Here is a 57,671-nt window from a genome sequence, read left to right on the forward strand (position 1 = left end):
GAAGCGACTGTGCTTAGTTTGATTGCCATTCCGATCGGTTTATTTACAGGAACCATTTTGATGAAGGTTTTATTCTATAACATCAGTTTCCTCACCTTAGGTTTCTTGAACGATATGCACATGATTATTTCAGTGCCCATTCTACTTGCGGCAGCAGGTTTAGGGCTGATTATTGTCTATGTTTCAGCTCTGGGTCCGGCTAAGCTGGCCTCTGGCGTCTCACCACTGGAAGCACTGAAAACTTCAGGCAGCACGGTGGTAGAGCAGGGGAATTTCAAGCGTTTGTCCTTTGCAGGCAGCAAATGGCTTGGATTTGAAGGTCGTTTTGCCAGCCGAAATATTCGGCGGAACCGAAAAAGATTTCGCATTACGGCATTTTCGATGATTATCAGCATCATCCTGTACATTGTGTTTAGCGGCTTGGTAAACGTTCTAGGCACAACTTCTACCTCGGGCATCAATTACTCTTACTCCCTTGACTATCAGGGTATGAATAAACGTATCCCTAATTCGGTGTATAACAAGCTGGCTACACTTGATGGAGTTAACCAAGCCTATCCTTTTTACAATCATCAGCTCCAGGCGATCATTCCGAAAGAGAAAGTGAATCCGGATTACTACCAGCATCGGAAAGAAATGTACACGGTTGAAATGGATAACGGATATCGGACGGATAACAACTATCTCATGTCATACGGTATAAACGGACTTCAGGAGCTTCGTGCCAAGCTCACTTCCGGAAGTATTGATGCGAGCCAAATGAACGATGAAAATGGTGTCATTGTTCTCCAGAAAATCAGCATGACAACCAAACAAGGAACCAAGATGATCATTGATCAAACCCGTTTCAAGGTTGGGGACAAAATTCAGGTTCGGGAAGTGGGGAGTAATCAGGCATACAAAACCGTTACTGTTGTCGGAATAGCAGATCATGAGCCTCTCTCTGGAGACTACACGGAAAGTGCTATTGTTCAAATGATAACGACACCGAAGGTGATCGAAAACATTACTCGGGATAATGCCTACCACAGAATATTCGTTCAAGCGAGTCCTGAGACAGATAACGGGGCAATCGTGGGTTATTTCAAAAGCCTTGTGCAGCAGGATGCAGGGTATAGTTACCGCGATCGGGTAGAGGAAATGAAGCAAGCCCGCAACGACGCGATGACGTTAAACATTTTCCTGTATGGTTTCATCGGTGTTATTGCAGCCATTGCATTTCTAAACATTTTGAATACGGTGAGTACGAATCTTATTCTGCGAACGAAGGAGTTCGCCGTATTAAAAGCGATTGGTATGACTCAAAAGGAAATTCGCAAAATGGTTTTGCTGGAGGGTGTGTTCTATGGCGTATTTGCCGCTGTCTACGGAAGTCTTCTCGGCACAGGCCTGAGCTACGGTGTGTCTTATCTGATGAGAAATGCTGTGCAGATCGAATGGGCTATCCCTTGGAGTAGCATTCTGATTGGCAGTTTGGGTGCCATCGCAGCCACACTACTGGCATCTTACTGGCCGCTTAGACGTCTTGAACGAATCCAGATTACAGAGGGTTTACGCGGGGAAAATTAACTCAAAAAAGGCTCGTTTGTTCGTTCTAAAGCGAACATCCGAGCTTTTTGGGCATGAATTAATTCTGAAATAGACAGGGGAACATTATAAAGTCAAATTTAGAAGCGATCACTAGATCCGATCAATGGCTTAAGTTCTCGTTACTCCCTCTAAAAAGACACGGACAATTTTCTCCGCCATGACGTGATGAGACTCATATTTTTGCTGATCATACTCCCGGTTCCCCATCAACATTAGAGTTGAAAAGGCTTCTGCCAGAAACATCGGATCTTCTTCACGAAAAATTTTCTGATCCATAGCTTGTCTGAAATGAGAAGCTAACACTTCATGAATCTGTCGTTCTGCTTCACGAATGGCATGAATCTGCTCTTCCTCCAGAAAAGATTCCGCTTCACGCATCATCATTTCGATCTCACCATGCGGATTGGCAAGACGAGCTTCCGCTAATCGAATTAATCCGTCTCGCAGATGTTCCGCCTCATGCAGCATAAGCGACGTGATTTTTCTAACGTTCTGCAACATCGTTGTCATGGCTGCCACGAATAGATCCGCTTTGCCCGCGAAATGATAATATATGGTGGGTTTGGATACGCCGCACTTCTTGCCAATCTGCTGAAGGGTCACCATCTCGTAGCCAAATTCTTTAAATAGAGTAGATGCCGTATAGATAATGGTTTGTTGCATGGAAATATCATTGTCCGTCTGTTTGGGTCTTCCGCGCAAACGTTTAGGTACTTGCTCTGGCATAGATTCGTACACTCTCCTTCCACAATATTTTATGTCAAATCATAAATATTAGCAAAGAGGCTTGTAATTTTACTTACCAGTAAATATAATTAATTCTGTAATTAAAAATGATACGTTTAAAGGTGGGCAACGGAGTTATGGCAAAGACAACAGCGCGTAAGAGAAGATGGAAAAAAATAGCGATATGGATTAGTGTGGTCATTATTGCCCTGGTGGCTGGCGTGTTTGCGTACCTGGCATCTGTCACATACAGCCCGTCGGAACAAGCGGAAGCGGCAATGAAAAGTGATGATCGGGTCGTTGTTAGTGAAGTGCAGAACGGTTATCAATTTGAACCTAAAGGGCAGGACATCACACAGCCAAATGTTGTCTTTTATCCCGGAGGTCTAGTGGAGCCGTCAAGTTATGCGCCTATGGCACGAGCACTAGCGGAGCAAGGACATCGTGTGTATATTACGAGGATGCCGCTAAATTTGGCGATGTTCGGGGAAAACCGGGCGGATTCGTTTCTCGCGGAACATGCGGGTGAAAGCTTTGTTATTGGTGGGCACTCCCTAGGAGGTGTATTCGCTTCAAGATATGCTGCGGCGCACACAGATCAGATCAAAGGTGTCTTTTACCTTGCATCCTATGCGGATGATGGCGGGAGACTGGACGGAACGAACTTGTCCGCACTGCAAATTACGGGAAGCAATGATGGTGTTCTGAACTGGGAATCGTGGGAAAAAGCCAAATCCAATCTTCCCAATGACACGACATTTGTAAGTATTGAAGGCGGCAACCATGGTCAATTTGGCTCCTACGGCATGCAGAAGGGAGACAACGCACCTAAGATCACAGAACAGGAACAGCTTAAACAGGTTGTTCAGGCATTGGAAGCATGGATGAAATCCATGAAACTATTACAAAAATAAAAAAAGACCGAAGTTTTCATCTGCAAACGATGAATGCTGTCGGTCTTTTTGTGATTTTCTATTGAACAACGTGATCGGTTATCCGCCTCTCTTTATTAGCGTCTACGGAAGGCTCCGCCGCGTGCCAGAGCAAAAAAGATGAGCAGGGCAATGATTGAGCCAACGATCGCCGGAATGATGTGGAATCCGCCAATCACCGGTCCCCTTGGTCCAAGCAATTCCGTTCCTAACCAGGAACCGATAAAACCCGCAACAATATTTCCAATGACACCGCCCGGTACGTCCCGCCCAATCAAGTTGCCACTTAACCAGCCAATAAGTCCACCAACAATGAGTACCCAGAGCAGATCCATGGATTGTTCTCCTTTCTTCGGGGTTATTACAAGGTATGTGGAGCTCTCGGGATTATACCTCATCTTCCTGTCGGTGGAGGGTTCTGAAGGGTCTGTGCTAAGATGAGGGTAAATGGTGATTCAAGTGGGAAACAAGGATAGAAGGGGTGTACAGACAATGAAGAAAATACTTGTTATTGACGATGAGGCCGCTATTCGAGATTTAATTGAGCTTGTGCTCAGGCGAGAGAATTACGATGTGCAAACCGCAGAAGATGGCAAAACCGGACTGGAATTGCTGGATTCTTTTCAACCCGACCTGGTGGTACTTGATTTGATGCTGCCAGATTGCTCCGGATATGATTTGTGTAAGGAAATTACAGGCAAACGTTCTGTTCCAGTGATTATGCTCTCAGCTAAAAATGAGATTATCGACAAGGTTCTGGGGCTTGAGCTTGGCGCGGAAGATTACATGACCAAGCCCTTCGACAATCGGGAATTGCTCGCTCGCATCAAGGTGGTTCTGAGAAGAAACGAGAGCAAGGAAGAAACAAGCGAACACACGGAATCCCAAACGACTCGTATCGTTCATGAAGAATTGACGTTTGACCTAGAGAGCCGAAGAGTGCTGAAAAACGATGTGCCCGTCTCTCTAACAGCCAAAGAGTTTAAAATTCTGGAAACGCTGCTCAAAAGGCCCGACAAAATCTTTACCCGGGATGAGCTGCTACAGATCGGATGGGGATATGATTTTATGGGGGACAGTCGCAGTGTGGATATGACCATCATGCGATTACGGAAGAAGCTGGAGGATAACGCGGACGAACCGAAATATGTGCGAACGATCTACGGATTCGGCTATCAGCTTGGAGGTGGCGAGGCCTGAAGTACGCAACCCGGTTACTGCTGAACTATTTGTTTTTCTCCGTGCTGTCCTTTGGCATTATCATATTTGCTATCAATAAAGCCATTGATTACTACAGCTTCATTACCATCGAAAAACAGATGATGGAGAAGGCGGATCTGTCTGAGTTGTCCTTTCGTGAGGTGCTGGCACAGCATCGATCATCATCAGGGGAGCCGCAGACGAAAGAAATCGTTAGACTTGCACTGGAGAAGCTTAAAGCTTCAGGCAAGGAAGTGCGGATCTATGACAGCTCCAAGCAGCTATTGGGCTTGGCTGTAGATGGCATCATTATTAATGATGGCAAACCACACATTTTCGAGAAAAATATTGAAAAAGCACTGAGCGGAAGCTATGCCTACACCGTAACAGATGATCATCTGCTTTATTTTGCGACTCCCATTCAGAATCAATTTTACGAAAATGCATATGTGTATGAGTTCGTAGAGGACATTTCATACTTTTATGCAATCATGGATCAAATCCGTTATGTCTTGTTTGCGGGTGCAGGTGGTTTCATTGTGCTGATTACGTTAGCGAGTCTGTGGATTGCCCGCAATACAACCAAACCGATTAAAGTACTCCTTGGTGCCGCGCAAAGTTTCTCCAGACAGGAATTTAAGCGAGTTCATCTGAACCGCAAGGATGAGCTGGGCATGCTCGCGGATGGACTCGATTCCATGGGACAGCAGCTTCATAATTACATTCAATACCAGAAACAATTTGTCTCGAACGTATCTCACGAGTTAAAAACGCCTCTGGCAGCCATTCGTGGTTTCTCTCAATACTTATATGAGGGGGAAAATGAGGACGAAGAGTTGCAAAGGATTTATGCGCATCTGCTGCAAGAATCGGATCGGCTAACCCGTTTGATTAATGAACTGTTGTTGTTATCGCGATTCGACAAGGCTGGTTCAAGCGAACTGGAGGTCGAAAAGACGGAAATAAACGCACTGATCCAGCAAGTCGCCAGAAATATGGAAGCCAAAGCTAAGGATAAAGAGATCAGGATCACAGTTAAACATGTAGAGGAAGACCCGGCGGATGAAGGTTTGACAAAAGTCTATGCGAGCGTCAATCCAATGCTCATGTCCCATGCAATAGCCAACCTGTTGGATAACGCCATTAAATATTCAGGTAGTTATTCGAAGATCGAAATGCAGATGGAACATACGTCAACCGAGGTCGTTGTAAAGATATGTGACCAAGGCATAGGCATCGCGGGTGATGAACTGGAGCGAGTGCAGGAGCGCTTTTACCGGGCGAAAAATGCAAGCACGGCGAATGGTTCAGGTCTCGGTTTGTCCATTTGCAAAGAGATCGTCGAGAGGTTTAATGGTTATATTGACGTGGAAAGTGAGTTAGGACAAGGCACGACAGTGACGATTGTGTTACCTTGTGTCTAAACACGCTCCTGAATCGAAACCCAAATAAGTACCGTTACAAGACTGATACATTTCTGTTATAAGACTAACAAATGCTTTTTTTATAATGACTTCATAAGAACAAATCACACATTTATGGAGGGATTATGATGAAATTAACAAAGAAATCTGCGAGCTTTATCCTGCTAAGTGCTTTACTAACGGTAGCTCTGACGGGCTGTCAGTCCACTGATGCGAAGTCACCAACAACCGGACAGAATTCGGCTGAGCAAAATACGTCGAACGGACAAAGTAAAGATGAAGGAACATCCGATTCAAAAAAAACGGACTCCGAAGGTACTGAAGGACAGGGCTCTGAGGCAGTGAAGGAAGGCTCAGTGAAGAAGGAAGGCAATGTGGTGCTGAAGGAGCTTGCTTTTGTTCATAACGAGCACACCATTGCGATTTCGGATACAGCGAATGAAGAGCAGATGGAACAAATGCTGGGCAAACCAGACAATTTCAAATCCCATACGTACACTGCAGGGGACGGAACTAATATGGATAATTTAATCGGATTTACGGAAAAAGTATACACGTACCCTGGTCTGGAGATTAAAACCATCAGTGTACCTGAAGGCAAACAAGACTCGATCTTTAATATCCAAATTACCGATCCCAAGTATACGACAGTCCGAAACATTAAAGCAGGGGACAGTCTGGACACACTTAAAAAAGCGTATCCTGAAGGCAAACTGTTAGGTAATGGGGCACCTGACGAGGAAGACGACTTCCGTTACGAGCCATCCAATTACGTAGATGTCATGTCGTTCCATATTAAGGATGCCAAGGTTGAAAGCATTCAGATCTTCAGCCTGCTGGACTAAAAGTGTAATCGATTCTCTTCTTTGATTCACAAGAACGTTATATACGATTTACTTTTCGGACCTGCCCAATTTCTTGGGCAGGTTTTTATGTCGTTATGAGTTGATAACGTTGTTCAGATCAGACGAACCATAGTGTGAAATAAGCGCACCACTATGTTTCCAACCTACTTTCCAACTAATACAAACACATTTTCATCAGGGGCTTTCATTACAGCAATATGTCCAGACTCTGTTGCAGAGGGAGTTCTAATCCATTTAATTTCTTCGTTTTTTCTTAGTTCGTCATAGGTTTGTCTCACATCATCAACCAGAATTTCAACTTCTGTAAAGTTGATTTCATGGTGGTTGCTTAATACGAGTTCAGAACTGTCCTTTTGGGGGAATTTTAAACCTATTACTGTCCAGGTAGAGCCGTTCTCCAAGTTACGTTCTATTTTCCAATTTTCTGTTAACCCCATAGAACTGTAGAACAAAAGTGATTTCTCAATATTTTTTGTATGTATACAAACACATTCTAATTTTTTAAACACCTGATGCATCTCCTTCTATCATGTATAAGAACTAATGTTCTCTGTATGGATTCTACTATTTTCCATGTTTAAAAGCAATAATATACTAGAAAAGGAGCTTGAAAAAATTCAGGGACAAGTTTTCCTCACGCAACTTTTTTGGATTCCGATTAAACTCTTGCGGCACTCAGACTATGTTTGCTTACACTTAAAACGTTTCTCTAGACCCACACAAATGTTCAATGATACCATCATACAAGTGTTATGACAGTTGAAGATTGCAGGAGGAACGGAAAGTGGATCAAGTAAGATACGATAACTTAAAACTCGGGGAACGTGGGGCGATCATCAGTATCATCGCTTATATATGTTTGACCGCACTAAAGTTGGTGATTGGCACAATTGCTGGCTCTGAAGCACTCAAAGCAGACGGTTTAAATAACGCAACGGATATTGTCGCATCCATCGCCGTACTGATTGGTTTAAGGTTCGCCCAGCGTCCGGCCGATAAAGACCATACATATGGCCACTGGAGAGCTGAAACGGTAGCATCTCTTGTAGCCTCATTTATCATGATGGCCGTCGGACTGCAAGTGTTGTTTGAAGCCTTCGGTTCTGTTTTTGAGGGGAAGCATGAATCGCCTGATCTTCTTGCCGCCTATACAGGGATTTTCTGTGCGATTGTGATGTACTTCGTCTACCGATACAACAAAAGGCTAGCCACACAAATCAAGAGTCAGGCCGTGATGGCGGCCGCACGGGATAATATCTCCGATGCTTGGGTGAGTATCGGTGCCGTCGTCGGGATCGTAGGTTCTCAGTTCGGTCTTCCTTGGCTTGACCCTGTAACGGCGATTATCGTCGGTTTGCTGATCTGCAAAACGGCATGGGATATTTTCAGAGAAGCTACGCACCATCTTACCGATGGATTTGATGTAGAGTTGATTCAAGAATACCGGGAGACCATAGCCGGGATTGATGGTGTAGAGAAGGTCAAAGATGTAAGAGCACGTAATTATGGCAGTAACGCCGTAGTTGACGTGGTGATCACGGTTCGGGGAGATTTGGATCTGCAGCAAGCTCATGATATTTGTACCGATGTTGAGAACGAGCTTCTGGAAGAGCATGATGTGTATACGGTACACGTTCACGTCGAGCCGGAGCCAGAGCAGGAAGCAGTCAAAGAATACATGTAATATTGTTCGAAATGAAGGGTTAAGAAAAAGCAGAAACCAGTAAACGATAAAGTTTACTGGTTTTTTTGGTGCTATTACCTGCGAGCTTATTTCACATTTTTTGGAATCCCAACATCAATTCAAATGACCTCATTCGACAATCATTTAGGCATATTGTACATAATCAAATTATTGTACTTGTCCGCATGTTTTTGCTCATCCAGAATAATGCCCCACACCGTGTCTTTGTAGATGCCGTAGGGAAGACCAAACCATATTTTTCTGTACTTCTCCACAGCGGCAAGCTCACCCTGAAATGCTTTTTGCAAACCACCAAGATATGATGTGACGGTTTCCGGGGGTTCACTGCTCATACCCGTGATTTCCTGACCTGTGAGGTCCTTATACATCTCTCTGAACATCCGATTATGCCCGCGTTCGTCATCACGGATGCTTGTAATGATTGCTGCTTGATATGTGTCTGGAGCCATGCGAATGAGAGCATCATAGAACAGTTCGTCATTTCGTTCGCCTTGAACAGCGGATTGTATTAGTCCGAGCGCTTCAGCTGTTGATGTTGCCCATACGGGAGTAAATGGCTTTCTATAAAAATAAGGATATGTTGCGTACATGCTAATCCCTCCATGCCCATGATGAAATAAGATATGCACATACGCCCAGTAACGTTAACCATCTTTTCAATAGAAAATTTATACGAAATGTCTTACCCCGGCATTCTAACGAGTTGAACGCTTAACGATATCATCTGGCAATGTCTGTTTAATAAGCTTACTGTAACCATAGGCAAGCACAAAGGGCAGGAAATAGGACCAGTACGTCCAGAAGATATTCCAACCGTTAAAGTAAACAACATGACCAAACAACTTAGCACACCACTCAATCAGTGTCAGCACAAGAGCCGATATAAAGATACTTGGCCACGGTCTGGCCTTTTTCACCAAAATCATGTACATCATAATACATCCCGTAATAGGATATATACCAAGATCCATCGGCAGAGCAGCATATGACTGGTTGTTCGTATTGGGCATAATATTCCAAAAATAATTAAACCCTACACTGTTAATGCAAGCCGATATGGCTACACCAAGTGGGAAATATAACACGAGCAAGTAGTAGTGACGCCTTAAAATCCATGCACCCAGCAGCAAGGGGATGAGCATACCCAGAACCCAGTTACCCAGCATATCATTTCCCTCCAAATCTAACTCTGATCTTCGACTTCTGTCTCGAATTTAATAGTGTTTATATGTGGCATTTGGCGATTTAATCTGTTTTTTTCTGTTCAAGGAGACGGTTGACTTGCTCCGCAATGGCATCTAGTTTTCGATTGTAGTGCTTGTAAGTGAACCAGCCAACAACGGCTTTAACTGCAAAGAAGAGAACTGCAGCGATAATCACCAAAATGTAATCATGTGCAATGTGTTTTAACCAATCATTAATGTGCTGCATTGTTTATAACCCCCGTCGCGTACATATATCATCTGGTTAAGATGCCCATTAAATCTTAAGGTAATTCATAAAAGCTAATAAGATCCTTTGCGTATAAAGTGTTGCTTTTTGTCGAAAATCATGCTACATTAGCGATGTAAACGTTTATAAATCTTTAAACAACATCATATATGATTCAATTTGGCGTGTTACTGTTCGGCAGGCAAGGCTTAAATTGGGTGGTTTGTATATTTAATATACCCGCCCTATTTAAGCCTTTTTTTATGCACAATTTCAGGGGCGAGGTGTTTTTATGAATTACAAAGAAACCGCTAAGGATATCCTTGACAAAGTAGGCGGACAAGAAAATATCAATGATTTTCTCCATTGCTCCACCCGCTTAAGGATGAATCTGAAAGATCCGAGTCAAGCAAAAACCGAAGAGATTAAAGCGATGGATGGCGTAATGGGTGCCGTATACAGCGGGGGACAATATCAGATCATAATCGGAAATGATGTAAGCTATGTATATAATGAACTGAAGCAAATGGTCACTATAAACACAGAGGCAGACTCACAGCCAAACAAGAAAAGAGATTTGAGCTTCAAAGGTTTGTTTGAGAGTTTTGCCGGATTGATTACGGGCATTTTCCAGCCGATCATTCCAGCAATCGCAGCAGCAGGGATGTTTAAAGCTTTGCTTTTGTTGTGTACCTCGCTTGGTATACTATCAAAAGAAAATCAGATTTACGCACTATTGCTTAATATCGCTGATGCAGCGTTCTACTTCCTGCCTGTATTGCTGGCATACTCCAGTGCACAGAAATTCAAAACAAATCCATATATTGCAGCCACACTGGCGGGAGTTCTGTTACACCCCAAAATGATCGCGCTACTTGGAGGAGAAGTACCTGTAGATATTGCGGGTATTCCTGTTCCTAACATCAGTTATGCATCAAGCGTTTTACCCATCATTTTGACCGTTTGGCTCATGTCATATGTCGAGAAATTCGCGGATAAGGTATCCCCTGGACCAGTAAAAATCTTCCTGAAACCGTTGATTGTTATTCTTGTCATGGCACCACTGGCTCTCACGGTTCTGGGACCAATCGGTAACTATTTAGGTGTGGGATTGTCTGACGGTTTATTCTGGATTCAAGGTAAAATTGGCTGGTTAACCGTTGTAATTTTGGCTGTATTCCTTCCGTTTATCGTCATGTTCGGAATGCACAAAGTGTTTTATCCCGTTATTTTCGCAGCCATGGTTTCACCCGGCTATGAAACATTGATCCATAGTGCGATGCTTTCTTCTAACATGGCACAAGGCGCTGGAGCGCTTGCGGTCTGGTTCCTGGCAAAAGACAAGAAATTGAAGCAGGTTGCATTGCCAGCGGGTATATCCGGATTGTTCGGCATTACCGAACCGGCTTTGTACGGGGTACATTTACGTCTGAAACGCACTTTGGTCGCTTGTATGATTGGTGCGGGGTCAGCGGGACTCTTTGCCGGTATCGTTAACTTGAAAGCTTATGCAGCAGTAGGTCCGGGTCTCGCTTCTTTACCGATGTTTATCGGGGCGGAAAATAACTTTACCTACGCGCTGATTACAGCAGCTATTTCGATTATTGTTACGCCAATTGCCGTATATTTCATCGGCTTTAATGATCCTGGAGCAGAGTCTCATGCACAAGCTTCATCAGGAAAATCTGTTCAGGAAGAAACAACATCTGTAGCTCCGAAGAAAGAGAAATTGCAGTCTCGTTTGGTTGTTTTCTCCCCGATTGAAGGAGAGGCTATTCCGTTAAAGGCGGTAAACGACGAAGCGTTCTCCCAAGAGGCAATGGGGAAAGGCATGGCAATTAAACCTGCCAAGGGACAAGTTGTGGCTCCATTTGATGGAACTGTGCAAACCGTTTTTCGTACCAAACACTCCATCGGTTTGAAATCAGTAGAAGGCGTTGAACTTCTGATTCACGTCGGCATTGATACCGTCAAATTAAAAGGACAGCATTTTAATGTTGTTGTTCAGGAGGGAGATCTCGTGAAACACGGTCAACTTCTAATGGAGTTCGATATGGAAGCCATTGAAAAAGCGGGCTTTGACACAACAACACCGATTATTGTAACAAACAGTGGTGATTATCTTGAAATCCTTGGACATGAGCAATCTGAAAAAATAGGACCTGAGACGCCACTTATAACCATTTTGTAATATTATGGGGTGAAATTCATCCTGAACATAGAGGAGCATGGATATGAGAGTAGTAAAAGTTCTCAATACAAGTATTGTTTTGGCCAAGCGTAATGACAACAAAGAGGTTATTGCCATGGGCAAAGGAATTGGCTTCAGAAGCAGACCCGGGGACATGATTAACGAAAATGAAATTGAAAAAGTATATGTCGTTGAGAATGAAGGAATGTCCTCGGATATGACGACTCTGATGAAAGAGACGCCGGAAGAGTATTTAATTTTGGCAGACGAAATCATATCCTATGCGAAACAAGTATTATCGCGTGATCTCAGTGAAAATCTCTATTTTTCGTTAACAGACCACCTCCATATGGCCGCCAAACGATTCAAATCGAATATTACGATACAAAATCGGATGTTATGGGAAGTGCAGAAGTTTTATCCGCAAGAATTTCTCATTGGGAAGCAGGCATTGAAGTTTATTAAAGATAAGCTTGGACTGGATCTGCCGGAAGAGGAGGCAGCTAACATCGCCTTCCATCTGGTCAACGCGCAGCAAACGGAACAGAACATGAGTCAGGTCATGATGATGACGAATACCGTTAAAGATATTCTTAACATTATTCGCATTCATTACGGAATTGAGTTGGACACATCGAGCATTAATTATTCACGCTTTCTAACTCATCTGCAGTTTTTTGTACAGCGATTATTAGAGAACACGATGCTTGAATCCAAGGATGATGAACTGCTTGAGCGGATCTCCAGCAAGTATCCGGAGGAGAGCAACTGTGTTTCCAAGATCAACAATTACATTGGCGCGAAATTCGAACGATTTATGTCCAACGAAGAAAGATTGTATCTCATCATTCACATCAGCCGTGTGATGGACAGAGCGCATTAACAGGAGGATTATGATATGACGACTACCCGAACATTTCCCGAAGGGTTTCTATGGGGCGGAGCGATTGCTGCTAATCAGGCTGAAGGAGCTTGGAACACAGCAGGGAAAGGCATTTCTACCGCCGATACGGCTATGAATAAGAAAAACATAGGTGACTACAAAAAGCAAAATGCTGTAAGTTCAGAGCAGCTCGCGGTAGCGCTTAAGGATCAATCTACATTGAATTATCCGAAACGCAGAGGTATCGATTTCTATCATCGGTATCCAGAGGATCTTGCATTAATGGGTGAGATGGGCATCAAAACATTACGTACATCGATTGCGTGGACGCGGATTTTCCCGAATGGAAATGAAACGAGCGCCAACGAAGAAGGTTTGCTTTTCTACGATCGCCTTTTTGATGAGATGATTAAAAATGGCATTGAACCTCTGGTTACCTTGTCTCACTATGAGATGCCGATGTATCTGGTCGATCATTATGGAGGATGGACATCCAGAGAGGTTATTGATTTCTTTGTACGCTTCAGTACAACGGTATTCAACCGTTATAAAGATAAAGTAAAATATTGGATCACTTTCAATGAAATTGATGGCATTGTGCGTCATCCGTTCACGAACGGAGGCATTGTTCCGGATCGGTTCGAGAATGTTGAGCAGGCGGTATACCAAGCGCTACATCACCAATTCATTGCAAGTGCTTATGCGGTAAAGCTATGCCACGAGATTATTCCTAATGCTCAAATTGGTTGTATGCTGACAAGCCTGTTGCACTATCCTCACACATGTAATCCGCTTGATGTGCTGGCAGCACACAAGAACAATCAATTTAATCTGTTCTTTACCGATGTGCAGGTGCGTGGCGCTTACCCGGGTTACATCGAGAGATATTTTAGAGAACAGAATATCATCATTGAAAAAGCTGAAGGCGATAGTGACTTGCTAAAAGAGTATACGGCTGACTTCATATCATTCAGTTACTACAACTCCTTCGTGGCCAGTGCAGATAGCGAGGGGCTGGAAACGGTTAGCGGCAATACGATGGGCGGCGTGAAAAACCCTTACTTGCCTGTCAGTGATTGGGGATGGCAGATCGATCCGATTGGTTTAAGACTTGCGCTTAACCATCTGTACAGCCGTTATCAGGTACCTTTGTTTATCGTTGAAAATGGACTGGGTGCTTACGATACCGTTAAAGAGGACGGTACAATCAGCGATCCTTACCGCATTGAATACCTGCGTTCTCATATCGAACAAATGCATGAGGCTTTGCTGGACGGTGTTGAAATTATGGGGTATACCGTCTGGGGAATCATTGACCTCATCAGCTATTCCTCTTCTGAAATGGAAAAACGCTATGGCCTGATCCACGTCGACCAGGATAATGACGGAAACGGCACGCTGGAGCGAAGACGGAAAGAAAGTTTCTTCTGGTACCAAAATCTGATTGCTAACAATGGACTATAGACACATGCTAAAAAGTTAAACTAAGAGATGATTTCTGTATTATAAAGAAATCATCTCTTTTCATTCATACAATGATTTGACAGGCGAAAACAAATTATAAATATATCTTTCAGCACATTCTTCTTTTCGGTAGAATAGAGTTATCCAATCTGTAATCTTTTTCCTTATTGATAATGGATTGGAAAAATGATTCGAAGGAGGAGAATGAATGAAATCGGCTGCTTGCAGGGAGAAGCGATTGGTGTACAGAAGGATGGGTTTGATGCTCGTATTCATCATGCTGGCAAGCGTTCTACTTGGGCCTGCCTCAACGGCTAGGGCTGCCGGGAAGACGATAACGTCCATGGATTACTTTTCATCTGCTGACGGACCTGTCATATCCAAATCTGGGGTTGGCAAGGCAAGTTTCGGGTTCGTGATGCCTAAGTTTAACGGGGGCTCTGCTGCATGGAGCGAAGTAAAGGGAGATTTAGGGATTAATGTCAAGGTAGGAAGCGAGTGGGTGGATATTGATCAGGCGCAAGGCTTTACGTACAACCAAAACTGGGGGCACTGGACTGACGCCGGCTTTCATGGATATTGGTTCACTCTCTCCACAACAACCGATGTTCAATTGTATTCCAAAGCGAATGGAATAAAGCTTGATTATCGACTGGTCTTTCAAAACATTAACGAAACGACGATCACAGGAATGAGCCCTACACAGGGGCCTGATATCATTGCCAGTAGCACCGGAGGCGCCGGTTTTACGTATCCCACCTTTAACAATAATCCATCAATTACCTATCAAGCCGTTGCTCAGGATCTCAAGGTGTATGTGAAACCTGTGCAAAGCAACACGTGGATTGATATTGACAATAACGCAGCCAGCGGCTGGATTTACGATCAGAACTTCGGCCAATTCACGGAGGGTGGAGGAGGATATTGGTTTAACGTAACCGAGTCTATTCACGTCAAGCTCCAGTCCAAAACATCGGCTGCGAATGTTATTTACACCATTACATTCAATGAACCTGTGCGTAATTCATTCGTAGTTACTCCGTATGAAGGGACAACTTTCACAGCGGATGGAAGCGGTTCCATAGGTATTCCACTGCCCAAGATTGGCGGGAGCGCACCTATTGCGAAGGAATTACAACATTTTGTGTACCAAATTCATATCAATGGTCAGTGGGTAGACTTAAGTAATAGTGGTCTAAGTAAATTCACGTATTCCGCCAATGGCTACAATCCGATTTCCGATGCCAATCAGTGGGGATACTGGGCCGATCATATCTACGGTTTGTGGTTCCGACCTATTCAGGAAAATATGCAAATTCGAATCGGCTATCCGCTTAATGGGCAACCCGGTGGAAACGTGGGTAGTAACTATGTGAACTATACACTTATTGGAAACCCGGATGCCCCACGTCCCGATGGTTCGGACCAAGAAGACATCTCCATCGGTACACCGAACAATCCGGCGATTGAAGGCATGAATCTGATTTGGCAGGATGAGTTCAGTGGTTCTGCGCTGGATACAAGCAAATGGAATATAGAAACAGGGTATTATCTCAATGATGATCCGGGAACCTGGGGTTGGGGCAATGCGGAGCTGCAGCATTACACTACCAGTACGGAAAATATTTATGTTCAGGACGGAAAATTAAATATCCGTGCAACACATAGTAACCAATCCTTCCCTCAAGACCCGAATCGTTTTGCGAAATATGCCTCCGGTAAAGTGAATACCAAAGACAAGTTATCCTTGAAGTACGGACGTGTCGATTTCCGTGCCAAGTTGCCTACAGGGGATGGCGTCTGGCCTGCACTCTGGATGCTGCCGCAAGATTCGGTATATGGCACATGGGCTGCATCAGGCGAAATTGACGTGATGGAGGCAAGAGGTCGTCTGCCTGGAACAACCAGTGGCACGATTCACTTTGGCGGGCAATGGCCTGCCAATCAGTATGCAGGTGGAGAGTATCACTTCCCGGCAGGACAAACGATTGCTAACGATTATCACGTATATTCTGTAGTTTGGGAACCGGACAACATCAAGTGGTACGTAGACGGTAAATTCTTCTATAAAGTTACCAATCAGCAGTGGTCGTCTGCAGCTGCACCCAACAACCCTCATGCTCCGTTTGATGAACCGTTCTATTTAATCATGAACTTGGCCATTGGCGGTAATTTCGATGGTGGTCGCATTCCCGATGCTTCGGATATTCCTGCAACCATGCAGGTGGATTATGTTCGGGTATATAAACAGCAATAATGGTTAATGTAGTTCGCTAAGTTAATTTAGCGAAAGCGAAATCCATGGATGCAGCATGATCATTAACGTTTTGCCAGGGGTGAACTTCGGTTCACCTCTTTTTCTGCACACGTAGAGGTAAGGGCCAGCACGTAATCAAAAACGTAGATGTCGAATAGTTGAGTTTTGCCTTTGCGCGAGTACATCAAATCCTAAACATGTTGCAAACTGTAGCAATTTATGTTGCAATAAGATGAAACTTTCTGTTTACAAAGAAGAAGGAACGTGAGGTACTCGCATATGATTGCAAAAACGGAAGAGGATTTTAATGGTTTAAAAGAAATTGGCAGGATTGTTGCTTTTATCCGGGATACGTTGGTTGAACGGACCGCCCCCGGTGTAACGACCAAAGAACTCGATGATTTGGCTGGGGAGCTGTTTGAGAAAGAGGGCGCTATTTCCGCACCCAAAAGTGAATATGATTTTCCTGGGTTTACATGCATTAGCGTCAATGAAGAAGTTGCTCACGGGATTCCAGGGGATCGGGTAATCAAAGAAGGCGATATCGTCAACATTGATGTTTCCGGCTCCAAAAATGAATATTTCGCAGACACAGGCATTTCTTTTGTTGTTGGCCAGGGAGATGAAGTGTTAACAAAAATTTGTGAGGTAGCGAAACTCGCTTTCGAAGCAGGTCTGAAAAAAGCAAATCCTGGTTCCAAAAAGAGCGGTATTGGCAAAGCCGTTTTCCTGACCGCACGCCAGCATGGGTTAACCGTTATACGCAACCTCACTGGACATGGAGTGGGTCGGGCTATTCATGAAGCGCCGGATCATATCTATAATTACAATGACACGTCAGATGATGAGTTGTTGAAAGAAGGTATGGTTATTGCGTTTGAACCCTTTATTTCCACATCTGAAGAAGAGGTGTATCAAAAAGGGGACGGATGGACGTTTGCTACCAAAAACAGTTATGTAGCACAGATTGAACATACAATTATTCTGTCCAAAAAAGGGCCAATCATTATTACCTTGTAGCTGTAGAGGGCAATAATGGTTTTGTGAGGTCATACTTAAAAGCCGATTCCAGATGTAGATGTGGAATCGGCTTTTAGCGTTAGTGAGTAACTTTTTCAACAAGAGGTCTGTTCTGCAAATAAAGATCCGTATCTGGGCTGGAACCATGCACAATTTTGTCCGTTACAATTTTCGCCAACACACCGTTATACACGGTTCCATTATCGCCATAAGCCATAATGACATAACAATGCGGATATGACTCGTATTGACCGATTACCGGCAAGCCGTCATGTGTTCCCCCGTAAAAAGCGCCCAGATAATACTCAGGTTCCACCTGAATATTCGGAAAAAGCTTGTTAAACTCGTGGATGAGTTTATCCTTACTCGCCAATATCTTGGAGTCCCTTGTTTCGGCGTAAGCCGTATCCTTATCCATGCCACCGATAATAATGCGATCATCCGGGGTCGTCCGCATATAAACATATGGACGTGCCGTCTCCCAAATCAACGTGCGTTTGTACCAGTTTTCCAAATCAGAAAGCGGCTTGGTAATAACAGCGTAGGAGCTGGACAGTGTGGCATTTTTCTCCACTTTAAAGTCTTTGTCTTCATATCCAGCCGCGATAATCACATGTTTCGCACGAATCTCGTAGCGTTCTTTGGTATAGAAAACAGCCGAATCATTCTCAAAGCGTTTACCTGAAATCTCGGTTTCCTCGTAAATGCGTACACCTTCTGATTTTGCTTTTTCCAGCAGTCCATAGACGAATTTTAACGGGTTCATCTCGGCATCATCACGATAATAAAGCGCAGCTGATTTAGAGAAAGGATATACGCTTGATATACGCTGCTCATCCCAAAAATCCACGTTGAATCCATGCTTTTTAAGAAGCGCATATTCTTCTTGCAATGCTGGGATATCTTCCTGGTAACTCGCGTAATACAAGCTATCACGCCTTATAAAATCAGGCTTAATCGGAAGCTCGCCGCTGATCTGCTCAATATAATTGATGGATTGCTCGCACAATTTCAGATGACGGGCGGCTGCTTCTTCACCGAATGTATTCTTCAAAGATACAAAGCTCTTTTCCCCCGCATATTGAATCAACGCAGTATTGGTGCTTGTGCTGCCTTCTCCAACCTTTCGCTTGTCCACGACAACGACGGATAATCCTTTATCAGCTAAAAAATGAGCACACTGTGCACCCGAACTCCCCGCACCGATGATCAGAACATCACAAGTAACGTTTTCCTCAAGCTTCGGGTAAGAAGGCGGGTTTGTTACCGTGGTTGGCCAATACAATTTGCCGCTCTGCAGATCCATATCGAATCTCTCCTTAGATGTATTCGATACGTAGTATAAGCACTTTGAGTGAAGTCAATGCAGAGCATACGTTTCCTATGAAGAAGCAAATGGCGAGAATACCGAACAGGAAGCGACTTTAGAAAGGCCTTCTTATCAGCATGATCAACGATGAAGGCCCCTTAATAAACATATTTGTTTACAAAGTGGCTTGCTTATCCTATATTAAAGATACATCTGCAGGTGTATTTTACTAATATTTCAATATTTTATGGAGGTGTCCGTGACAAACGAGAAGCCCATCGGCATCTTTCATCGACGTTACAGCGCAATGACCATTGGTATTATGTTGGTATTAACCACTTCGGCATTCGAAGGGCTAGCGATCACAACTATTGCTGCCAAAATAGCTCAAGACATGCAGGGAATTCATCTATATGGCTGGATTTTTAGCGCGTTTTTGTTATCTCAGCTTGTAGGAACACTGGTTATGGGCCAGCAAGTGGACAGGCGGGGTGTATTCACTTCCATTCTTATATCTTTTGCTATTTTTGTAATGGGGACAATGATTGCCGCTACATCCATGAACATGTACATGCTCATTGGAGGAAGAGTCTTTCAAGGATTTGGAGCTGGCGCTTTAATTACTTGTGTCTATGTGTGTGTAACATTATACTACCCGGAAAATCTCCGAACTCAGATTTTGGCAGCTTTTTCGATGGCATTTGTTCTTCCTTCATTAATCGGGCCTTATTTTGCTGGACTTCTTGCTTCTTATCTGTCTTGGCGGTTTGTTTTCTGGATCGTTATCCCTGTGATTGTACTTGCTCTTCTGCTTACATATCGCTCGTTTCGTGATCTGCAGCGCAGTCAGCACATTATAGAAGAAGCACGAGCGGTTGACTCAAGAACAGGTCAGGCCATTTTATTAGCTATTGGAACGGGATTGTTACTGACAGGTCTTGGCATCATTACAAGCTGGCAGGGCATAGCTCTTTCGATTAGTGGATTCATAATCATGATACCGTTCATGCACAAATTATTGCCTCAAGGAACATTTCTAATCCAATCCGGTTTACCGGCAACCTTGGTAACAAGAGGATTGTATGTGTCTTGTTACTTTGCAACCGAGAGTTTTGTTATTTTGGGTTTGACTGAGATGAAGGGATTATCGGCAGACACTGCCGGATTGCTTGTCGCAGCAGGCTCATTAAGCTGGTCTGGAGCGGCATGGTTGCAAGCCAGATTGGATGTAAGAGACCAGGGTGATGGGCGAAAGCAGAGAGTGATGTATGGAATTGGCATTATGATCATCGGAGTTACGCTCGTCATTCTGGCTTTATTTTTGACGGATATCGGAATTGCGCTTATTCTCCTCTCACAGGTTATTATTGGTTTTGGTGTGGGGCTGGCTAACCCGACTACCGCAGTCCTTGCTTTACAGTACGCTGAGCTTGGACAGGAAGGAAAGATGTCTGCCAACCTTCAGTTTGTCGATTCTTTTTATGTCGCTGTAAGCATTGGTGTAAGCGGTTCATTGGTTGCTTTAGCCAAAACGACGGGATGGGGTATATCAACAGGGATTCTGATGGTACTGACGCTTCAACTTCTATTGGTTATACTGAGCTTTTTCTCATCGTTGCGAATTAAAACCCGTACATCCCAAACACATCAGCCCGCTGGGCAAAAAATAGATACACTTCCGATGTAAACAAACAACCGGTTAGACCAGATACGGATCGGAGGCACATATTACAGGAGGTGCGCACGATGGCGCGTGTATTGGTTGTTATTACTCCGGCTGAAGGCCATGTGAACCCATCCCTTGGGTTACTTACGGAGCTAGTCAAACTTGGAGAAGATGTTGTTTATGTCTGTGTAGAGGAATATCGTTCTCGGATTGAGCAAACGGGAGCTAAGGTCATGACCTATCCTTTTGCGGAGGATGCGTTCTCACATGAACCTGCACTCAAGCCTTTGGCGTATCGGCATCCCTACCAATTCATACACATGGTTACTTGCGGTATCATTCCCAAAATGATTCCTGAGGTGCTTCGTTTGATAGAGCATGAAACGTTTGACTATCTGATCTATGATTCACTGATGGGGTGGGGAGGCCAAATTCTCGCTGAGAAATTAGGGATTCCATCCGTATGTACGATAGCTTCTTTTGCTTCCGTTGAGCCAACAAGCATAGAGAATGGAGAGGATATCGATACACATGAACTATATGAAGCGATTATGAACACGGCAAAAGAAATAGCAACAACGTATAAGGTCAGCCTGCCTGCCGTGGAGGAGATGATGGCACATAAAGCTCAATTAAATATTGTTTACACCAGCCGTTATTTTCAGCCACGGGCTGAAGAATTACAAGATCGTTTTCTATTCACGGGTTCATCGATTATTCCGCGGGAAGATGCTCCCGAATTCCCGTTTCATCTTCTTCGTGAACGGCATGCGAAGACGGTATACATTTCAATGGGAACCATACTGAATAAAAATCTGGAGTTTTACAAACTGTGCTTTGATGCATTAAAAGATCAGGCTGTAAATGTTGTTTTATCTTCGGGGAAATACACCGATATTGCTTCCATTGAAGAAATGGTTCCCGACAACTTTATCGTGAAGCCTTATGTTGCTCAGATTGAAATTTTGCAGCATGCAGACGTTTTTGTTACTCACGCAGGCATGAATAGTGTAAGCGAGGCATTATATTTCGATGTTCCACTTGTCATGATTCCCATGACCTCGGATCAACCATTTGTAGCGGGTCGCGTAAAAGAACTTGGAGCCGGGATTGTATTAGATCAACATCACCTGAACGCAATCCAATTACAGGAGGCCATCATGGAAACACTTCACAATCCCATCTATAAAGAGCAGGCACATCTCATCGGCAAATCTTTAAAAGAAGCTGGGGGCTGCACCTTTGCGGCGACGGCGATAATGCAACAATTTGCCAAAGTATAACTGCAATTCACCTCTTATTCTCATATAACAGGGAATAAAATGAATGTTAAATACAACAACCCCCTCACTTCATTTCTTTCGAAAGAAGAGAGGGGGCGCTTTAGAAAAGTACTTATACTGCTAACCATTGGATATCAGGACAGAGTGCCAAATCGTTTACTTGCCCTTTTTCAAAATATCAAAAATGATTTTGGCATTATCCGTGTTATCAATTAAGCCGGAGAAGCGCTGACTTCCCGGGCCGTAGGCATACACAGGTACATCTTCACCCGTATGTCCACCTGTCGTCCAACCTGTGAATGAACGGTTATCAATAATAGCTTCGATCGCATTATCAATTTTGGTCACATCCGCACTTAGAGCAGCATCTTTCACGGATTGAATTTCCTCAGCTGTCAGCTCAAGTTTAAGATATTTTTTCAAAGTTTCATCAACGGAAGCCCCTTTGGCAATTTGAGCAGCCATGAAATCAGGAGTACGCAGTGCAGCTTTAATGGGGTCTACGAAGAAATTGTATTCTCCATCTTTACCAAGAGTAAGACCGCCTGTGGAGTGGTCAGCAGTAGCAATAACAAGAGTTTGTCCATCTTTTTTCGCAAAATCAATTGCAGCCTTGAAGGCTTTAGCGAAATCTTCCATCTCACTCATAGCACCCACAATATCATTATCGTGTCCTGCCCAGTCAATCTGACTTCCTTCAACCATGAGGAAAAATCCTTTTTTGTTCGTTTTAAGACGATCAATAGCCGAATTCGTCATCTCAGCGAGTGAAGGCGTCGCACTTGTGCGATCAATAAATTTGTCCAATCCGCCATCTGCAAACAGGCCAAGAACTTGTTTGTTTTTGTTCGCAAGCAGGGATGTACGGTCGGTCACATAACTATAACCTGCTTTTTGAAACTCTTTCGTGAGGTCACGGTCTTTACGTATAAAATTGGTTTTGCCTCCGCCCAGAAGCACATCGACTTTGTGTTTTCCGTTAATTAACTCGTCGTAGTAGTCGTTCGCGATGGCATCCATGTTTTTGCGGCTGATATCATGGGCTCCAAATGCCGCCGGAGTAGCATGGGTAATCTCAGAAGTAGCGACCAAACCTGTGGATTTACCGATCTGTTTGGCTTGCTCCAAAACGGTTTTGACATTCTTTTGATTCGTGTCCACTGCAATGGCTGCGTTATACGTTTTCACACCTGACGACATGGCGGTTGCCGCAGAAGCGGAATCCGTAACGTTTTGATTATCGTCGTCGGGATAGGTCATTTGAGCACCTACCAGATAAGGATCGAACACCGTTTTTTCCATTACCTTCGTTTTAGGGTTATCTTTCATGTAACGATATGCGGATGTATACGATGTTCCCATACCATCTCCAATAAGAAAGATGATATTTTTGATTGGTTTTTTCTCAGTACTTGCACCGGCAGATTTAGCAATAGTTGCTTGTCCAGGGGAAAGAAGAGTGGAGGCTGATACAGCCAACGTCAGAGCTAATGCAGGCAATGCTTTTTTAGACAATTTCACAATGATTCCTCCTCGATATCTCTTTAACATGAATGCATGAAGCTTTGTTCATTTGTTCATCCTTAAGAAGATTATCATTCATTTGTAAATCAAATCCATCACAATTGTACGGTGATTGTAAAATAATCAGTTCAACTGAAAAGTAAGCTTAAACCCTTAAAAACGAATGAAATCTATTTCATCAAATTAAATAGTTCGTAAATAATGTGAACAAAGCTCGAATTCCATTGACATCCCGTGTTATTTTTAATAAAATTCGAAATGCACCTCAGATTAAAAACAAAATTCTTTTTTTGATCTTCACATTCGGAGCTGTTCAGATCCTAATAACGAATATAGGAGCGTAAGAATTCCAATCCTATAGGCAATTAGGATTTTTTGTTTTTAACTGTGCTGTAGAATCTAAGAAAACAAAATGAAAGTTGGAGGCTGGCTTGACGATGGACAACTGGTTCAAACTGAAAGAAAGAGGCACCACCGTTTCAACCGAAATTATTGCTGGTATTACTACATTTTTCACGATGGTATACATAGTGATTGTGAATCCCGGAATTCTGAGCGGGACTGGAATGAGCTTTAACGGGGTATTCATTGCTACGATTCTGGCGAGTATTGTGGCAACGCTGATTATGGGCTTGTGGTCCAATTATCCGATTGTTATCGCACCAGGCATGGGATTAAATGCGTTTTTCGCGTTTAGCGTGGTCCAGGGGTATGGCGTAACTTGGCAAACAGCACTTGGCGCTGTATTCATTGCGGGTATTTTGTTTATTATTCTATCGCTAACTTCGTTCCGTTACATGCTGCTGGATGCGATTCCTGCAAGTCTCAAACACGCCATAACGGCAGGGATTGGATTATTTATTACTACGGTAGGATTGCAGAACGCAGGTATTATTGCCAATTCGGAATCCAATCTGATTACACTCGGAGATTTGTCACAACCGATGACGTATCTTACGATTATTGGTCTAATTATCACCGTTACGTTGATGGCTTACAATGTCAGAGGATATCTTTTTATAGGTATGGTTATTACAGCGATCATAGCCTGGTTCATGGGACTCTTCCAGATGCCTGCATCCATTGTAGCTATGCCGTCAGGACTTGGGGAAACGGCGTTCCATATGGATTTGGCAGGCGTCTTCTCGAATGGACTGTACACGATCATTTTCACCTTCTTGTTGATCACGTTGTTCGATACGACAGGTACGATGCTTGGTGTGGCAGAACAAGCCGGATTACTGAAAGACGGAAAATTCCCGCGCTCCCGTGGTGCATTGCTCGCTGATGCTGTCGGTACAACGACGGGTGCTATGCTTGGAACGAGTCCAACCTCGGCTTATATTGAATCCAGTACGGGTGTAGCCGCAGGAGGAAGAACGGGACTGACTGCAGTGACGGTAAGTATCCTGCTCGCCGTAACCTTATTTTTTAGTCCAATTGTAAGTGTCATTTCGAGCATCCCGGCAATTACATCCCCGGCGCTCATTATTGTAGGTTTCTTCATGATTAGTGTCATTAGCAAAATGAACTGGAGTGATCTGGAAGAAGCCTTTCCCGCATTCCTCATCATTATCCTGATGCCGCTGACGCACAGTATTGCAACCGGAATCGGAATTGGTTTCATTTTCTACCCTGTGCTCAAGCTACTTCGTGGTAAAGGTAAAGATGTTCATCCGATTTTTTATATTTTTGCAATTCTATTCTTCATTCAACTTGTATTCCTCGACCACTAGGAATGTTCTGAAGATGGCAAAGAGAGCTGCTTGTATATAAGCAACTCTCTTTTTTTATATACTTGAATTGCTTTACACAAGGACTCCGAAGACAGAATAACCTTCCAATCGATGTTATCCCCAGATTTTCTTGATTCCCTTTTCGAAAGGGAAAAATCCGGTGATAAAGGCGAGCGCTCCGCTTTTCCAGGTTTTTTCTGTCCTCTCCGTTTCTGTGTAAATAATCATTCATTATATATCGCTTTATTGGTAACTTATATATGCCAGTTCATATTCCGTTCATATTGGCGTCACGCTCTCGACATCTTGCCTGATTATACTGTACCTAAGTCATCAAGACAGTTAAACCGACTAAGGACAGGAGAAGATGAGAGTGGAAGAGAGCGTAGAAATGAAACAAACAGAGAAAAAGCGCGGAAAAAAGCGTAAGTTATTTCTAAAAATATTCGGGGGAATCCTCGCAGCGCTCGTATTATTCATGGGCATCGTATTTGTGATAAATGTGATTAGCAATGGAATGGAAAAGAAAAAGATAGAATCCTATGGGCAGTATGTACAAGTGGATGGTAAAAATATGAACGTCTCCATTCAAGGCAACGGAGAACAGACCATTGTGTTGCTTCCAGGGCAAGGAACCCCTTCACCCGTGTTAGATTTTAAGCTTTTGATTGATCAGTTAACGTCAGATTATAAAGTGGTAACGATTGAACCATTTGGCTATGGATTAAGTGATCTTACAGACAAAGAGCGTACCTCTGAAAATATCGTCAGTGAAATTCATGAGGCTGTGGAGCAGCTTGGTCTGAAGCGTTATATTCTCATGGGACATTCCATTACAGGACTATACGGCGTGTCTTATGTGAAAAATTATCCCGACGAAGTGATGGCCTTCATTGGTATAGACAGCAGTGTTCCTAATCAGCCTGGCATGGATGTTAAACTACCTCTGAAATCGATGCAGTTCCTTCAAGCCTCAGGGCTGATGCGATTCCTCAAAAATGTGAGTGCAGATCCGTACAAATCTATGGACTACGATGACCATACCATAGAGCAGATGAACCTGATCTCGAATCAGGTGTCAAGCAATTCGACTTTAATGAATGAGTTAAAAAATCTGGGTTCTAACTTCAAAAATGCAGAGAAACTGACCTATCCTCGCCATTTGCCGATCTTGCTTTTCGTTCAGTCCAATAATACGGCGAATCCCAATTGGATACCGCTACACGAGGAGCAAATCAAACAATCCGATCAGGGCAAAATGATCCCGATGGAAGGCTCGCACTATCTGCATCATACGAAGTATAAAGAGATTGCTGCAGAATTCAAAGCTTATATGAAGAGTGTTCAATTAAAATAAAGTAATCAAATAAAGCTAAGGAAAAGGAAAAGAAGTACTTATATTCCAACAATTTGTTTAAAAAGCGGTGCCAAACCTGGTGCCGTTTTTTGGTTGCCACACAGTTTACATTTTTGTTCAACTGATCATGAGCGAATAAGTTGAAACGTCACAAAAATCCCTTTCTCATTCCAAATGGGATTTTAAGGATTATTTGTCATTCGTTTAAGCTTTTCCACTCCATTTTTATTAAATATATATCTTCCCTTTGCATTGAAAGTTATAATGATTTCTGAGCAAGTAAAATTAGAGTTTGTCCAAAAATCAAGTGCATTCGGAGGTAACGATCAGCATGAATATTCAGTTTGGCACTCCAGCCACCTATTGGGTTGAAGCACTGCCTATCGGTAACGGCAAGTTGGGCGGAATGGTCTTTGGCGGTATCGAAAAAGAACGCATTGCATTGAACGAAGACACGTTGTGGTCAGGCTACGCACAGGATTGGAATAACCCGGAGGCTCGTGAAGTATTGCCTCAAATCAGGGAATTGATCGCCCGTAAACAGTATGTAGAAGCGGATCAACTTAGCAAAAAAATGATGGGGCCTTTTACACAATCGTACCTGCCGTTTGGTGATTTGGAACTTGTGATGGAACACGGGCAATTATGTGAACGAAAAACCTATCAGCGCAAGCTGGATTTATCTACAGGCGTTGTAAGCGTTTCCTATGAAATTGGTGGAGTACGATATGACAGGGAGGTATTTGCTTCCCATCCCGATCAAGGTATCGTCATTCGTTTGACCGCAAGCAAAGAAGGAAAACTTAACTTCCATACCAGACTGAGCAGTCCGCTGAGGCACGAAACTTCTGCTGCGAACGCTCAATATGAATTGTCCGGAACTGCTCCGGAGTATGTGTCACCCAACTATCACGATGTTGAAATTCCTGTTCGTTACGGAGATGCAGCAACTAGCCGTGCGATGGCTTTCCATGGCAGACTTGCAGTAACTCATGCTGGAGGCACATTGCATTCAAGCGGCGGTGGACTGCAAATCGTCGGTGCAACGGAAGCGGTCATTTACTTTTCAGGTGCTACCAGTTATGTGTCCTCTAATCAAAAAAGTGACAGCGTAACCTCCCCGAAAGAGAAGACTGCGGACGTTATTAAGCAGATTATGGCTCGTAATTATACAGAATTGCTTCAACGTCATGTACAGGACCATCAGTCGCTGTTTAATCGCGTGCAATTGCACTTAGGTGAAAGTGTTGCTCCGCAGGACATGCCTACAGACGAGCGCATCGAAAAATATGGCAGCAGTGATCCGGGGCTAGTCGAGTTGTTGTTCAACTACGGCCGTTATTTGATGATCGCCAGCTCCAGACCAGGAACGTTGCCTGCAAACTTGCAAGGAATATGGAATCAGGAGACACGTGCGCCTTGGAGCAGCAATTATACACTGAATATTAATGCAGAAATGAACTATTGGCCTGCGGAGACGTGTAACATGGCCGAATTGCATGAACCGTTACTTGATTTTATTGGAAAACTTGCGGAAAACGGACGGAAAACAGCTGAAGTAAACTATGGTGCCCGAGGCTGGGTAGCCCATCACAATGCGGATATCTGGGGACAAACAGCCCCTGTAGGGGATTATGGTGCCGGTGATCCGTCATGGGCTTTGTGGATGATGGGCGGCGTATGGCTGACGCAGCATCTGTGGGAGCACTATGCTTTCTCAGAAGATAAAGAGTTTTTGCAGGAAACCGGTTACCCGCTCATGAAGGATGCCGCTTTGTTCTGTCTGGACTGGCTCATTGAGAATAAAGAAGGACATTTGATCACATCACCATCAACCTCACCAGAGATGAAATTTGTCATTAACGGAGAGCATACCGCGGTTAGTGAAGCAACTACAATGGACCTTACACTCATTGCCGAGCTGTTCGATAACTGCATTCAAGCAGCTGAAGTGTTGCAAACGGATGCGGAATTCGTGAATCTCCTGCGAGAGAAAAAAGGACGACTTCTGCCATTGCAGATTGATGCTCAAGGTCGCCTTCAGGAATGGAGCGAGGATTTCACGGAAGAAGATCCGCAGCACCGCCACGTATCCCACTTGGTTGGTGTATTCCCGGGACGACTGATTACACAGAAAAAATCACCTGACTTGATGAAAGCTGCCCGCACTTCACTGGAAATTCGGGGGGACGGTGGTACAGGCTGGAGTCTTGGATGGAAAATCGGTTTATGGGCTCGCTTTGGAGAGGGGAACCGTGCTGAACAGCTCATCTCCAATTTGTTAACACTCGTTAAAGCTTATGAGCCAAGCAAACATGAGCAGGGCGGCGTGTACGCAAACCTGTTTGATGCTCATCCACCGTTCCAGATCGATGGAAACTTTGCGGCAACCGCAGGTATTGCCGAGATGCTGCTGCAATCGCACCAGGGATATCTCGAATTCCTGCCAGCCTTGCCGGAACGCTGGTCTACAGGTTCGGTTAAGGGGTTAAGAGCAAGAGGCGGATTTGAAGTTAGCCTTCGCTGGGAGAATGGCAAGCTGATCGAAGCAGAAGTCCTCTCGCATACGGGCAACACATGTTATTTGCAGGCTGAGCCTGGCTTGAAAGTCTACCAAGGGGATACGGTTGTACAAACCGTTCAGGAAAAAGACGATCAAGTTAGTCTGCCAACGCAAAAAGGACAAACATATACCATTTCATTTGAATAAAATAAACTTGAATCTCAATGTCGCTCGAGTGAATAACTCATATTTAATAAATAAATTCACCTACGGAGCAGCATAAGCTCAAGAGATCAAACCGCTGATCAATGAAGATCAGCGGTTTTCTTTTATACATACTTGAAAAGTTAAGTATTGTATTGAAAACGGTTTTATGCTATTTTGAATCTATAAAAACGTTTTAATAGCAAAGGAACCTGCATGTATGGGAAAAATCACAATCAAAGATGTTGCAAGGGAAGCCGGTGTCTCGATCTCCACGGTTTCGAATGCCTTAAATGGTGTCGATGTGCTGAATCCGGAAACGAAATCCCACGTACTCAAAGTGGCGGAACGTTTAAACTACATTCCTAATCTGAATGGGAAACTGTTAAAATCGGGGCAAACCAAGATGCTTGGTTTTTTCACGACGAGTGTGTCGGGGCCGTATTTTTACAAGTTAGTTGAGGCCATGTCTCGTGAGTGTGACCGTCTCGGTTACGGACTTAATGTATTTGTGACCAAGGATAAACATGTCATTATGAGTAATATTCTTGGCAGGCGGGTAGATGGAGTAATCATCTACGAAGAGCTTCGGATTGATGAACAGGATATTCTGTCGATGGAAAAAGACAAGATTAAAGCGGTTTTCCTGGATCGTGTGTACGAGAGCGAACGAATGGGAAGTGTCATCTTCGACTCTTACGTAGCCAGCTATGAAGCAACCAAATACCTGATCGGGCTGGGTCATCAGAAAATTGCCTATATCTCCGGTGTAGATGAGATGTTTGACAGCGTGCAGCGTAGGGAGGGGTACCTGGCAGCCCTTCGAGAATACGAGCTCCCAGTCGATGAGGACTACATTATTCAAGGGTATTTTGAAGAAGAGGCCTCTTACAGTGCCATCAAATCCTTCATTCATAAGCATCCAGGCAAGTTGCCCGATGCCTTTCTCGCCGGCAATGACCTGAGTGCCATCGGATGCATACAGGCATTGAAATCTCATGGTTATGAGGTTCCGAGTGACATGAGCGTAGTCGGATTCGATGATATCGATATCGCTCCGTATTATTCTCCACCACTAACGACCGTTCGGAATCAAATTGCAAGACAAGGCATTCTAGCTGTGACTCAATTGGTCAATATGATCAAAGGACAGGAACAAGGAATAGCGCAAAAGCTGTCAGGAGAACTTATTGTACGAGGCTCAAGCCATGTGAGAATCAACCGAAGAGATGGCCGCTAATAAAGGGAGAGAGACTCTTCGGGTACATTTTCATTCATATTACGGGGAAGGGAGTTTTTTTAGATAAAATAAAAACGTTTTTATAAAACGGAATAAATGCATCTATCGACACATACAGAGGGGAGCAACGAAGGATGAGTCACTTGACGACTACAGCAGACAGGCAACAGCAACCTCTTAAACCCGGTGGCAAAAAGGATTTCAAGCAACGCTTCAATACGTTCTGGGTCGATTTCGCCAGACAATGGGAGATCCAGTCCATGGTTCTACCCGGCATTCTATTCATGATTGTTTTCTGTTACATACCCATCTACGGATTAACGATTGCGTTCAAAAATTATACCGTCATTGATACACTGTCCAGTGCCCCTTGGGTGGGGCTGGATAACTTCAGAATCATCATGTCAGACAAATACTTCTGGGATGCTGTTGTGAATACGCTTGGCATTAGCTTTCTGAAACTCGGGATTGGATTTGTCATTCCGATTATTCTGGCCATTATGATTTACGAGCTGAACAGCGGACGATTCAAGAAATTCGTGCAAACGGTTTCATACTTACCTCACTTTCTCTCATGGATCGTGCTGGGCGGTATGCTTATCACCTGGTTCTCCACAACAGGCTTGTTCAATGAACTACTGCTCGGTCTTGGCGTCATATCACAGCCTCAGAACATATTGCTGGACGCAGGCAAGTACTGGTGGATCGCCACATTATCGGATATCTGGAAGGAAGCTGGCTGGGGCACCATTTTGTATCTCGCCATCATGTCCAAGATCGATCCTACCTATTACGAGGCCGCCAAAATCGATGGAGCCAGCCGAATGCGTCAGATCTGGAACATCACCTTGCCTAACATGAAGTCCATTATCAGCTTGAATCTGATCCTGACGGTCAGCGGATTGCTGGGTTCAAATCTGGACCAAACGCTGGTACTCATGAACTCACAGAACCGCGAAAAGGCCGAAGTCATTAATTCCTATGTCTATCGTATGGGGATGTCTCAGGGTGACTTCTCGTATGCAACTGCTGTGGGGCTAGGTGTTTCCATTATTTCTGTAATACTTCTCGTGACTGCAAACAAAATCACAAGCAAGCTCAATGACAACCAGTCTGTGCTGTAGAAGGAGGTTTCCTCATGAATGGAAAAGCGGCCAAAGAAGATCTGGACAGCCGAATTTTTGATACGCTCAATATTATTTTTCTAATGATTTGTACCATCGTCATTATTGTTCCACTCTGGAATGTCATCATCTCATCTTTTAGTTCAGGCAAAGCACTGGCAGAAGGTGGATTCATCTTCTGGTCACCCGAATTCTCGCTGGAAAATTACCGAGCGGTGTTTAATGATTCAAACATCTGGCAGGCGTTCTTCATCTCTGTGTCCAAAACCATAATCGGTGTTGTGACACATGTATTCTTCTGCGCCATGGTCGGATACGCACTCAGCAAGAAGTACCTGAGAGGACGCAAATTGTATGTAGCCATGGGTGTAATTACAATGTTTTTCTCCGGCGGCATGATTCCAACCTTTTTGCTTATCAAGGCACTAGGTCTCCTGAACAGCTTCTGGGTATATATTATTCCGGCTTTGTTCAGCTTCTTCGATGTCGTCATCCTGATGAATTTCTTCCGTAATGTACCGGATTCACTGGAAGAATCGGCGAAGATGGATGGGGCCGGAGACTGGCATATCTTTCTCAAAATCTTTATCCCGCTATCCATGCCGGCAATGGCAACCATCGCTTTGTTTAATGGGGTAGGACAGTGGAACGACTTTATGACAACCAAACTGTATATCACAGACCAATCGCTGTACCCGTTACAGATGATGTTATATGAAATAATTGTGCAATCCCAGACACAGTCCATGCAGAACGTTGGAGGGTCTGTCGTGATTGAAACAACAACCAAAGGCGTGCAGCTTGCCACCATCGTCATTACTACATTGCCAATTGTACTGATCTATCCTTTGTTGCAACGATATTTCATTTCAGGCATGATGCTTGGAGCTGTTAAGGAATAAAACAATAGATTTACATCAACGATTTATATTCGAATACGAGGGGGACAACACATGTTTACTATTCACCGGGTACTGGGCAAAAGAGGGGTTAAAGGATGTGCAGCATTACTTGCAACTGCGTTAATGATCACGGGATGTAGCAGTAGTTCCGATGGATCGAGTGAAGCAAACTGGGTATCCATTGAGAATCGCTATACGGTTGATCCGGAGAAACCAGCATGGCAGCTCGATAAAAAGGAAGAAGTGACCGATCTGACCTGGTACGTCAATGCCGACTGGTGGAATACCGATTTTGGCAAAGATATCGTCACTAAAAAGATTAAGGAAGACTTGAACATTAACATCAAATTCATCACAGGCGATGATACCAAATTAAATACCTTTTTCGCTGGCGGAGATATGCCTGACCTGCTGACGGTGTTCGATTCCAATTCACAAGTCGTGAGCAAAGCATCAACCTGGGCCATACCTCTGAATGATTTGGCTGAGAAATACGATCCGTATTTCAACAAGGTCGCGGCTGCGGACACGCTAAAGTGGTTCCAGCAAGCGGATGGCAAGACCTACGGTTATCCGAATTATTCCAACACACAAGCAGATTATGATAGCGGTAACATTCCGGCCAAGACCGCCTTTATCATCCGCAAGGATGTATATGAAGCATTAGGCAGTCCAGTCATGGGAACACCGGAACAATTCCAGAATGCGATGAAACAGATCAAAGAAAAGTTCCCATCGCTCATTCCGTTTGGCTTCAACGCTATCGGTGGAGGCACAGGTTCACTTGGCGATGCGTTACAGGATTTTATCGGCGTACCCCTGGAGACAGAAAACGGAGAGTTCTATGACCGCAATCTGGACGAAGATTACCTGACTTGGCTAAAAACATTAAACGCCGTGTATAGAGACGGCAATATTAGTGATGACAGTTTTGCGGATGACGGTACAGCCTTTGAAGAAAAGGTGAAATCCGGTAAATACGCGGCGATGCTGCTCGACGGAACACCTCAACAGGGCGGAAATCTTCAGATTTACATGAGTGATAACGAAGGCAAGGAGTACATCGCCATTGATGGGCCGCAAAGTACCAAGGGCAACGCACCAACACTGAATCAATCCGGTATTACAGGCTGGATGATTAATTTCATCTCCAAGGATGCCAAAGACCCGGCTAAAGCAATGCAGATTTTCACGTATTTGCTGAGTGAAGAAGGCCAAATGCTGATGAACTATGGCGTTGAAGGAGAGACATTTAAGAAAAAAGCTGACGGTACAGTGGAATTACTTCCGGCAGTGAAGGACATGCAATTGCATAATGCGGATCAATTCAAGAAGGACTATCGCCTGGGTGAATTTATGTTCTTCGGTCATGACCGTCATAAGGCGCTGAGTGCCGATGCCTTTCCCGAGGCCATTAAACAAATGCAAGCATGGGGCAAAGGCAAACTGGCACCTCATTTTATTCTGGAAAATATCAATCCAAACCTTGGCACGCCGGAAGCTCGCGCCTTGTCCGCCATTAACACCAAATGGAACTCAACTCTCGTAAGCATGCTGCGTTCGAAGGATGACGCCTCGTTTGACAATGCTCTGGCCGCATATCAATCGTTCCTGGAGGAAAACCGCTGGCCCGACATTGTGAAAATCCGCAGCGAGAAGATGAAGCAAAATAAAGAGAAATTAGGCATGCAATAATGAGGAGGCATCGCAATGACAACATTTAAAATGTTCAAAACTACGGGGGAAAATGACCTGTTTCGTCTCGTTCCCCCCGAGGAATACAATCCGATCAAGTCCATGGACGCTGATTCGATGGCCGTAACCGTTCAACTGGATGATCGTCAAACGTACCAGGAGATGGACGGATTCGGAGCATCATTTACCGATGCAGCGGCATATCTGATGAATCAAAAGATAACGGACGAACAACGGGCGGAAGTAATGACACGGCTGTTCCATCCGACAGAAGGGATCGGCTTGTCGGTGATCCGCAACCCGATGGGCGCTTCGGATTATGCCCGCACGGTATACAGTTATAACGATCTGCCCGACCATCAGACAGACCCGGAATTAACCACATTCAGCATTGCACATGATGAAGCGGATATTATTCCGTTAACCCGGCAGGCGCTTGCACTGAATCCCGATCTGAAGCTGTTCGCTTCACCGTGGAGCGCACCCGGCTGGATGAAAACAAGCGGTTCCATGATTACAGGCCAGCTCAAACCTGAGTGGTATTCCGCATATGCAGCGTATTTTGTAAAATATATTCAGTCATATGCAGCTCATGGTCTGCCGATCTATGCAATCACCCCGCAGAATGAGGCTTTATATGAGCCAGGACATTATCCGGGTATGCTGATGCCCGCTGAGGCGCAAGCAGATTTCATTGTCCATCATCTCAAGCCAGCTTTTGTACGCAACAATCTTGACACCAAAATCTTCTGTTATGATCACAACTGGGATCGTCCGGATTACCCACTGACCGTTCTGGAGCAGGCAGGAGAAGCGGTAGATGGAGTGGCATGGCATTGGTACGGGGGAGACGCGTCAGCCCAATCCCAAGTATACGAAGCTTTTGCGGGAAAAGAAGTGCATTTCACCGAAGGTTCTGGAGGAGAGTGGATTCCGCCTTTTGAACAAGCATTCTCCAATGTGATTCGAACGGGCATTCAGATTTTGCGAAACTATAGCAAGTCACTCGTTCTATGGAATATGGCACTGGATGAACATAATGGCCCTACGGTGCCGGGTTTTGGTCAGAGCACGTGCCGTGGAATTGTGCAGATTAACCAGCAGACGGGAGAGCTTGTCTACACGCTGGATTATTACGCGCTAGCTCATTTCAGCGCTTTGATCCGACCTAAAGCGGTTCAAATCCAATCGGTGTCCAGCGACGCTTCTATATGCACAGTAGCTTTTCGCAACATGGACGGAAGCACGGCATTAGTACTGTTTAACGATGAGGAAGAAGGTAAACAGGTTAAGATTGAAATGCAAGATCAAGAGAGCCTGGTTGTATACATGGAATCCAAATGTGCTATATCTATATTAGTATCGAACGATTAAAGGGCAGAAGCTCGGCTATGACCTAATGTTGTAGAAATGAAAACACCTGCCTCAGCATGTATTCATGTAATCTCGACATTCCTAGAGAGCAATAATGCGTACCATGCAGACCGCCAACTTTGGCGGTCTTTTATCTGTTATCTAATTTGAAGTTGAAGTTTATTTTGATCATTTTCTAACCTTTTAAGGGGATTTCATGCATGCAGTCCGAATAAAGTACAAGATAGAATACACCTGCCTCTAAATCTTTAGGGGCAGATCGTGTATAAATAATCAACTTTGGAGGACTTCCATGTATAAACTGATGATTGTTGAGGATGAACTGCTGATGCGGGTTGGCATCCGTTCCATGCTGAATTGGGAAGATTATGGCTTCTGTGTGACGGCTGAGGCCAGTAATGGAAAAGAAGCATTGGAGCTTGCACTAGAAAAGATGCCAGATTTGATCATTACAGACATCAGAATGCCCGTAATGGATGGATTAGCGTTAATTAAACAGTTATCCCACTCGTTAAAAAGCTGTAAATTCGTCATTCTGAGCAATTTCGATGAATTAGATTATGTGAAAAATGCTTTAAAGTTTGGTGCCACCGATTACTTGATTAAAAGCGAAGTTAATGAGCAGTCGCTCATCCAGCTTTTGACGAATATACGAGAGAAGTTGCAAAGTGAACAGCATCAATTAAACACCTTCCCCTATGTATCCTCCGATTATTCCAAGAGTATTCGTTATTTGAAGGATAGTTTTTTCGAAGATATTGTAAGCGGATTCACCCATGGAAATGAATTGCTTACCAAAGCAGAAGAACTCCATTTTCGTATCCAGTCAGACCAGCTGGTCGTCATCAAATTCATCGTTAATCATTATGAGAAGGTCAAATGCAAGTATATTGAAAAAGGGGAAAAGTTGCTCCGCTTCTCGATACTCAACATTATGGAAGAGGTCATTCCATCCCGGTGGGCAAAGGAGATTTTTGTGGAAAGCTCGTCTGAATACTGGGTAGTGGTTAACGTACGATCTGACCAGGATGCACATGCCGACCTGAACAAACTTATTCGTAAAGTGCTCATTTCTCTTAAGGATTTTATGAATCTTTCACTTACGGCAGGAGTAAGTTCGATTTGTTTCGGTTTTGTGTCGTTGCGGAAGGCTTGTCAGGAGGCAGAATTCGCGCTTAAGGAACGTTTTTTTACTGGTGAAAGCCAGATCCTGCATGTTGAGGAGGTACGTAAATCCCCGGGCAGGGAAGACGTTGAACATCTGCTGAGTCCTCAGCAAGAACAACATTTCATGAAAATTTGTATGAGCAAAGATAAGGAGAAAGTCCGGCACTTCCTTGAAGAAATCTGCATTCGCCTGAAGACCGTAAGAGCGGACGAGAACAGTATCCGCAAACAGTACATTACGCTGCTCGAAACGATGCACGCCCATTTGCTGAACAGCACATCACGCAGCAAGCTCTCAGTAACTGACAAATCCCCCTATAAGACTGTCCTGAACGGGGAGCGTTGGGAGGATATCCATCAGAATGTGCTGACTTATATCACGACGACATTTAGCGCCAGCTCCCAGGTCACACACGAACTCAAATACACAGACCTCGCTATAGACATCATCAACCGTTATTATGCAGAGGATCTTTCACTGCAAAGTGTAGCCAGTCAGATCAACGTGAATCCGTCCTATTTAAGTCGTTTGTTCAAGCAGGAAAAGCAGGAAAATTTCATCTCGTATCTGACCCGGGTTCGTATTGATCATGCGAAGGCTTATCTGCTCAGCAAAGAGCTGAAAATATATGAAATTGCAGATAAAGTCGGGTATCACAACTACACGTATTTCAGTAAGATTTTCAAAAAGAACACAGGGCTTACGCCAGAGGAATATCGGGAACAGCAGCATGTGCATGCCATTCGGAAATAGAGGTGTGATGGATGAAATATAAGCGGCCTTTCCAGATTAAATACAAGATTATGGTGATTTGCATGATTGTCATTATTTTTCCTGTGTTCGTGATGACCATTAATTCGTACTATTCTTCCGAGCGTTTATTATCACAGAATTACAATACACTACTCAGTGATTTGACCAAACAGACGAACATTCGCATCGACGAGTTTTTGAAAGAAATCGAAAAAATCACCCTGCTCGCCAGCAACGGACTCAGTGACAGTTTATCCGCTACCCATGAAGGCAGTTTTCCGATCCAGGATTTCCTGCGTGTAAGTAATGAAGAAACCGAAATCGCGGCATATAACATATTAATGAATTACATCATGATGAAGGATCGTGTATTTTCCATTTATCTCTACAATATGAACGGGGGGCAAGACCTGTTTGTAAGTCCACATCAACCGATTGACAAGGCCTTCAATGTGAGAAATGAGCTGTGGTTCAAGAAGTTTATGCATGAGGACGAGCGTACGATCACGTTAACAACCCGGGTTGACAAGCAACTCGAAAATAAAGTACTGGCCGTGTCCCATGCACGAAAAATTCATGATGTAACCAACGGCAAATTACTGGGTGTGATGGTCGTTAGCATCGATATTAAATTTATCGAAATCGTCAATCGTAACTTGCAGGAAGGACTTCGATCCAGATTCATGATCATTGATGAGGACGAAAAAATCGTTTACAACGTCAACGACCAGTTAATCGGCACCTTGTTTCGGGATAACGTTCGTCCATCCGAGGCAACCAATGTCGTGGTAAAGAGTCCGCTTAGTCAGCAGAAATGGACTACATATGTCTACATGCCGCTGGAAGAGCTAACTGCCGATGGTAGAATACTAGGTAAAAACCTCGTAACGCTAGCGATCGTCATGTCACTGTTTGCTGCTGTCATCTCTATATTCCTGTCCCATGTCATTACGCGTCCCATCAAAAAGCTGTTGAACAATATCCGGCTCGTCGAAAAGGGGCAGTTTGAACAGGTGCAGGATATCCGATCCCGGGATGAGATTGGTCATTTATCCACCAGATTCAACCGAATGTCCCATGAATTGAAACGAATGGTGGAACGCATGCAGCAGGAAGAGATCGAGAAGGCCGCCGCCGAGATGCGTGCACTGCATGATCAGATTAACCCACACTTTCTGTATAATACTTTAGGTTCCGTGAAATGGATCGCTTCCATGCAACAAGCCGACAAAATTGTAGAAATGACCGATGCACTGATCTCTATGCTCCGATATGCCACCAAGTCTGATGGAAGTCTCGTGATGATTCGTGAAGAATTGAATCACATTGCACATTACGTGACCATCCAAAATGTCCGATATTACGGCAGTATTCATATGAAATATGAGATAGATGAGAAACTGATACATTATGCGATGCCTAAAATGATCCTGCAACCCATCGTCGAGAACGCCTTCTTTCACGGTCTGGCCGAGATTGAAGAGGATGGGGTGATCACGATTCGAATCGGGCCTCGGGAGGAAAATATCTGCATTGAAGTTTGTGATAATGGAACCGGCATGGATCAGAGTACGGTACGAAGCTTGATGGAGGAAAAGCATGAAACAGGAAATGGAGGCCGTGGGATAGGCCTCTATAATGTACAACGGCGTATTCAACTTCACTTCGGCGAGCCGTATGGGATACAGGTGAAAAGTGAAATCGGCAAAGGGACAACGTTTGCGATTCTGCTTCCGGCGATCTCCTGTTTGCCAGATAACAAGTGAATGTGGGTTAGACAGACGCATATGAAGTCGCCCTTTATGTCACTTTAACCTTTAACACTGCCGAGTACCAATCCTTTAGTAAAATACTTTTGCAAGAACGGATAGATCAGCAGAATCGGTATCGCACCAAGGAACATCTGAGCTGCACGACCTGTTCTGGCATTCATCATGGATAGAAGTTGCGTGTAATCCGATCCGGATTTCAGCATCATCTGCTCAAAGCTTTGAAGCAGCGTCTGCAAATAGCTCTGTAACGGATAGTTGGCTGGATTGTTCATATAGATAATGCCGTCAAACCAGGAGTTCCAGTGACCCACAATGCTGAACAATCCTACCGTGGCGAGCGCAGGTTTGAGAAGTGGCAGCATGATGCGAATCAACACCTGTAGAGGGCCTGCGCCGTCAATGATGGCTGATTCTTCGATCTCCTCCGGCAAACCTCGAATAAAGTTCATGAGAATGATCATGCTGAACACGGGAAGCGCTCCTGGCAAAATCAGAGACCAGATGGAATCAATCAGTCCCATTTTCACCACAACCAGATACGTCGGGATCAAGCCGCCGCTAAACAGCATCGTAACGATAAAAAATCCCATGTAAACGTTGCGCCCCATCACTTTCTGTTTGGTCTTAGATAAAGGGTAGGCTGTGAGCACAATCAACACCAGATTCACAAGTGTACCCAGAACCGTTCGCTGGACGGCAACCCATAGCGAGGAATAAAAAGAGCCACCAGAAAGAGCAAACTCATACGCTTTGGTAGTAAACTCGACAGGCCAGAAGGTAACACTACCAGCCGATACCGCCGAACTGCTGCTGAAGGACACGGCGAGCAAATTCACAAATGGCAACACACAGAGTAGCGAGATGGTTAGCAGGATGGTGTAATTTATAATCAGAAACACGCGTCTGCTTATACTTTTATCATAGATCATGCGAATATGCCCTCCTTAGAAGATACGGTAACCCGCCACGCGGTAAGCCAGAATGTATGAGACAGCGACTAGAATGCAGGAGATTACGGATTTGAATAATCCAACGGCGGTCGCAATCGAATATTGGGCCTGCTGTATCCCCAGACGGTACACATAAGTATCGATAATATCACCAGTCTGATAAACGACGGGAGAGTAGAGATTGTAAATCTGGTCGAAACCGGCATTTAGCACATTGCCAAGGGATAGCACAGACATCAGAACAATCGTTGGCATCAGTAGCGGTAGGGTGATATAGAGCGTTTGCTTCCAACGCTTTGCTCCATCGATCACTGCGGCTTCATACAATCCGGGGTCAATGCTGGTTAAAGCCGCCAGATAAACGACCGTTCCGAAACCGAAGCCCTTCCAGATGTCACTCACGATCATCGTCCATGGGAAGATGGAAGGGGTACCGAGAAAAGAGATCGGTTTGACGCCGAACAAACTCAGAAACGTATTCACAATGCCATCCGCACTCAGAATATCCAGCATGATGCCCGCCATAATGACCCAAGATAAGAAATTCGGTATATATACGAGGGTCTGGAACGTGCGTTTAATCCCGTTGTGCAGGACTTCGTTCAGCAATAGTGCGAAAACAACCGGCACGACAATGCCGCCAATCATTTTAAATATGGACATGTAGAGGGTATTCCAGATCGTTCTCACGAAGTTAGGCTGATTGAATACATGCGTGAAGTTGTCCCATCCGACCCACGGTGAACTAAAGCCGAGACCGGGGTTATATTTTTGAAACGCAATAATGAGTCCATAGAACGGGATGTAGCTAAAAATAAACACCAGCACAACGCTGGGGATCAACATGAGGTGGTAAGGACTTTGCTGCTTCCATTTTTTAAGCATGGCTTTTCCTCCGTTCAGTTATCAGAAAAGAGGGGATGAGAACGGGCTCACCCCCTCCAGCTTCACACCGCAAATGCTTTATTTCCCATAAGCTTCGTTGACTGCTTCAATGGCATTGTCTCCCCCAGCTGCTCGCCAGTTCTGTACGACCACGTCAAAGTAATCGATACTTTCACTGCCCATAATGATTTTCGTAAATCCTTCGGTCAGAATGTCATCCAGCGTTGTGCCGTAACTGGAGAGAGCTTCGGGCGTAACACCCCATAGCGCGGTTTTGATATAGTTGTTGCTATCAAGCACTTTTTTGGCCAGACCATACGCATTTTTCGGAGCTCCCTGTTGCAAATAGTCCCCGGTTGCTCCCGGTGTGGCATTCTTGATAAACTCCACGCTATTGTTGTATTTCTGCCACATTCCTGAAGTCGTTAGTCCACTTGTATCCTTCGTTTCAAGAGCTTTGGACACAGCCTCAAACTGTTCGTAGTCCGAATTCGGATTAAGTACACGGAAGGCGCCAACCACGTGGGCAATATCATTGTCGAGCAGGGCAGACAGTGTCTCCGGTTTTTCCTTGCCGTTGCCTTCATCCACGATGTAGGCATAATCATTTAGGATTTCGATCACTGCTTGCGGATTGGCGGCATCCTTTTTCATAACAATGTAATTGTTGTTGGCAAAAAAGATGGACTGTTTTGCTTCCTTACCATCCACGGTTGGAATGAGATATGGATAAAAGATCGCATCTTTGCCCAGATTGGCAATGGTATCTACGCCCGGATTATATCCCCACCACTGATAGTAAGGCTGGATGCCTACTTTACCGGCAACGATGTCGGCATTCATCGCGTTGAAGTCTTTAATCGCGAATTCCGGATCAATAATGCCTAATTTATACCATTCCGCCCACGCGGCAAGCGCGTTTTTCATCTCGGGTTGAATGGAGCCATAAGTAAGTTTTCCCGAGCTGTCCTCAATCCACATGTCGGGATGTGCGTCCCAAGCAATAGCTAGCAGGTTGAGGTAGTCCAGAGATTGATCCACAGCGATGCCGTATCCGCCGTGTTTTTCCATAAATTTGAGTGCCATGTTTTTGATATCTTCAACGGATTTCGGATCTTGCAGTTTAAGTTCTTCTTTCCAGTCGTTCCGGATCCAGATAAAGTCCGGCTGTTCAATTAATCCCCAGTGCATCTGCGGTATACCGTAGAGCTTACCGTCTTTTTTGCCTGATTCGTAGCTGTCTGCATCCGCTTTCATATAACCTTTCAGACGTTCCGAGGCATGCTGTTCGAAGGCTTCTGTCAAATCCATGACCATATCGGCCTCAACCAACTGGCGCAGCTGAGAAGGATTCACCCGGAAAACGTCAGGTAATTCATTGGAAGAAATCGCGAGATTGAGTTTTGTTTCATATTCATCACTGACCCAGTCCGTCTTGACGTTAATGTTTAACTTCTCTTTATACCGGCGAGTCCAGACATTATTGGTGATATCATCGCCCTTTGGATATTTCGCTGAACTGTACTCCGATGTGACCGTATGAATGGTGACTGCACCTGTGCCATCATCGTCCGCGTCGGTCTGTGTTTTACCTTTTCCCGTGTCACTACAAGCTGTGATCAGCAGAGCAGACATACTCACTGACATGATTAGAAGCTTCATCTTCTGGTTCATTCACGTTCCCCCTCAAGTTCAAGTCATATTTAGGAATGTTGTACTTGAAGTTATTGTAAAGGAGAATGAAGAGAGGGGATATAAACGTTATTGACCACAATCTGTATGATTTTTTACTTTTGAGGGGATGGAGAGGGCGGTTGGAATGGAAAGTCTGTACGAACCTTGCACTTATTTGAACTGTGTTGCACTTTTTTGACCTGCTGGAAGGATTGAGAAGTACAATAATAGGTTATTGCATGGTATGGATGTTAAGCGGTTCTAGAGCAGATCGTGAGAATATAGGAAGTATACATATTTTTTCAGCTTACTTGTGGCTTTTCGTTGTGCTGCGGTGTCTAATTCAGTCCTAGAGATTAGAGTGTTCGTTCATGTTCCGTTCATATTGCATTCATTCCAGGGACATCGAAGTTGAGTACACTTGATTTGCAGTAAAACAAGACCCACCCCAGGAGGAAACATGACATAAAGGAGCTGAAAGTGTTGATTCAACCAAGTCATACAGATTCAAAAAAAACAAAAGCAAGCCAGGATTCCAAAGCCAAGCGAGTGCTTAAACTTTTGCTAAAAGTCATCGTCTCTATACTTATCGTCATCTTGCTTTTCATCGCGACGGTATTCACGGTGAACCAAGTCAGCAGTCATTCTGAACAAAAGCGACTGGAGCACTACGGGCAGCAGGTATCTGTCGACGGAAAACGAATGAATGTCTTCATGCAGGGTGAAGGGAAAGAAACGATAGTCATTTTACCTGGGTTCGGAACAGCTTCGCCTGCACTTGATTTTAAGCCACTTATCTCCGAACTCAGTCCTCATTATAAGGTCGTAGTTGTTGAACCTTTGGGTTACGGATTAAGCGATCCGACTGACAAGGAACGTAGTTCGGCTAATATCACGCAGGAGATCCATAGTGCCTTGCAAAGTCTGGGTATCAAACGTTATATGCTGATGGCGCATTCCATCTCAGGTCTCTACAGTCTCGACTATGTGAACCGATATGCAGAGGAGGTACAGGCGTTCATTGGGTTAGATCACAGTGTTCCGTCTCTTAGCGAGCAAAAGGTTGAAGCATCCGACATCGAACCAATTAAATGGTTCCGTAACCTTGGTTTTGCCCGTGTGCAGTTGAAGCTGAGTGATGACCCGTATGAAGGACTCTCTTATGACGACGATACCAGAGAGCAATTGAACATTTTAATCCGCAAAAATATGTATAACAACACCCAATTAAACGAGGCCGTAAGCATGTATTCCAACTTCCAGGAGGCGAAACAGCTTACTTGGCCTTCCGATTTGCCGGTTCTTTTCTTTGTACAGAAAAATCACCCTGTCGTGAAAGAATGGGTTACAGAGCATGAGAAACAGATGGCGAACATTGAACAGGGAGAAATGGTTTTACTGGAGGCGGGACATTACTTGTATCGCTCCCATCCCAAGGAGATTGCCGAGAAGATCAAAGAGTTCGGTAAAAAGATCATTACACCTTGAAGCAACCGCGTTATGCGGCGTACTTAAAGTACCCGTATAACGCTTTTTTTGTTATTCTATTGTTTTACGGGCTAATGCCGGTATAACCCACAATGAACACACAAACAAAATCAGGAGGTTACATACAATATGCATATTTTAGTGCTCGGAGCTACAGGACGCGTCGGAAGCCATATCGTTAAATATGCGCTTCAGGACGGTCACCAAGTAACGGCTTTGGTTCGCACTCCAGATAAAATAAACACAAAACATGATCGCTTAACCATTGTTCAAGGTAATGTGCTGGAATCCCATGATCTTTTGCGTGCCATAGAAGGAACGAATGCGGTGATCAGCGCGCTGAACACGGATGGAACAACCACACTGTCCCAAAGCATGCCGTTACTCATCAACGCTATGGAGCAGGAGGACATACAACGAATCATCACTGTAGGAACAGCCGGTATTCTGCAAAGCAGAACCGAGCCTGGGAAACTTCGATATCAGTCGAGCGACTCCAGACGTAAGTCAAGTAGGGCTGCCGAGGAACATGAACAAGTGTACACATTGCTTAAAGAATCCACCCTGGAGTGGACGATTGTATGCCCAACGTATTTGCCAGATGGGGAGGTGCGCGGCAACTACAGAATAGAGCGTGACGTTTTACCTGAAGGCGGCACAGAAATTACCGTTGGCGATACCGCTGAGTTCACCTATCGTCAACTTGGCGACCGCCAGTTTATAAATGCACGCGTAGGGATATGTTACTGAAGCATATAGAAATTTTCTCTGCAAACACGTAAAGACCATCATACTATTTGAACACTACTTCATACGTCTGGAGATGGGGTGATCCTCATTCATTTGCAGCAAATCCCACAGGTTCCCATAAAGGTCTTTAAATACAGCAACGATGCCATAGTCTTGTTGCTTTGGCTCTCGTACAAACTCAATTCCTTTGGACACCATGTCATTGTAATCTCTCCAGAAGTCGTCTGTATTCAGGAACAGGAAAACACGCCCGCCAGCCTGGTTACCGATAAACGGCACTTGCTCCGGTTTGGAAGCTCTAGCGAGTAATATGGTCGTACCAAAGGAACCAGGAGGGGCGATCACTACCCATCTTTTGTCCTGCTCAGGTTGATAGGTGTCTTCAAGCAATGTAAAATTCAATTTTTGAGTATAAAACTCGATCGCTTCATCATAATCGTTAACGACCAAGGCGATATGTATAATGGATTGGATCATAAGGGGGCCTCCGTTTCATCTTTTGTTCAACGATACAGTTATACCATTGGAATCGGAGAGACTACAACGGTAAATGAGGAAAAGCAGGAAGTTTCCCTACACCTAAACAGCGATTTGAAGTATGATATATACTAGGTTAAGCGCTTTCTTTTGAATCAAATTCAGTTTACATACTTAGGAGGCTACCAAACTTGTTGAATACAAACACCAATTACGCAGGATATCTTTTTGTGCATTTTATCGGTGAACAGCCCGATGGGGAGCAGGTTTATTTTTCATATAGCGAGGATGGTCTTCACTGGAAGGATTTAAACGGGGGTAAGCCCGTATTGCGCTCCAATCTGGGGGAAAAGGGCGTACGCGACCCGTTTCTTATTCGCTCCGGTAAGGAGGACAAGTTTTATCTGATTGCAACCGATCTGCGAATCGCAAACGGCAAAGGCTGGGGTGTTGCTGTAAACGAAGGCAGTCGTGATATTGTCGTATGGGAGTCCAGTAATCTCGCGGATTGGTCTTCTCCTTGGACAGTTACACTTGGCACTCCGGGTGCAGGGTGTGTGTGGGCACCTGAAGCCGTTTATGATGAAGCGGCCGACGAGTTTCTTGTATTCTGGGCCTCGGCCACACAAGATGCAGATGAATCTGAACGTAAACAAAAGATTTACAGCGCACGCACCAAAGACTTCCGTTCATTCACTCCATCGGAAAAGTATATCGAGCGTGAAAATCACATCATTGATACGACCATTCTTGCTTCTTCGGGTTCATACTACCGTTACTCCAAAGATGAAACAACCAAAAACATTCGTGTTGAAAAGGGAAACTCTCTGGATAAGGATGCATTCACTCCGCTGCATGCGCCTGTGCTGGAAGCGCTGATGGGTGTAGAAGGGCCGCAGATTTTCAAATTCAACGACCGGAATGAGTGGTGTCTGATTGTTGATCGTTTCGCCGAGGGAAAAGGTTATCTACCGCTGTTAACGACTGATTTGGATAGCGGAAACTTCCGAATAGCTTCAGATGATGAGTTTGATATGGGAAAAACCCAAAAGCGGCACGGCGGCATTCTGCCAATCACCGCGGAAGAAGGTAATCGACTGCTGGCCGCTTATGGAGACGGTCACCAGGTACTGGCTGGTCAATATGCTGACCCTGATGTGGCCAAGTTTGGCGACCGCTACTATATGTATCCAACTAGTGATGGCTTCGACGGGTGGTCAGGTACGCAGTTCAAGGTGTTTTCCTCCAGCGATCTGCAATATTGGCAGGATGAAGGAATCATTCTTGATCTGGCAACGGATGATGTGCCTTGGGCCATCGGAAATGCATGGGCACCAGCGATTGCCAGCCGCAACAACAAATATTACTATTATTTCTGCGGCAAAATGCCTAATCAGGAAAGTGCTATCGGTGTCGCTATAGCCGATTCCCCAGTAGGTCCATTCCGGGCAGAGCCTCAACCTTTGATTACAATGGATCAATTAAGACGTCTTAAGATCACGATGGGGCAGGCTATCGATCCTTCAATCTACGCAGAGCAGGATGGCAAGATGTATCTGTTGTTTGGAAACGGAGATGCTGCTATTGTTGAGCTTGGTGACGACATGATCACTGTTGTTGAAGAAACAATGCGTAACCTTGCAGGATTGCATGATTTCAGGGAGGCCGTAACCGTGTTAAAGAGGGAGGGCCTGTACCATTTCACATGGTCTTGTGATGATACGGGAAGTGAGGACTACCATGTCAATTACGGCACGTCGCAAAGCCTCTATGGCCCGGTTACCTATCACTACCCTGTTTTAAGCAAAAATGTAGAAAAAGACATGCTCGGAACTGGCCATCACTGTATATTCCGTGATTCTGAAACGGACCAGTACCATGTGGCTTACCATCGTTTTGTCACTCCGTTATCCCGTTTCTCCGAGGGGAAAGGGTACCACCGGGAAGTGTGTATTGACCCGATTCAGTTTGGAACGGATGGGCGAATGAAGCCTGTTATTTTGTGAAATGATGGGATGGTTTGAACACCATTGAAGGGAACAATCACGATACAGAGCGATGCAATTCGAATAGAGTATCGTGACCGATCTTCATTATCAGTATTTCTTATGGAAGCCGCTAACCATAGCGGCTTTTTTAGATTATGCTTATGTATGTATCTGGGTCGAAGCATTGTTATTACGGAAGAGAGAGTTTGAATGCGTTAAAAATTCATTTTTTATATGAAACGTTTCGAATTGAAAAACAAAAAGAAAACTTGAATTGAACTTATAAAAGTAAGGGTTTTCATTTTGTTATTTACCAAATATGAACATTCATGATATCATAAATACGAAACGTTTCGAATTTATTTTGAAGGGAGAAAAGAGATGAACATTGTAAAAAGGTTAGGATTCATTTTAACTTTTTGTCTGTTTGCCAGTACAGCTTTCACTCCTGTCATATCTGCACATGATTCAGGCAAACCGCCAGGTTTCAAACCCGAATTGAAAGCGGTTGCCAAAAAAACGTACAAGTACTTCAAAGATTTTACCGATCCCAAAACCGGGTTGACGTATGATGAAGTCCGAATGAAGGAAACGGGAACGGAAGAAGCCAAGCGTACCTCACCCACGAACATTGCGATGTACATGATGAGTACCGTTTCTGCCGAACAAATGGGCCTGCTATCGAAGAAAGAAGCCGTATCCCGCTTGAAAATAACGTTAAACACGCTGGAGAAGATGGATAAGTGGAACGGGCTCTTTTATAACTGGTACAACACGGACGATGGTTCAGTCAAAAAAGATTGGGGGCAATTTATATCTCAGGTAGACAACGGCTGGTTATCCGCAGGATTAATCGTCGTTGGACAAGCGTATAAAGAGTTAAACGCACAAACCAGCACACTCGTTAACCAGATGAATTATACAACGTTATACGATTCGGAAGTCGGCCAATTCCGTGGTGGCTATGACGTTGCCAAAGGCGCACTGACAGAGCATCATTATGGTTCCTTTTATACGGAACCTCGTGTAGGGAGTTATATTGCCATCGGTAAAGGAGACGTACCGAAAGAGCATTGGTGGAAGATGTACCGCACAATGCCACTTGAATGGGACTGGCAGTCTCAGATTCCACAGGGTATAACGGTGAATTATGATGGCGTGGATGTCTTCGAAGGAAGTTATGAGTATCAAGGTAAAAAATTCGTTCCTAGCTGGGGAGGCAGTATGTTTGAAGGGCTTATGCCAGGTCTGGTGATCAAGGAAAAAGACTTGGGTACTCAGGCGTTAGGTCTAAACAATAAACGTCATGTCGATCTGCAAATCGAATATGCCAAAGAAAAAGGGTATGCTGCCTGGGGATTCTCGCCATCGGCAACAGCTACCGGATATAGTGAGTTTGCAGCGACACCGCTCGGCATCTCAGGTTACAAAGACGGAGCAACGGTAACTGCGCATGCAACATTCCTTGCCCTGGACTATGCGCCTGAAGAGGCACGCAAAAACATCAAAACATTGAAAAAGTTAAACATGATGGGTAAATATGGTTTATACGACTCTATCAATCTGGAGACCAAAGAAATCGCCAAAGCTTATCTGGCATTGGATCAAGGCATGATTATGGTATCTATTGCGAACTATCTGGAGGATGGAGTCATCCGTGATTATTTCCACAGCGATCCCATCGGTCAGAAACCTGAAGAATTGTTGAAAAAAGAAGTGTTCTCTATTCAGTAGACCCGATTCAAATGGAACGAGGCATCGCTTGATGACGCTTCGTTCCTTTTTTGTGTAGAACATAGTTTAAAATGTTTATTACATATTTTTACGCTTTTACTATCGTTACAATAAGATATAAGAGAGGTAGTTAATTTTTACTTTGTGAAAACTGCAGGGGGATAACATATGAATGATTTTTTTAGATTTGATACGGATGAAGAACGGCGAGCGTTATTCATCAGAGCAAGGAAAGTCGCATTATCAGCAATTCAACAGTATGATATAGAGTGGGATAACATCCGGTTTATTCAACTTTCTGATACGATCACATATAAAATTGAAACCAGTACAGATTACCATTATTTACTTCGTATTCATTCGGACCGATTGAGCAAAGAGGAAATTCGTTCCGAACTTTTACTGTTACAAGCACTGAATACATGGAATGATCTAAGTTTACCCGAAGGGATTGCAAGTCGTGATGGTATTTATGTATTGGACATCGAAACAGAAATAGGATATAGAAGCCCTTATGTAACGATGATGCGGTGGGTCGAGGGTGAAAAAGCAACAGGGGAATTTACGGATAGTCATGCATATCATATGGGTGTATTAATAAGCAGGCTCCATGAAGCAACAAAGGATTTCAATCCACCTTCTGATTTTGTAAGACCTGTTTGGGGAGTAGAAAATTTTAAACGTGAACTGGCTAAGTTGGAACGTTACCATGAACGTTTTTTATCCGAAGAGGCATGGAAGCTGTATCAATACGCAGCGGAGAAGGTTGTATCTCAGCTTACCATTATGCGTCCAAGTGAACATAACTATGGGCTCATTCATGCTGATTTACATACCGGTAATATGGTTTTTAACGGTAATCAACCTTCTCCGATTGATTTTGGAAGATGTGGGTACGGATATTATCTCTACGATATGGCAGGCACCCTATTGGAGCTTTGGCCAAAGCATCGATGGATGCTTATCCAAGGTTATGAGAGTATTAGGAAGCTCGAAGCGGACTATACTCGGGATCTGGAATGTTTTTTTGTTATGATCCTGATCGAAAATTACTGCCATCACGCCTCTGATCCAAGAGAAACAGCCAGTTTAATCGAAGAACAGAAATATGCCCAAGCATACATAAGAGAATATTTAAACGGAAATCCATTTTTATTCGAAGTGATCGAGCCTGTCATCCCCGCCTAATGCCGCTCACATTCCTATTCATTAAATGCCTCACCACATGGGTGAATATCATTCTCTTTATTGGATTTAGCTTTTGCGGATGGAGCGTAAAAAATTGATCGGGATTGTCGAACGTACCGAAATCCTGAACGATGCCTTCTTTCTGCACATAGGTGTCATTTTCATTCCAATAAATAGCGGGGTTCTGAAAATCATCCGTAGCCACGCCATACCCGCAAAATGAACCTGTACATTGCTCGAACTTTTGCTGAAGCTTGGTCAGATAAGGGATATCCAGGATAAAACCTTCGATGTTTAACCATCTGTCGTTATATAACACTTCAATCCAGCTATGGATGATCTCTTTCGGAGAAAGGTGATAATACCAGCCTTTCATGGCACCCTTTTGCAATTGTTTATGAATCGTAAAACCGTGAATCCGGCAAGGGATACCCAATGCTCTGAGCAACGCCATGAATAAAATGCCTTTTGTATTACACTGACCGTAGCCATCTTGCAACACTTCTGAAGCTTGAATATCATCACTGCGGTTATAACCAAATTGAATCTCGTCGCGAACGTAATTATATACATGAAGGATCTGTTCCTTTACAGGGAGTGAGGCCCAGTTACGACTGCGAATGAGGCTCTGAATGGTCGAATGATTGTAATCTAACAATTCCGTTTGCTCGAGATAGTTGTTCATGATGAGCACCTCCTGTAAACATTGTAACGTCAATGCAGGGAGGAAACTTGCAAAAACACGCTATCTTTGCGAATATCTTTGGCGGTCATTCCTAGCAATCGCTTGCTGGTATTGGCAAAATGAGAGGGTGTATCAAAACCAGCTGCCATGGCTGCGTCCGTGATACTGGTTCCTTGAAAAATCAGATAACATGCCTTCTGTAACTTATGTAAGACGAGATAACCACTAAGGGATATTCCTGTATTCTCTTTAAACAGATGTGACAGCCTACTGCTTGAAAGACCGAACGTTTCTGCGTAATTACGAATAGAGTGCTCCGAATCCGTGCAATCCTTCATATGTTGAAGCAATTCCTTGATTCGTGAATCTGTGACTACAGGTAGCGTGTGGTTCAGGTGAAATAAAGTCATGAGTTGTTGTAAAAATACACGGTAAGTCTCTGCATCATGAATTAGCGGTAAACGTGCTTTGAGAAATTCGGCGATTTCTTTACTAAGCTCCAAAGGGAAATTAACGTATGCCTGGTTACCCATATATTTTTTGAAAGCCGCTGCAATGCTGGAGGTGCTGTCTATTAAAAGCAAAACTAAGGGCTGCCCTGAGACCTGCAAACGATGAGATACACTGGAGTTAAGTATGATTCCAGCTGTACTTATATTCTCTCCCTGAACTTCAATCTGAAAATAATTTTCTAGTGCAATCGTAACTTGAATAAACGTATGTTGATGTGCCTCGGCATCAATGGCATTGGAATGCACAAGAATGTGATGCTGCGCGCCATATAAATTCATCAAACGAGAATCACCTCATAGGTAAAATAAATTAATGATCACTGTATATTACATATGAATCTTCTTTATCCCTTTATTTTAGGATAATTTCCCACTATGCAGAACGAAAATGCTTCACTATAATGCAACAGGGCGTTGGTTACGATTATTTTATAATAGACTAAAATGGGGTACACATGTGATTGTTATGGACGATATCTTGGATTACTTGGAACAGCATCCCTGGCTGAACCCTTTAACATGGAAAGTACTCACAATCTCGGGGTTAGTGTGGGAAATACTGTTCGGGATGCAACTTAAGGATCACCAAGGCGAAGAGATTCTAGCAGAAATCTCTCTTAGTAAGAGAAGATTGTTAATGTTTGTTACTCTAGTACTCACACTTGGGCCTCTTTATTATGGGCTGTTCAGATATTCGTTTGAATAGAAGTGTTTCACAAGTCACCTCTATTCACTATAATTGATGAAAAGATACACATCTTTTATGTAAGTGGAGGTAGAATGATGACTCAAAATCAGAGGAAAATAGCAATGATCACAGGTGCCAGCGGTCCCAGAGAAATGGGAAGTGCTTTTTGTCGCAAACTAGCTTCCAGAGATATTGATATTTTCTTCACACACTATAAGGCTGACCCTGAATGGACCTTTGCGTTTCACAAGGAAATTGAAGACATCGGTGTTCGTTGTGCATCAATTGAGATCGATCTAACCGACCGTAACGCAGCACAACGAGTATACGAAAATACAGTCGAGAAACTAGGGCAACCTTGCATACTTATTAACAATGCGGCTTATTGTGTCAACACCGATTACAAGTCCTTTGATGCCGAACTCATGGATAACCACTATGCTGTTAATATGCGATCGACGTTTCTACTGTGTACGATATTTGCCCGTGAATTCGAAAAATCCAATCTAACCTCAGGCAGAATTATCAATATGACTTCAGGACAGGATATATCGCCGATGCCAGGAGAATTAGCGTATGTTGCGACCAAAGGTGCGATCTCCGCTTTTACAACATCCTTATCTCGTGAACTTGCACCATTGAAAATTACAGTGAATGCTGTAAACCCTGGGCCTACAGATACAACGTGGATGGATGACTCCATTAGGGATTATCTGATGCCAAAGTTCCCGTTGGGACGGATTGGAGCACCTGAGGATGCAGCGAACATTATTGATTTTCTCGTGAGTGAAGCCGGAGCTTGGATTACGGGACAAGTTATTCATTCGGAAGGTGGATTTATAAGAGAATAATCGAACGGGACCGGATAGAATATGATTGGAATCATAAAAAGCCCGGCTAGGTTAGCTGGGCTTTTTTGTAGATTTAAACGGAGTCATTCAATGAAGGCAACAATTATTCCATCATATTAACTCAAGAAGTACCTTTGTGCCATGGGAAGTTCGTCAACCGGAAGGCAGCGTAGCGTTTCACCGTTCACGGATACGGTATAATTCTTCGGATCAACCATAATTGTTGGCGTTTCTCCATTTAAAATCATATCTTTTTTGCTCGCTGCACGACAGCCTTTCACAGGTTTTAAGGATTTACTCAGCCCCAGAGGAGAAAGGGTACCCGCATCAATGGATGCCTGAGAAACAAAGGTTGCACAAATGGCTGAACGTGCTTTGCCATAGCTTCCAAACATCGGTCTGTACATGTAGGGCTGTGGTGTCGAGATCGTAGAATTAGGATCTCCCATGACACTATGCATGATCATACCGCCTTTGATGACAAGTTCCGGTTTAACTCCAAAGAAAGCGGGTTTCCATAACACAAGATCGGCCATTTTACCGACTTCAATCGAGCCTACATATGTGGAAATGCCATGGGTAATTGCAGGGTTAATCGTATATTTGGCAATATATCGTTTCACACGATTGTTATCCGCCTGGATATCACCGACAAGTGCACCGCGTTGTTTCTTCATTTTATCCGCTGTCTGCCATGTTCTAATCGCCACCTCACCTACACGGCCCATCGCCTGTGAATCCGAACTGGTCATGCTGATCGCACCGATATCATGTAAAATATCTTCCGCACCAATCGTTGTCTCCCGAATCCGCGAAGCGGCAAAGGCGACATCCTCCGGAATTTTGGGATCGAGATGATGGCAGATCATTAGCATATCCAGATGCTCATCGACGGTATTTCGGGTATAAGGCATGGTTGGACTGGTGGAAGAAGGCAGGACGTTCGGCATGGAAGCGACACGTAACAAGTCCGGCGCGTGACCACCGCCCGCACCTTCCGTATGGTAGGTATGAATGGCGCGACCATTGAATGAACGCAGACTATCCTCCACATATCCAGCTTCATTCAGCGTATCCGTATGGATATTGACCTGAATGTCATACTGTTCCGCCACGCTTAAACATTTATCGATAACGTAAGGTGTACTTCCCCAATCTTCATGAATTTTCAGCCCGCCGACACCAGCAAGTACTTGTTCCATCAACGCTTCAGGTCTGGAACTGTTGCCTCGGCCAAGCATCACAAAATTCATCGGAAGTGAATCAAGCGCCTGTAGCATGCGTTCGATATGCCATACACCCGAGGTACAGTTGGTTGCAAGCGTGCCTGTTGCCGGGCCGGAACCTCCGCCAATCATCGTCGTAATGCCACTCTGCAGGGCAATTTCAATTTGCTGCGGCGAAATGAAGTGAACATGGCTGTCTACACCGCCAGCGGTCACAATCATATTTTCACCAGAAATCACTTCCGTACCCACACCAATATACATATCAGGATCGACACCATCCATCACAAACGGATTTCCCGCTTTGCCAATGCCTCGAATCAGTCCGTCCTTAATGCCAATATCGGCTTTGACAATTCCCCATGTATCCACAATTACAACGTTGGTAATGACCGTATCCAGGACACCTTCGCTACGCGTTGCCAGAGGATGCTGTCCCATGCCGTCCCTGACCGTTTTACCTCCGCCAAAAACGCACTCATCTCCATACACGGTAAAGTCTTTTTCAATCTCAATTTTTAACGAGGTGTCCGCAAGCCGAATCCGATCTCCGGTCGTGGGACCATACATGCTTGCATATGTGGCGCGATCAATGGTGTTCATCATTCAACCCTCCCGTTGGTTAACCCGGCGAATCCATGGATTTCTTTCGTTCCACCGATTTCAACCAGTGTGATCTCATGAACTTCTCCCGGTTCAAAGCGGACGGATAGACCTGAAGCAATATCCAGTCGATATCCTTTGGTTCCTTCACGGTTAAATGATAAAGCGGGGTTCGTTTCAAAAAAGTGAAAGTGTGATCCGACCTGAATAGGTCGGCTTCCTGTATTGGTCACAGAACGGGTAATTCGTTTGCGGTCAGGTAACAGGACAATGGGGTCATCCGCAAATTCATATTCACCGGGGATAATCGCACCATCGATCCGAGCAACAGGCTCATGCACAGTCACAAGCTTCGTTCCGTCGGGGAACGTGGCTTCAATCTGAACTTCGCTCAGCAACTCGGCTACGCCATCCATTACCTGATTTGCTGATAAAAGGTGGCGAGCTTCTTCCATCAGTTGTTTAACGGTTTTCCCATCCCGTGCACCCTCTACGACAAAACCTGAAATATAGGCAGCGGCTTCCGGGTAATTCAGCTGAACGCCACGTTTCAGCCTTTTTTCAGCCATATCCGCTGCGAGATACATTAGTAATTTTTCACGTTCCTGTACAGTCAAGTGCATAGTCAGCAACTCCTTCGCTGAGTTAAAATAAGTAGGAATAACAGTTCGAGTTTCATGTAATCTTTTTCCAATCATTGCTTATGTTTGAAAATGTAACATGGTTGTAGAGGGGAGTCAAACAAGAATGTCAAATAACATGACATCAGAAGGTTGATTTGTGCAAGATCACAAATGATTGTTAAAGAAAAGGTGTGGGCTATCTTTTCATCTGAGCCATTTGCCTGGGATCAACTCGGTGAGGTTATGGAAACGTTATATAAACGTTTCTTCTCAGAATGGCTCCCAACAGCAGGTTATGAGCAAGTCGACGGTCTCGAACTCGAGGTTACAGGAAGCAAGGATGGACTGCAATTCGTCGAATTATGGTTTGCTGTGCGAAAAATAATGTAGCTTACTTACCAAATCAAAACAGGAGCCTCGAAAAGAAGGCTCCTGTTCACTAATAATCTAGATAACCATTTCATTTTAGATCAACCTCTTTAATCATCCGAATATATCGTTGCATTAAAACTTTCAGGCCCTATTCTAAAGTTCGTGATACTGTATTGAGGATTATAGGTGAAGACACTATACACAGTATAAGTAACCTGGCCACTGCTGGGGGCGGGAACATTATAATCCGAGCCATTGAAGGTTAATGTACAGGGACTAACCAAACGGTTACCTCTAACTATAACATATGAAAAATATACCAATGCCTGGATACCATCTGATTCGCGGTAAACCTCTATGCCAAGACTTCCTTGACTAGGCAGGTTATATGCCGTGAGGTTAATAGTTCCTGAGAAAAACGTTCGTAGCCATGGACCTGGATTCTTCACCTGAAGTCCAACCTGAGCCATTAACAACGGAATTCCATTTATAAAATTATCGAGATTTAATTCTCCTGTTCCATTAGAACCTTGAGATGTTCGAGCATCCAGCGTTTTGACCAAGGCGAACCACCTCTCTTATTCAAAATCAAATATTAATCGTCACTGTATGCGACAGCATTAAAACATTCTGGCCCAAGACGAGTCGCTATTTGCGAAGAAAGTGAATCTAAAAAAGTCAAGTAACATGAATACGTGAGCTGTCCACTTGGGGGAGGAGGCACATTGTAATCAGAACCTTCAAAACTCAGTAGCACGTTGTTTTGTACAGTGAATATAGACTGTTGAAAAGTATAGATCGGTGTTCCTGTATTCGTAGGTCCTCTAAATATGTCAACTTGTATGACAGATGGCACTGAAATAACATTTGATACCACAATTTGGTAGCTTCCACTAAACTGTGTACGTATGACGGGTCCTGGATTGACAATGTTAAGTCCAAGGATACCTACTAGAGTAGGCAAGCGAGTAACGAGAACAATATTCAAGGGAGTCGTGCCGTCCGATCCGAGTGAAGTACGAGCATCAAGTGTACGTACCACGATCATTCCTCCAAACTATAGTTTTTTCATATTATTTTGTCATATAAGATACTATATGGAAGTTGAAAGAATAATGTATAGATGTTATTACCTTAAACGAAAAAGAGGTGTTTATTTATCTGCTGGAGTAAGTAAATGGATGCCATCATATTTACCGCTATACTTGTTTTCATGGTTTAATACCATTGTATCTATATCACTTAAAGTAGGGGTTCTAAAATGAGCAAATATATAATCGGAATAGATCTGGGCGGTACCAATATTAAATCCGCTGTGTTTAATACAGCATTTAAGAAAATCCACGAACGAAGTGATACTACGGAAGCCGACAAAGGCCCGATCCATGTGTTAAATAGAATAGTGAACATCACGCAAGAAATGATGGCGGCCGAAGGAATCTATCCTGAAGAGGTACATTGCATGGGTATAGGTGTGCCTGGATTGCTAGATCCACAAACGGGCTTATCTATATTTTCGCCTAACTTCCCCGAATGGGAGAATATCCATGTCGTTGATCACATGAACAAACGTTTTGATTTCCCTGTTTTTATCGACAATGACGTACGCGTGAATCTATATGGTGAATGGCGTTTTGGTGCAGGTGTCGGTTGCCGCAACTTGGTATTAATCACGTTA

At 44.1% G+C, this 57,671-nt stretch carries 48 protein-coding genes (2 of these 48 running past the window's edge); 31 read left to right on the plus strand and 17 right to left on the minus strand.

What is annotated here, in order from left to right; translation table 11 throughout:
* A protein-coding gene (locus tag FS818_RS07115; RefSeq protein ID WP_145330886.1) for an ABC transporter permease crosses the window boundary here: on the plus strand, positions 1-1,569 show its 3' portion. 1,083 nt of this gene lie to the left of the window's left edge; only the last 1,569 of its 2,652 coding nucleotides appear in the window; the start codon falls outside the window, past its left edge; it ends in the stop codon at positions 1,567-1,569.
* A gap of 129 nt (positions 1,570-1,698) precedes the next feature.
* On the opposite strand, the gene FS818_RS07120 is transcribed toward FS818_RS07115, so the two are convergent.
* Complete coding sequence (locus FS818_RS07120) at positions 1,699-2,316, minus strand: TetR/AcrR family transcriptional regulator (protein ID WP_145330888.1); 618 nt, start codon at positions 2,314-2,316, stop codon at positions 1,699-1,701.
* 137 nt (positions 2,317-2,453) lie between these two features.
* Here FS818_RS07120 and FS818_RS07125 point away from each other — a divergent pair, with 137 nt between their 5' ends.
* A complete protein-coding gene (locus tag FS818_RS07125; protein ID WP_145330891.1) occupies positions 2,454-3,230 on the plus strand; it encodes an alpha/beta hydrolase in 777 nt (258 codons plus the stop codon).
* A gap of 95 nt (positions 3,231-3,325) precedes the next feature.
* Here the strand turns inward: FS818_RS07125 and FS818_RS07130 are convergent, their stop codons facing one another.
* On the minus strand, positions 3,326-3,583 hold the full coding sequence (locus tag FS818_RS07130) for a GlsB/YeaQ/YmgE family stress response membrane protein (protein WP_145330893.1): 258 nt from the start codon (positions 3,581-3,583) through the stop codon (positions 3,326-3,328).
* A gap of 157 nt (positions 3,584-3,740) precedes the next feature.
* Here FS818_RS07130 and FS818_RS07135 point away from each other — a divergent pair, with 157 nt between their 5' ends.
* From FS818_RS07135 to FS818_RS07145, 3 genes are all read left to right on the plus strand, one after another.
* The gene (locus FS818_RS07135) at positions 3,741-4,448 is read left to right on the plus strand and encodes a response regulator transcription factor (protein WP_145330895.1); all 708 of its coding nucleotides are present in this window, start codon (positions 3,741-3,743) and stop codon (positions 4,446-4,448) included.
* A 41-nt stretch (positions 4,449-4,489) separates the two neighbouring features.
* Positions 4,490-5,872 (plus strand): sensor histidine kinase, encoded by a 1,383-nt coding sequence (locus FS818_RS07140; RefSeq protein ID WP_145330897.1) that lies wholly within the window; start codon positions 4,490-4,492, stop codon positions 5,870-5,872.
* A gap of 128 nt (positions 5,873-6,000) precedes the next feature.
* Positions 6,001-6,717 (plus strand): hypothetical protein, encoded by a 717-nt coding sequence (locus tag FS818_RS07145; RefSeq protein ID WP_145330899.1) that lies wholly within the window; start codon positions 6,001-6,003, stop codon positions 6,715-6,717.
* 164 nt (positions 6,718-6,881) lie between these two features.
* Here the strand turns inward: FS818_RS07145 and FS818_RS07150 are convergent, their stop codons facing one another.
* Positions 6,882-7,247, minus strand: coding sequence for a VOC family protein (locus FS818_RS07150; RefSeq protein WP_145330901.1), 366 nt, complete (start codon positions 7,245-7,247; stop codon positions 6,882-6,884).
* Between the two features lie 275 nt (positions 7,248-7,522).
* Between FS818_RS07150 and FS818_RS07155 the strand changes: the two genes are divergently transcribed.
* Positions 7,523-8,422, plus strand: a complete 900-nt coding sequence (locus FS818_RS07155) for a cation diffusion facilitator family transporter (protein WP_145330903.1) — start codon at positions 7,523-7,525, stop codon at positions 8,420-8,422.
* Positions 8,423-8,562: 140 nt separating this feature from the next.
* On the opposite strand, the gene FS818_RS07160 is transcribed toward FS818_RS07155, so the two are convergent.
* From FS818_RS07160 to FS818_RS07170, 3 genes are all read right to left on the minus strand, one after another.
* Complete coding sequence (locus tag FS818_RS07160; RefSeq protein ID WP_145330905.1) at positions 8,563-9,033, minus strand: ferritin-like domain-containing protein; 471 nt, start codon at positions 9,031-9,033, stop codon at positions 8,563-8,565.
* Positions 9,034-9,138: 105 nt separating this feature from the next.
* Positions 9,139-9,609 carry a hypothetical protein gene (locus FS818_RS07165; RefSeq protein WP_145330907.1) on the minus strand — a complete coding sequence of 157 codons (471 nt, stop codon included), beginning with the start codon at positions 9,607-9,609 and terminating at the stop codon, positions 9,139-9,141.
* Positions 9,610-9,688: 79 nt separating this feature from the next.
* A complete protein-coding gene (locus tag FS818_RS07170; RefSeq protein WP_145330909.1) occupies positions 9,689-9,874 on the minus strand; it encodes a hypothetical protein in 186 nt (61 codons plus the stop codon).
* A gap of 292 nt (positions 9,875-10,166) precedes the next feature.
* Between FS818_RS07170 and FS818_RS07175 the strand changes: the two genes are divergently transcribed.
* The 5 genes from FS818_RS07175 (at position 10,167) to map (ending at position 17,689) form a co-directional block, all read left to right on the plus strand.
* Positions 10,167-12,065: a beta-glucoside-specific PTS transporter subunit IIABC gene (locus FS818_RS07175; protein WP_145330911.1), complete on the plus strand. Its 1,899-nt coding sequence runs from the start codon at positions 10,167-10,169 to the stop codon at positions 12,063-12,065.
* A gap of 43 nt (positions 12,066-12,108) precedes the next feature.
* On the plus strand, positions 12,109-12,948 hold the full coding sequence (gene licT, locus FS818_RS07180) for a BglG family transcription antiterminator LicT (protein ID WP_145330912.1): 840 nt from the start codon (positions 12,109-12,111) through the stop codon (positions 12,946-12,948).
* A 15-nt stretch (positions 12,949-12,963) separates the two neighbouring features.
* Positions 12,964-14,412, plus strand: coding sequence for a glycoside hydrolase family 1 protein (locus tag FS818_RS07185; protein ID WP_145330914.1), 1,449 nt, complete (start codon positions 12,964-12,966; stop codon positions 14,410-14,412).
* A gap of 253 nt (positions 14,413-14,665) precedes the next feature.
* Positions 14,666-16,669 (plus strand): glycoside hydrolase family 16 protein, encoded by a 2,004-nt coding sequence (locus tag FS818_RS07190; protein WP_397351763.1) that lies wholly within the window; start codon positions 14,666-14,668, stop codon positions 16,667-16,669.
* Positions 16,670-16,948: 279 nt separating this feature from the next.
* A complete protein-coding gene (gene map / locus FS818_RS07195; protein WP_145330918.1) occupies positions 16,949-17,689 on the plus strand; it encodes a type I methionyl aminopeptidase in 741 nt (246 codons plus the stop codon).
* Between the two features lie 79 nt (positions 17,690-17,768).
* On the opposite strand, the gene FS818_RS07200 is transcribed toward map, so the two are convergent.
* On the minus strand, positions 17,769-18,995 hold the full coding sequence (locus tag FS818_RS07200; protein WP_145330919.1) for an NAD(P)/FAD-dependent oxidoreductase: 1,227 nt from the start codon (positions 18,993-18,995) through the stop codon (positions 17,769-17,771).
* Between the two features lie 325 nt (positions 18,996-19,320).
* On the opposite strand from FS818_RS07200, the gene FS818_RS07205 reads away from it, so the two are divergent.
* Positions 19,321-20,685: an MFS transporter gene (locus FS818_RS07205; protein ID WP_145332795.1), complete on the plus strand. Its 1,365-nt coding sequence runs from the start codon at positions 19,321-19,323 to the stop codon at positions 20,683-20,685.
* A 59-nt stretch (positions 20,686-20,744) separates the two neighbouring features.
* Positions 20,745-21,947, plus strand: coding sequence for a macrolide family glycosyltransferase (locus FS818_RS07210; protein ID WP_145330921.1), 1,203 nt, complete (start codon positions 20,745-20,747; stop codon positions 21,945-21,947).
* A gap of 156 nt (positions 21,948-22,103) precedes the next feature.
* Here the strand turns inward: FS818_RS07210 and FS818_RS07215 are convergent, their stop codons facing one another.
* Positions 22,104-23,471, minus strand: coding sequence for an alkaline phosphatase (locus FS818_RS07215; protein WP_145332796.1), 1,368 nt, complete (start codon positions 23,469-23,471; stop codon positions 22,104-22,106).
* Positions 23,472-23,908: 437 nt separating this feature from the next.
* Between FS818_RS07215 and FS818_RS07220 the strand changes: the two genes are divergently transcribed.
* From FS818_RS07220 to FS818_RS07265, 10 genes are all read left to right on the plus strand, one after another.
* Positions 23,909-25,207: an NCS2 family permease gene (locus FS818_RS07220; RefSeq protein WP_145330923.1), complete on the plus strand. Its 1,299-nt coding sequence runs from the start codon at positions 23,909-23,911 to the stop codon at positions 25,205-25,207.
* A 391-nt stretch (positions 25,208-25,598) separates the two neighbouring features.
* On the plus strand, positions 25,599-26,564 hold the full coding sequence (locus FS818_RS07225) for an alpha/beta fold hydrolase (RefSeq protein ID WP_145332797.1): 966 nt from the start codon (positions 25,599-25,601) through the stop codon (positions 26,562-26,564).
* A 331-nt stretch (positions 26,565-26,895) separates the two neighbouring features.
* Positions 26,896-29,274 (plus strand): glycoside hydrolase family 95 protein, encoded by a 2,379-nt coding sequence (locus FS818_RS07230; RefSeq protein ID WP_186375427.1) that lies wholly within the window; start codon positions 26,896-26,898, stop codon positions 29,272-29,274.
* Between the two features lie 217 nt (positions 29,275-29,491).
* A complete protein-coding gene (locus FS818_RS07235; RefSeq protein ID WP_145330927.1) occupies positions 29,492-30,511 on the plus strand; it encodes a LacI family DNA-binding transcriptional regulator in 1,020 nt (339 codons plus the stop codon).
* A 134-nt stretch (positions 30,512-30,645) separates the two neighbouring features.
* The gene (locus FS818_RS07240) at positions 30,646-31,635 is read left to right on the plus strand and encodes an ABC transporter permease (protein ID WP_397351723.1); all 990 of its coding nucleotides are present in this window, start codon (positions 30,646-30,648) and stop codon (positions 31,633-31,635) included.
* A gap of 14 nt (positions 31,636-31,649) precedes the next feature.
* Positions 31,650-32,537, plus strand: a complete 888-nt coding sequence (locus FS818_RS07245; protein ID WP_145330929.1) for a carbohydrate ABC transporter permease — start codon at positions 31,650-31,652, stop codon at positions 32,535-32,537.
* 51 nt (positions 32,538-32,588) lie between these two features.
* Positions 32,589-34,232, plus strand: a complete 1,644-nt coding sequence (locus FS818_RS07250) for a type 2 periplasmic-binding domain-containing protein (RefSeq protein ID WP_145330931.1) — start codon at positions 32,589-32,591, stop codon at positions 34,230-34,232.
* A gap of 15 nt (positions 34,233-34,247) precedes the next feature.
* Positions 34,248-35,606 (plus strand): glycoside hydrolase family 30 protein, encoded by a 1,359-nt coding sequence (locus tag FS818_RS07255; RefSeq protein WP_145330933.1) that lies wholly within the window; start codon positions 34,248-34,250, stop codon positions 35,604-35,606.
* 292 nt (positions 35,607-35,898) lie between these two features.
* Entirely contained in the window at positions 35,899-37,527 is a 1,629-nt protein-coding gene (locus tag FS818_RS07260; protein ID WP_145330935.1) for a response regulator, read from the plus strand.
* An 11-nt stretch (positions 37,528-37,538) separates the two neighbouring features.
* The gene (locus tag FS818_RS07265) at positions 37,539-39,293 is read left to right on the plus strand and encodes a cache domain-containing sensor histidine kinase (RefSeq protein WP_145330937.1); all 1,755 of its coding nucleotides are present in this window, start codon (positions 37,539-37,541) and stop codon (positions 39,291-39,293) included.
* A gap of 44 nt (positions 39,294-39,337) precedes the next feature.
* On the opposite strand, the gene FS818_RS07270 is transcribed toward FS818_RS07265, so the two are convergent.
* From FS818_RS07270 to FS818_RS07280, 3 genes are all read right to left on the minus strand, one after another.
* A complete protein-coding gene (locus FS818_RS07270) occupies positions 39,338-40,228 on the minus strand; it encodes a carbohydrate ABC transporter permease (protein ID WP_145330939.1) in 891 nt (296 codons plus the stop codon).
* Positions 40,229-40,243: 15 nt separating this feature from the next.
* On the minus strand, positions 40,244-41,134 hold the full coding sequence (locus FS818_RS07275; RefSeq protein ID WP_145330941.1) for an ABC transporter permease: 891 nt from the start codon (positions 41,132-41,134) through the stop codon (positions 40,244-40,246).
* A gap of 78 nt (positions 41,135-41,212) precedes the next feature.
* On the minus strand, positions 41,213-42,808 hold the full coding sequence (locus FS818_RS07280) for a type 2 periplasmic-binding domain-containing protein (RefSeq protein WP_145330943.1): 1,596 nt from the start codon (positions 42,806-42,808) through the stop codon (positions 41,213-41,215).
* A 480-nt stretch (positions 42,809-43,288) separates the two neighbouring features.
* On the opposite strand from FS818_RS07280, the gene FS818_RS07285 reads away from it, so the two are divergent.
* Both FS818_RS07285 and FS818_RS07290 read left to right on the plus strand, forming a co-directional pair.
* Positions 43,289-44,296: an alpha/beta fold hydrolase gene (locus FS818_RS07285; RefSeq protein WP_313960460.1), complete on the plus strand. Its 1,008-nt coding sequence runs from the start codon at positions 43,289-43,291 to the stop codon at positions 44,294-44,296.
* A 129-nt stretch (positions 44,297-44,425) separates the two neighbouring features.
* Entirely contained in the window at positions 44,426-45,046 is a 621-nt protein-coding gene (locus FS818_RS07290; protein ID WP_145330945.1) for an NAD(P)-dependent oxidoreductase, read from the plus strand.
* Between the two features lie 54 nt (positions 45,047-45,100).
* On the opposite strand, the gene FS818_RS07295 is transcribed toward FS818_RS07290, so the two are convergent.
* A complete protein-coding gene (locus FS818_RS07295; protein ID WP_145330947.1) occupies positions 45,101-45,523 on the minus strand; it encodes a VOC family protein in 423 nt (140 codons plus the stop codon).
* A 191-nt stretch (positions 45,524-45,714) separates the two neighbouring features.
* Between FS818_RS07295 and FS818_RS07300 the strand changes: the two genes are divergently transcribed.
* The 3 genes from FS818_RS07300 (at position 45,715) to FS818_RS07310 (ending at position 50,433) form a co-directional block, all read left to right on the plus strand.
* Positions 45,715-47,529: a glycoside hydrolase family 43 protein gene (locus tag FS818_RS07300; RefSeq protein ID WP_145330949.1), complete on the plus strand. Its 1,815-nt coding sequence runs from the start codon at positions 45,715-45,717 to the stop codon at positions 47,527-47,529.
* 363 nt (positions 47,530-47,892) lie between these two features.
* Complete coding sequence (locus FS818_RS07305; protein ID WP_145330951.1) at positions 47,893-49,245, plus strand: glucoamylase family protein; 1,353 nt, start codon at positions 47,893-47,895, stop codon at positions 49,243-49,245.
* Positions 49,246-49,413: 168 nt separating this feature from the next.
* The gene (locus FS818_RS07310; protein ID WP_145330953.1) at positions 49,414-50,433 is read left to right on the plus strand and encodes a phosphotransferase enzyme family protein; all 1,020 of its coding nucleotides are present in this window, start codon (positions 49,414-49,416) and stop codon (positions 50,431-50,433) included.
* Here FS818_RS07310 and FS818_RS07315 read toward each other — a convergent pair.
* Together FS818_RS07315 and FS818_RS07320 are read right to left on the minus strand one after the other, a co-directional pair.
* Complete coding sequence (locus FS818_RS07315) at positions 50,420-51,118, minus strand: transglutaminase-like domain-containing protein (protein WP_145330955.1); 699 nt, start codon at positions 51,116-51,118, stop codon at positions 50,420-50,422. The genes FS818_RS07310 and FS818_RS07315 overlap by 14 nt on opposite strands.
* A 29-nt stretch (positions 51,119-51,147) precedes the next feature.
* Positions 51,148-51,909 (minus strand): helix-turn-helix domain-containing protein, encoded by a 762-nt coding sequence (locus FS818_RS07320; RefSeq protein ID WP_145330957.1) that lies wholly within the window; start codon positions 51,907-51,909, stop codon positions 51,148-51,150.
* A gap of 504 nt (positions 51,910-52,413) precedes the next feature.
* Between FS818_RS07320 and FS818_RS07325 the strand changes: the two genes are divergently transcribed.
* Entirely contained in the window at positions 52,414-53,169 is a 756-nt protein-coding gene (locus FS818_RS07325; protein ID WP_145330959.1) for an SDR family oxidoreductase, read from the plus strand.
* A gap of 116 nt (positions 53,170-53,285) precedes the next feature.
* Here FS818_RS07325 and ureC read toward each other — a convergent pair whose 3' ends face one another.
* Complete coding sequence (gene ureC, locus FS818_RS07330; RefSeq protein WP_145330961.1) at positions 53,286-54,998, minus strand: urease subunit alpha; 1,713 nt, start codon at positions 54,996-54,998, stop codon at positions 53,286-53,288.
* A complete protein-coding gene (ureA, locus tag FS818_RS07335) occupies positions 54,998-55,621 on the minus strand; it encodes an urease subunit gamma (RefSeq protein ID WP_145330963.1) in 624 nt (207 codons plus the stop codon). Before ureA ends, ureC begins: the two co-directional genes overlap by 1 nt.
* 171 nt (positions 55,622-55,792) lie before the next feature.
* On the opposite strand from ureA, the gene FS818_RS07340 reads away from it, so the two are divergent.
* The gene (locus tag FS818_RS07340; RefSeq protein WP_260989804.1) at positions 55,793-56,011 is read left to right on the plus strand and encodes an effector binding domain-containing protein; all 219 of its coding nucleotides are present in this window, start codon (positions 55,793-55,795) and stop codon (positions 56,009-56,011) included.
* An 89-nt stretch (positions 56,012-56,100) separates the two neighbouring features.
* On the opposite strand, the gene FS818_RS07345 is transcribed toward FS818_RS07340, so the two are convergent.
* A complete protein-coding gene (locus FS818_RS07345; RefSeq protein WP_145330965.1) occupies positions 56,101-56,556 on the minus strand; it encodes a hypothetical protein in 456 nt (151 codons plus the stop codon).
* A gap of 698 nt (positions 56,557-57,254) precedes the next feature.
* On the opposite strand from FS818_RS07345, the gene FS818_RS07350 reads away from it, so the two are divergent.
* Positions 57,255-57,671: the 5' portion of an ROK family protein gene (locus FS818_RS07350; RefSeq protein WP_145330967.1), read on the plus strand. Its footprint extends 564 nt past the window's final position; 417 of the gene's 981 nt are visible here — the first part of the coding sequence; the start codon lies at positions 57,255-57,257; the stop codon falls past the right edge of the window.

The sequence above is a fragment of the Paenibacillus xylanexedens genome (genome assembly GCF_007680605.1).
Lineage (GTDB): Bacteria > Bacillota > Bacilli > Paenibacillales > Paenibacillaceae > Paenibacillus > Paenibacillus xylanexedens_B.

Coding starts and splice junctions, on each gene's coding strand:
- FS818_RS07260 (WP_145330935.1), top strand. CDS start 35,899: ATGTATAAACTGATGATTGTTGAGGATGAACTGCTGATGCGGGTTGGC.
- FS818_RS07210 (WP_145330921.1), top strand. CDS start 20,745: ATGGCGCGTGTATTGGTTGTTATTACTCCGGCTGAAGGCCATGTGAAC.
- licT (WP_145330912.1), top strand. CDS start 12,109: ATGAGAGTAGTAAAAGTTCTCAATACAAGTATTGTTTTGGCCAAGCGT.
- map (WP_145330918.1), top strand. CDS start 16,949: ATGATTGCAAAAACGGAAGAGGATTTTAATGGTTTAAAAGAAATTGGC.
- ureA (WP_145330963.1), bottom strand. CDS start 55,621: ATGCACTTGACTGTACAGGAACGTGAAAAATTACTAATGTATCTCGCA.
- FS818_RS07310 (WP_145330953.1), top strand. CDS start 49,414: ATGAATGATTTTTTTAGATTTGATACGGATGAAGAACGGCGAGCGTTA.
- FS818_RS07340 (WP_260989804.1), top strand. CDS start 55,793: ATGATTGTTAAAGAAAAGGTGTGGGCTATCTTTTCATCTGAGCCATTT.
- FS818_RS07125 (WP_145330891.1), top strand. CDS start 2,454: ATGGCAAAGACAACAGCGCGTAAGAGAAGATGGAAAAAAATAGCGATA.
- FS818_RS07255 (WP_145330933.1), top strand. CDS start 34,248: ATGACAACATTTAAAATGTTCAAAACTACGGGGGAAAATGACCTGTTT.
- FS818_RS07275 (WP_145330941.1), bottom strand. CDS start 41,134: ATGCTTAAAAAATGGAAGCAGCAAAGTCCTTACCACCTCATGTTGATC.
- FS818_RS07235 (WP_145330927.1), top strand. CDS start 29,492: ATGGGAAAAATCACAATCAAAGATGTTGCAAGGGAAGCCGGTGTCTCG.
- FS818_RS07170 (WP_145330909.1), bottom strand. CDS start 9,874: ATGCAGCACATTAATGATTGGTTAAAACACATTGCACATGATTACATT.
- FS818_RS07305 (WP_145330951.1), top strand. CDS start 47,893: ATGAACATTGTAAAAAGGTTAGGATTCATTTTAACTTTTTGTCTGTTT.
- FS818_RS07145 (WP_145330899.1), top strand. CDS start 6,001: ATGAAATTAACAAAGAAATCTGCGAGCTTTATCCTGCTAAGTGCTTTA.
- FS818_RS07245 (WP_145330929.1), top strand. CDS start 31,650: ATGAATGGAAAAGCGGCCAAAGAAGATCTGGACAGCCGAATTTTTGAT.
- FS818_RS07165 (WP_145330907.1), bottom strand. CDS start 9,609: ATGCTGGGTAACTGGGTTCTGGGTATGCTCATCCCCTTGCTGCTGGGT.
- FS818_RS07250 (WP_145330931.1), top strand. CDS start 32,589: ATGTTTACTATTCACCGGGTACTGGGCAAAAGAGGGGTTAAAGGATGT.
- FS818_RS07280 (WP_145330943.1), bottom strand. CDS start 42,808: ATGAACCAGAAGATGAAGCTTCTAATCATGTCAGTGAGTATGTCTGCT.
- FS818_RS07160 (WP_145330905.1), bottom strand. CDS start 9,033: ATGTACGCAACATATCCTTATTTTTATAGAAAGCCATTTACTCCCGTA.
- FS818_RS07230 (WP_186375427.1), top strand. CDS start 26,896: ATGAATATTCAGTTTGGCACTCCAGCCACCTATTGGGTTGAAGCACTG.
- FS818_RS07225 (WP_145332797.1), top strand. CDS start 25,599: ATGAAACAAACAGAGAAAAAGCGCGGAAAAAAGCGTAAGTTATTTCTA.
- FS818_RS07240 (WP_397351723.1), top strand. CDS start 30,646: ATGAGTCACTTGACGACTACAGCAGACAGGCAACAGCAACCTCTTAAA.
- FS818_RS07135 (WP_145330895.1), top strand. CDS start 3,741: ATGAAGAAAATACTTGTTATTGACGATGAGGCCGCTATTCGAGATTTA.
- FS818_RS07185 (WP_145330914.1), top strand. CDS start 12,964: ATGACGACTACCCGAACATTTCCCGAAGGGTTTCTATGGGGCGGAGCG.
- FS818_RS07205 (WP_145332795.1), top strand. CDS start 19,321: ATGTTGGTATTAACCACTTCGGCATTCGAAGGGCTAGCGATCACAACT.
- FS818_RS07290 (WP_145330945.1), top strand. CDS start 44,426: ATGCATATTTTAGTGCTCGGAGCTACAGGACGCGTCGGAAGCCATATC.
- FS818_RS07120 (WP_145330888.1), bottom strand. CDS start 2,316: ATGCCAGAGCAAGTACCTAAACGTTTGCGCGGAAGACCCAAACAGACG.
- FS818_RS07220 (WP_145330923.1), top strand. CDS start 23,909: ATGGACAACTGGTTCAAACTGAAAGAAAGAGGCACCACCGTTTCAACC.
- ureC (WP_145330961.1), bottom strand. CDS start 54,998: ATGAACACCATTGATCGCGCCACATATGCAAGCATGTATGGTCCCACG.
- FS818_RS07190 (WP_397351763.1), top strand. CDS start 14,666: ATGGGTTTGATGCTCGTATTCATCATGCTGGCAAGCGTTCTACTTGGG.
- FS818_RS07315 (WP_145330955.1), bottom strand. CDS start 51,118: ATGAACAACTATCTCGAGCAAACGGAATTGTTAGATTACAATCATTCG.
- FS818_RS07175 (WP_145330911.1), top strand. CDS start 10,167: ATGAATTACAAAGAAACCGCTAAGGATATCCTTGACAAAGTAGGCGGA.
- FS818_RS07130 (WP_145330893.1), bottom strand. CDS start 3,583: ATGGATCTGCTCTGGGTACTCATTGTTGGTGGACTTATTGGCTGGTTA.
- FS818_RS07200 (WP_145330919.1), bottom strand. CDS start 18,995: ATGGATCTGCAGAGCGGCAAATTGTATTGGCCAACCACGGTAACAAAC.
- FS818_RS07270 (WP_145330939.1), bottom strand. CDS start 40,228: ATGATCTATGATAAAAGTATAAGCAGACGCGTGTTTCTGATTATAAAT.
- FS818_RS07325 (WP_145330959.1), top strand. CDS start 52,414: ATGACTCAAAATCAGAGGAAAATAGCAATGATCACAGGTGCCAGCGGT.
- FS818_RS07320 (WP_145330957.1), bottom strand. CDS start 51,909: ATGAATTTATATGGCGCGCAGCATCACATTCTTGTGCATTCCAATGCC.
- FS818_RS07295 (WP_145330947.1), bottom strand. CDS start 45,523: ATGATCCAATCCATTATACATATCGCCTTGGTCGTTAACGATTATGAT.
- FS818_RS07265 (WP_145330937.1), top strand. CDS start 37,539: ATGAAATATAAGCGGCCTTTCCAGATTAAATACAAGATTATGGTGATT.